The sequence below is a fragment of the Stenotrophomonas genospecies 3 genome, assembly GCF_054473855.1.
The window spans coordinates 56,606-112,776 of the sequence record NZ_JBTMUR010000011.1 but is presented as its reverse complement, the minus strand read 5'-3'; the positions used below and the strand labels follow the sequence as shown (position 1 = coordinate 112,776).

Below are 56,171 nucleotides of genomic sequence, written 5' to 3'. Positions count from 1 at the left end.
CTGACCCGCGACAGCGCTGACACCCTGCGCCGTGCCCATGACAAGGGCGCTGCCGACTGGCAGGGCTCGCTCGACCTTGGCCGCAGCGAGGACAGCATGGTGCTGGATGCCGACGGCTTCCACTTCCGTGGCCAGCGCTACCCGTGGCCGGGCAAGCTGAAGGACCGCACGCTGTACTACTGGGATGGCGAGGACTTCGCACCGATCTCGCGCTACAGCGGCTCGCTGATCAAGCTGGTGCCGACCGGATGGGGCGCACCGACCTTCGAGATCGACGGCATCAAGATGCTGCCGACCTCCAAGCTGTCACCGTTCGAGGATGCGCGCCGCAAGGTCGAGCTGGTCGCCCCGGCCGGCAAGGTCATCCTCGATACCTGCGGCGGCCTGGGCTACTTCGCCGCCTGCGCGCTGGAGGCCGGTGTCGGCCAGATCCGCTCGTTCGAGAAGAACGCCGATGTGATGTGGCTGCGCACACTCAACCCGTGGTCGCCCGATCCGGACTCGGCCGCCGCCGGTGGGCGCCTGCAGTTCAGCCAGGGCGACGTCTCGCAGCAGATCGAACAGGTGGCCAGTAACAGTGTCGATGCGATCCTGCACGACCCGCCGCGCTTCGGCATCGCCGGCGAACTGTACTCACAGGTGTTCTACGACCACCTCGCCCGCGTCATCCGCAAGGGTGGGCGCTTGTTCCACTACACCGGCGCGCCGAACAAGCTGACCAGCGGACGCGACGTGCCGCGCGAAGTGGCCAAGCGCCTGGAAAAGGCCGGCTTCAAGGCCGAACTGGCGCTGGACGGTGTGCTGGCCGTCAAGCGCTGAGCCTCACTCCGAATCCACCTTCGCCAGCTTCATCACCCACTTCGGCACTTCCGGTTCACCGGCGTAGAAGTCTTTCGGCTTCTTCTCGGCCATCGCCCAGCGGTGCAGCCAGCTCGGGCCATAGCGACCGCTGTAGCCCTCGGCGCCACGCCCGTAAGCAGGATCGCGCATCGCCTCATCCAGTGAAATGAAGCGATAGCCGCGCCGCTTCGTCGCCGCCACCAGTTCGGCGAAGGTGGCTGCATTGAGTTCGTTGGCATGCATCAGCCACACCTGCGGCAGCGCGTAGCCCAGCAGCGCCTGCGACTGCTTCTCGTAGTAGTCCAGCTTGTTCAGCATGTACGGCACATAGCCCTTGCGCAGCTGCGCCAGCGTCGCCTCGCGCGCCGGGGAATCCGGCTGCTCGTTCATCACGTTGGCATAGGCGAACGCCCACACCCACTCGCCGTTGTCGACCGTCACCGGTGCCACGCGGTAGCCATGCTGCTTGAAGAACACGTCCATCTGCGCGCGTTCTTCCGGCGTGCGCCCGGCACGCAGATAGGGGTGACGCATCCACTGCGGCTTCAGCCCGCGCTCGGCCAGCAACGGCCGCAGCACCGCCTCGCCACGCAGGAAATCCTGCTGGAACGCAGGCACGCCCTTGGCGTTCAGGTCCATGTGCGAGTAGGTGTGGTTGCCCAGCACATAACCGGCGTCCAGCCAGTCGCGCAGCATCTGCACCCGCGCCGGCTGCACCTGCCCATCGATCTCTAGCTTGTTCTCGTTGACGAAGCCAACTACCGGCACACCCGCCTGGTGCAGCTGCGCCATCAGCGCTTCGTGCCGCGACTGCAGGTCCGGCGGAACGATCTCGTCCACCCGCGCCCAGGGCAGGTCGTCGATGGTCACCGCAATCCGGCGGTCCACCTCGTTGGCGTGTACCGCCAACGAGCACAGCAGCAACGGCACAGCACGCAGCAACCAACGCATCAGCACTTCCTTGCAGGGGCGAAGTGCGGACTTTAGCGCGATTGCGGGCGCGTGGTCGGTCACACCGCCTCAGGGGCTGGGCGACTGCACCTGACGTTCGCGCACGATCGCCCGCCACAGCATGAATCCTGCAGCCATTGCCACCAGCATCAACGCGACCAGCACCAGGGCAAGGTCATCGGGATTGCGCAGCAGCGGCGCATGCTCATGGGTGAGGATCTCGAACACCACTTGCTGCGCCTGTGCCAGCGGCAGCCGGCCCTGTTCGCCCAGTTCCACCAGGCACGCCGCTGGGGACAGCTTGGCCACGCTGGTCCACGCCATGTCGTACAGGTGCAATGCCCTGAGCGCCAGCGCCAGGATCGCGGCGTGCAGGGCCATCACCCCCCAGTTGGCGCGTCGCAGGCGTTCGGACAGACGCCCCAGACGGTAGACGCTGATCGACATCGCGCCCAGCAACGCCAGTACCACGCCTGCCATCGGAATCCACTGCAACGGTTGCCATGGTGCAAGCGCAGCGGACCGCGCCAGCAGCTGTTCTGCGACCTGCATGCGCGCGACAGGATCAGGCCCACCGCATGCGTCATCCACCGGCTCCAGCAGCAATCCCACGCGGTAGTGGAAGAAGCCGGCTGCAAGGGCTACCGCCAGCAGCGCCACGACCTGCAGTGCCAGCAGAATCGGGCCAGGACCACAGATACGACAGAAGCGGGCAGCAGCAGAGACCATCGGTTCATCCGTGACAACAAAGGACCATCCTAACCAAGCGCCCTGTGCTTGTCGGCTGGCGGATACGACAACCGCCGCGTGGTCCCGGTAGGATGTGGATGAGCATGGATGGTCGCATGTAGAGGTGTTGTGGATGGTCACGCTGTATCTGTGGGTGCGAACGCTGCTTCCGCTGCTGGCGTTCGTGATCGCGTGGATGCTGCTGTCGCGCCTGATCAAGGCCCGCGTGGCGCGCCTTCCACGGGTGCCCTTGAACCTGCCCGAGCACAGCAGCAGCCCGCGCAGGAAGGACCGGCGCATCTACGCGCGCAAGCTGCGGCGCAGACCGGGCCTGCGCACCGCAACGCGCCCGGCCACCGCGCCGCGCAGCTGGAACCTCGCGGCGGTGTTCGTTTCGTTCTCCGCGTTGATTGCCGCCGTGCTGGTCATGCCGGATGGCGCGCGCTTCCAGGTGCTGGTCGAGAGCCTTACGGGCTACCCGGCCACGATTGCTGAAGTACATGTTCCCGCTGCCGGGCAGCCCCTCGTGCTGCAGGCGTGGCAGCCCGCACTGGCGCAGCTGTCACGGCCGGTAACAATGCGCTACCCGATCGGGCGCACCGGCGGCCAGCATGACGCGCACGCCACGCTACCGGTACAGGTGAGGCATCAGAGTGATCGGCTGCAGGTGGCTACGGCCGCGCCGGTGGATTCCGAGCTGCTGCGTGCAGAGCTTGCGCGTTTGGCGGGGCTGCCGACGGAGGCAATCACCGTCCGCCAGAGCGAGATCTCACCATGGCTGGAACCCGGCTGGACGCCGCTGGACGGCATGTAGATGCGGGGCCAGGCCAGGCTGCTGTTGCAGTAGATCCACGCCATGCGTGGATGGGCACCGTGCGGGGTCGAGCACGGCTCGACTCTACAGATCAGGACCCGCGCGGCAGCTTCGCGGCCCACATGTTGTCCACCAGATTCGGATAACGCCGCCCATTCTCTTCCGCCCGCTGCCGCGCAGCCTCTTTCTGTGCAGGCGACAGCGGCTGCGAGGTCTGGCCCTTGGGGTTGGGCTTCTTCCACGGGGGTGTCTTGGTCTGGCGCATGGCCGCAGCTTACCGCTTCAGGAAGTTCAGCAGCGCCAGATTGAAGCGGTCCGCATGGCTGGTATTGCACCCATGTGGTGCGCCTTCCAGGATCACCACTTCGCTGCCCGGAATGGCCCGGTGCGTGCGCTGGCCCGAACCTTCAAACGGCACGATGGCATCGCTGTCACCGTGCAGGACCAGGGTTGGCACCGTGATCTTCTTCAGATCGTCGCGGAAGTCGGTAGTGGCAAACGCCTGCATGCAACCCAGCGCCGCCGTCTGGTCGGATTGATGGCAAAGCGCGATTGCGGCCTGGCGCTCATCCTCGGTCACCATCAGCTTGCCATCGGCGCTGAAGAAATCGCGGGTGAAGCCATCGAAGAAGGCTTCGCGGTCCTTCTCCAGACCGCTGCGCATTTCATCGGCCTTCTCCTGGGTGAGCGGACCTTCCGGATTGTCCTCGCCGCGCAGCAGATACGGCGGCACCGCTGCTGCAAACACCACGCTGTGCAGGCGCTCCTGCCCGTGATTGGCCACATACCGCGCAACCTCACCGCCGCCCATCGAGAAACCGACCAGGGTCACGTCGCGCAGGTCACGTTCCTCGATCACCCCGGCCAGATCCGCCGCCAGCGTGTTGTAGTCGTAGCCCTCGGCGGGCTTGTCGGAACGGCCGAAGCCGCGCCGGTCGTAGCTGATCACCCGGTGTTGGGCGTCGCGGAGGATCGACACCTGCGTCTTCCATGCATCGGCGGAAAGTGGCCAACCGTGAATCAGAATGACCGGGCGGCCGTCGCCACCAGTGTCTTCAACGTGCAGGCGGACGCGGGAAGCAGGCATGGGAGCTCCTGTGGGAGGGGAGGATTTCAGGCTATGGGCCGGCCCCTATCGCGACCGTGATGGAATCGCCGGCCGCCATGACACCGCCTGCACAGGGCACGCCACCCGGCCAATCCATGGATGCGGGCATTCACTCCCTGGAAATCCCGTTTCGTCGCAGGGCGGCTGCGGCCCTCGGAGCACCGTGCGAGCCTGCATGAATCCCGCCCTGGAGCCTCGCCATGCTGCTGCTCACCCTGCCCCTGCTGGCCGCCAGCCTCGCCGCCGCACCCGCGCCCTCCGATGACCTGCGCGAGCAGATCCACCAGGCCGACGCGCAGCTGTTCGCCGCCGCGTTCGACGACTGCGATGCCAACAAGGCCGCGGCGATGACCACTGAAGACATGGAGTTCTTCCATGACAAGGCGGGCAAGTCCGCCAGCAAGCGCGACGACTTCCGCCGCAGCGTGGCCGCCCTGTGCGAGAGCACCCGCGCCAACCGCACCCATCTGCGCCGCGAGCTGGTGGAAAGCTCGCTGCAGGTGTTTCCGCTGCACGACGATCGCGCCCTGGAGATCGGCGACCACCGCTTCCACGAGCGCGATGCAAACGGCATCGAGCACTGGACCGGCCAGGCCCGCTTCATCCAGGTCTGGCGCCGCGTGGACGGGCGCTGGCTGGCCGAGCGGGTGATCAGCTACGACCATCGGCCGGCGGACTGATCGCCGCGATGCGGTGGTTCACGGGCCGGTTCTATACTGCCCAGGTCCATCACGACCTACCGCTGCAGATCGCCCCATGGCAGAGATCACCCCCAACCATCCCGAGTACGGCCTCAACCAGCAGATCCGCCAGGGCGTGGCCGCCCTGGACGCGCAGCATGGCCGTCCGTTCGACCAGACCAGCGAGCGCCTGACCGCCAGCCTGACCGTGCTGGCCCGCGAGCAGGGCCTGCAGCAGGTCGACCACGTGCTGGTCAGCAACGCCACGGCCAACCAGCCGGCGGGACACAACATCTTCGTGGTACAGGGCGACCCGGCCAATCCGGCGCACCTGCGGGCGATGATGCCGACCGCAGTGGCGGCGCAGACGCCGGTGGAGCAGTCGATGCAGAAGCTCGGCATTGCCCCGCAGCAGCCGGCCATGGGGCAGCTGCCCGAACAGCAGGCCCGTGAGCAGGAACAACAGCAGAACCCAGCACACCGCCTGGGCTGAGCCGCCTCCAGCGTTACCAGCGGCCCACCGCGAGAACGTCGGCTCGCCGTACGCTTCCCGCCCTAGGCCATGCGCGGCCCGGACTGCTCCTGCACCTGGCGCTGCTGCAGCTCATCCTGCGTACGCGCCTGCCCAGACTGCGACAGCTGCTCAGCGCGCTCGAAGGAGATTTCTGCCGGTGTCTGCGCGGCCACCGCCGTTGGCATGCTGGCCCGCAACTGTGCCGGGTCGTTGCGCTCCCCCTGGACGATGAAGATGCTCTGCGCCACATCGGCCTGCGCGGTGCGATCGCTCAACAGCACATGGTCGACCTGGATCAGGCCATTGGCCTTGGCCAGCGCGTACAGGCTGGCACTGATGTTCTCGCTGGTGGCATCGAAGGCACGGCCCCGCTCTGCATCGAGCCGGGCCACGCCCTGGTGGATCTGCGAGAGCAGCGGGTCGTTGCTGTGCCGGGCCAGAAGATCACCGCTTCGTTCGCCCATGCCCTCGGCATCACTCAGCATGTGTTGCTTGAGACTGCGCTCCGGCAGGGGATTGGTTTTCCTCTGGTTGAGCTCGCTGTCCGGAAACGGCGGATCAATGCTATCCACACCGTGGATGTTGCGCAGCGGTCGGAATGCATCCTTGCCCGCCCCCTTGATGTCAAGAGGAATGCGAACATCCGGAAGAAGCTGGCCGGCGGGACCACCCAACGCGTTCACGTCGATGCTGCCTTTCCGCTGGATGCCCGCGTGATTCAGCGCTTCCCAAGTGAAGTCCACGCAGTTGTGGCGAACATCCTGATAGTGCTTGCTGAAACCGAATTTCTCCGGGTCCGAGCCGAACTGCTGGAGCTTCCTGTACTGATCTTCGCTGATCTCGAGGGTACGGGTGTAGCGCGGGTCTCTATAGACCGTTGCGTCATCCTCCATGATGGCGCCAGGACCATTCATGCTTCCGTGCTCCTTGGGAGCAAATCCATAGCTCTTCGCAGGCACGCCGGGTGCATGCAGGACGTAGAACATATGTCCTGGGGCGGACGTCTGCGGAACACCCTCAGCGTCGACGGCCTGCTTGTGCGTCCTGGGGTCGATCAGCGGTGTGCCAGGTGCAGCAATAACGATCTCTACGGTATAGCGCTGCTTGTCCATAAGGTGATTCTTTCGTTCCTTCCAATGGTAAGTGATTACTTGCCTGGCGGCCGGGCTGCGTGTACCCGCAACTGAGCCGAGTAATGCTGCAGTTCCGGCGAAGCCTGCGCAGTGCGAACCTGTACGCGATAGCGGGTATCAAGCTCCAGTGGCAGAGCAACCAGGCTCAGCGTGTATTGGCCGTCACTGCCCATGTGCGGCGACGTATACCGCCATTCGCTGGATGCATGCCATTCCGGAAGCTGTTCACCTGCATTGAGCACCCCGGCCTGATAGCTGTCGTAGGTGGGAACATCCTTCCAGGCATCAGTGCCCCATTGCTGCAGGGTCACCTCGAACGGGAACCTTGATGTGCCCACGTCAGGCTCGTCCGGCCTTCGTGTCCCTTGGCGCTGCAACTCCAGCTCCAGCGCATACGTGCGACCCGGCTTGAAGTTGCGGGCATTCGTCTCGAACTCGAACCGCACCGCCTGGCCGGGCTCGGCAACGATGATTGGCTTGACCAGATCCAGTGGCTCCGGCGCATCCGGTACGCGGCTGCTGCAGGCGCCGAGTGCGCCCGCCAGCGTGAAGACCAGGCCGGCGCGCAGCCAGCGGTGGATACCCAGCATGATTCAGATCCTTTGGCTCCCTGCCATGAGGTTCAACCCTAGCCGCCGGCTGCTGGCGCCGCAACCGGCCAATGAAAAAGGCAGGGTCTTCACCCTGCCTTCTTCACGCGGCTCGCCGCCGGGCGTGCCCCGGCGTCACCCCATTACAGCTGAATCCGCGCCACGCTCTCGTCAGCGCCCTTGTCATCCTTCTCGCCGTTCTTGATGCTCACGAACAACACGTTGTTCTTCGCATCCAGCGCCAGGCTGTTCGGGTGGGTCGGCACGGTGTAGGTCGCCACCTTCTGGTAGCTGTCACTGTTGTAGGCCGTCACCGTGCCCGCCTCGCGATTGGTCACGTACAGGCGCTTGCGCGGTGCATCCAGCAGGATGCCCAGCGGGCCGGCGTCGGTCGGGATGCTGGCCAGTTCCTTGCCGGTGCTGCGGTCGAGCACCAGCACGCGCTGGCCCGGATGCTTGCTGACCAGGCCGCTGCTCTTGGCCTGGTAGCCACGCAGGAATTCCGAGCCCTGGTCGGTCACGAACAGGCGCGTGCCGGCCGGGTCCAGCGCGATGTTCATCGGCTGCTCGGCGGCGATCCTGTGCTGCGCCACCACCTTGTTCGAATCGGTACCCACCACCACCAGGTCGGCCAGCAGGTTGCTGGTGTAGACGCGCTTGTTGGCCGTATCCAGTGCGAGGCCCGGTGCCTTGGCATTGCCCAGGCCATCAATGGTGTTGATCACCTTCAGCGTGGTGGTATCGATCACGAACAGCACGCTGCTCACGTCCGGCTGGCTGCTGTGGCCGGTCACGTACAGGCGGTTGGCCGCGCTGTCGACCACCAGCTCGCGCAGGTCGTGGGTGTAGGCGGCCTTGCCATCCTTGCCGGTCTTCTTCTCCATCAACTGGATGGTGCCGACGGCCTTGTTCTGCGCGGTGTCGACCACGGTCACCGACAGGTCCACGGTGTTGCCCACGTACAGGCGGTCGTGGGCGTCATCCAGCACCACGCCGAACGCCTTGCGCTCCAGCGGGATGCGGGTTTCCACAGCCAGCGTGGACGGGTTCAGGCGCAGCACCTGGGCCGGGCCGGCGTCATCGCCGAAACCGCCGGAGGAGGCCACGAACACGGCGTTCTGCTTCGGGCTGTAGGCCAGCTCGTACAGGCCCTTGGCCACGGCCTGGCGCTGTACGGCGGCGGTGGCGCTGGCGGCGGGTGCGTTGTCGGCGAATGCGAAGGGCACGCCGAGGCTGAGCGAAACGGCAACGGCCAGGGCGGCCGAGCGGAAGAGAGGATTACGGAACATGCGAGCGTCCTTGAATGGGCACGGGAGGGTGTCCTGGCTCGCTGGGCCGTACTGCGACGGCCCGACCTGCATCTGTCTGCGCGGGTGGGCTGGCTGGGGTTGCGGGGGAATGGTAGCAGGTGGGGGGCGTGACGTGCGCCGGCGCGCGTATGGCAGACGCGCGGCTTACTGCTCCTTCAACCGCAGCGAATCGGCCACATCCGTCTTGGCCGCCACTTCAGTGGCGATGCTGGCGCGGCGGTGCCCCGGGTCATTGCGATCGCCCTGCACGATGAAGATGCTCTCGGCGGCATGGCTGCTTTGGGTCGGCTGGCTGAGCAGCACGTGGTCCACGCGCGAGAGATTGTTCTGCTTGGCCAGCACCAGCAGGCTCGCGCTGATGCGCTGGCTGGCCGCATCGAACGGGCGGCCGTGCGCGGCATCCAGTTCGGCCACTTTCTGGATCAGCTGCGAGAACAGACGATGGTCTGGATGCGAGGGATCCAGCAGCGTGCCGGCCACTTCGATCGGCGTCGGTGGCGGCTCATCGCTGGCGCGGTCACCCTGGCGATGGTGCTCGGCCTCGCGCTCGGGCATCGCGTGATGGGTTTCGGCATTCAGGTCGCTGCCCGGGAACGGCGCGGCAATGCACTGGATTTCCGGCAGATTGAACAGCACCGCGAACTCGCCCAGGTTGCTGCCGCCATCCAGCGGTGCCGGCAGCGGATGCAGGCCCGCGTAATGCAGCGCTGCCCATACGAAATCGCTGCAACGGTTGATGGTGGCCGGGCGATCCACATCGAATTCGAACTCGGCCGGTTCCTCGGCGAAATCACGCAGGCAGCCGTAGTGCTCCTCGGAGATTTCCAGGGTGCGGCTGTAGTACGGGTCCAGATGTTCGTCGGCATCATCGTGGCGCACCTGCGCGTACTGCACGCCGGTGGGGGTTTCGCCCGGCGCCTGGCGCGGTGGTGCGAAGCCATAGCTGTGGGCCTCGTCGCCTGCTGCCACCTGCAGGTACATGTGGCCGCGCGGCGAAATGCCCCCGCTCTTCAGTGGGGTGCCGGGGGCGGCTAGGTACAGCGTTGCGGTGTAGCGTGTTGCCTGCTCCATGCCTGTTCAGCCTTGATGGGTGCTGCGGTCCTGCCCGGATGATGGCATAGGTGGGATGGGCGGTAGGTGGAGGACAAAGTTGGGGCCACGACTGGCATGCTGAATGTGTGAACCAGCGTGCATTCCGGCGGTGCCCATGTATCGTTGTATGGAGTAAGGCGGGAGTGGGCCGTATAGTTGGCGCATGTGAAGCAATGGATTTGCTCATGGACCTCATCGTGAGGCTGCCGACACTGTTGCCCTTGTATGAACGATTACGCGGGCCGTGCTTTCAGGCTCGGCCCGCTGTCGCGATTGGCTCGAAACCAACCATCAGCCAAGCAGACGCGCAAGGCCCACGCCCTCGCCTCCAGCAGCGATCCGACATGCTGCGGGCTTTTGAATCCCGCGATGTATCTCTCGTTGGCAAGGTCATCGACCCGATGTCGCACAGCATCAAACGCGACTGGGCTTTTCTGGCTACGGATGCCCTCCCTATTCTTGCGGACGCCGACCGACCCACTCAATCGGTCACTAGCAGCGGCCGCCCCACTAAACGCAGGAACTAAGATGCCCTTCCAATTCCAGGCCAAGCCTTACTCCTCGCTCGATCCGATCAGTGAAACGGAGATCCCTCGCCCAAGAATTGGACCGACTGTTCTGGCAGACGGTCGGCACGGGACCGAGTATCAGTTCGCCATCTATCGCGGAGATTCGCGCGTAGGCGGAGTCGGCTTCGACGGGTGGGATGAAACCACGCAGGACGAAGGATGCCCTTTCCACTGCTTCGTCTTTGACCTCAGGCATGCTCAGGTCATCCACGCCATGCTGGCATACAAGCAGACGCTTGGTAGCGGCGATGACGACTTCACCTATCTCAAAGGGCTCGCGCAAGGGTTCGTACTTTCATTCGCAGGCCGAACTGACAGCGATGAACCCCTACGCTATCTCGCGGTGACCAGTCCGCAGGCACTGATGGAATCGCAGATTCCGGCACCCGCAGACGTCGTCACGTTGGCCGACGGCTCCATCGTGCTGGCCAGCGTTGAAGTCCCGGCATTCGGCGCCTGAGGTCTATGCCATGAGCAAATTCATCTTCGATGATTTTGTGAAGACCACACTCGGCGGCGCAACCCAGGCCGGGAGTGGAGAAGCCCTGACTGCACAGCAGATTTCCGATGTCATCACCTATCTGAAATCACCGGGATCGGGCCCTACCACCAGCGTCAGCTTCGAACAGTATGTAACCGGCAACATGCAGGCTCACCCTCCGCGACTTCCGGATGGGATGGATTACCTCGCGTTCTCGGGCAAGGACGCCGCAAAAATCTCCAACTACACCAATGCAGAGGTGTATTCGAAGGATATCAACGGGAAGTCGGGAATAATTGGCGATACCCCATGGGGAAAGTTCGTCGATCAGCTAGCCAAGAACCCAGCTCACATCCCCGATCTCCAGTCGATGGAAGCTGGCCTCAGAAACGTGATGGAGTCAAAGGGGATCGTTCCCTTCGACAAGAACTATGTGGGTGCGCTCCAAGACATAATGTGGAACGCCGGCAGCCCAAAGTTCTTCGAGAACGCCATTGCTACGGGCAAGCCACTGATCGCTTTCGTGGATGGGGCGCCTCCCGATCGCGGTTTCAGTAGGTTCGAACTAGCCACCGCCCTCGATCACCCCACTGTCCGCATCAACGGCTACCCCATAAGCGCCTTCGGCCCAGAGCCGCTGGCCTTCGCAAGCCAGTCAGCCGCCGAGTACCAGGCACTTGAGCGCAGCCTCGCGCAGCATGCCACCACCAACAGCGCGCATCCCGTCGACGTCGCGCAGGTGCGCCTGCATCTCAAGCCCATCGATGGCTATGACGCTGTCAGCAAGACGCTCTTCGAACGACCGCTGCACGATTACAGCGCGTTGAACCTGAGCGAGATGTCGACCACGCGCGCGAACTGGGTCGCCGCGCATGCCAACCTGGGCACAGGGCCGCGCCTGTTCGCTGACTTGCCCGAACCACCATCGCACGCGCCCCTGCAGCCAGGGGCTCCACGCGGCCCTCCCCATGCGGCGACGGTTGCCGAAGCAGTGGCCGACGTTGCACCGCATAGCATGCACGCCGGAATCAACCCTGCCATCAAGGCTGCCGGCGTTGCGGGTGTCGCCCTGCTTGCGCACGACTTCGCGACCTCCGGGCACAAGTGGATTGAGCTGAACTCGCAGGGCAATGCCGCAGGCGCAGATTCCACCGCTGCACACTTCGTCGGCCGCAACGTCGGCGGTGCACTGGGCGGCTTTCTTGGCGGCGCCGGTGTCGGTCTTGCTTCGGGCTCGTGGACAGGCCCCGGCGCCATTGCAACGGGTATCGGTGGCGGCGTCCTGGGAGCCTATCTCGGCGAACGCTGGGCCGAGCAGAAAGACGTCGAACGCGTCTACTCCCAGGTCGATCCGATGGGGCGCACCTGGACACGCGACCCGGCCGATCCCAATGGGCGATGGCTACGAGCCGGCGAACAGCAGCAGGTCCAGAGCAGCGACCTCGGCACCGGCGTGGAAGTCCGCCCGGTGCAGACGGCACAGGGGGACGACGTCACCTTCCGCACCAGCTACGTTGCCACCGGCACCTTGGAGCGCCAGTTGAACTGGCAGGCGGCTCGGGCCTCTTATGAGTTGGGCCTGTCGAACCCGCCACCACCACAGAATCCCTACCGGCTGAACGCCAATGGCTTGGCCGAGCCGGCACGAGGCGCCTTCGAGACCGATCGCGCCTTTGTACGCGATGCCAGCTCGGGACAATGGGAACTTGAAATCAAGGAAATGGTGGATGGCCGAGTGCCCAACAGCCGCCACCTGCCCGTCTCGGCGGAGCAGGCGCAGGCGCTGGATGAACAGTCGCGCGCACTCATCGCCCAGAACGCGTCAAACACCAAAGCCGCGATGGCTGCGCGCTACATGGTTGCTCACGAGCAAGGACGTTGGAGCGACTTCGGCGACGCCAACAATCCATCCATTCCCCGTGCCGTTCAGGACGCGCAAGCCAGCGCCGACACGTTGAAGGCGAGTGATGGCAATGCCTATACACGGCAGGCGGACGGCCAATGGGTCAGCAAGGGTGTGATCTTTGACAGCGCCGCCAACCGGAACCTGAGCGACGAGCTGGAGATCACCTGGCAAAGCCAGAATGACGGTATCGCCGGGCTGCACGACATCGCCAGGCAGCTCAAGGACACCGCACAGGTTGCACACGAAGGTATTCGCGGCCAGGTGGATGCGCTCTACGCGCGCCATGGCATCGAGCGCACCGAGCAGCAGCTTGCAGCTACAGCCGTCGCGGTGGAGCAGACGCTGAATCTGCAGGGCAGAACAGGCGACGTGGTGCTTGAACTGATGCCAGATCCCCGCACCCACGCGCCCAGCGCAGAAAGTGCCATCGCCACGTTCGGTGACGCCGGCGGAAACCGGATGGTGCTCACCGGCACCACCACCATTGAGGACATTACGCGGGCTCAGTCGCAGCTTCGGCCTGAGGCTTCACTGGCTGCCCAAGGCGCTGCGCCTGCAGATCAGGCGACGACACCCGACGTGCCCGAGCTACGCATTGCTGCGTTGACTGCAAAGGAGCAGGACGCACACCGGCAAGCGCTGCAGGAGGCCAATCGTCAAGGCAGTGCGGCGGTGGATGCGCAGCAGGCAGCGTCTGCGGCCGTGCTGGAGGCGCGAGGGGTGCAGATCGACCCGGTTGAGGCACTGAAGGGCGACACTGACCTGCAACGAGGTGCGGCAGCCAGTGCTGTCGTTGAACCCGCTCGCGAGCCCACTCCGGCGCCCGCTCCTGTCATCGCCGCGCCCTCGGCGTCGATTGTTGAGCCAGAGCGCACGCGTCCCTCCCGTGAGAGTGAGCAGCCAGTAGAGAGTCGCCCTGAACGACAAGCCGATTCGGCGCAGCGTGCAGAGGATGCCGCTCGGCAGGACGTTCGGAAGGAGGAGCCGACACCGACTGCACCAGCAGTGGGCCCTCAAAGTGCCTCGCAGCATGAACCGACCGCAGAGCGGGCCTATGAGCAGGGGAATGCCTCGGTCGTAAGTACTGCGGGCAGTGCAGGCTCAACCCAGCCAGTTCACATGCAGGAGCGCAGGGCTGAGGGTCCCGCGCATCAGGGCGGTGCTGAGCCGCAGAAGCTTGCGGATGCACTGCCGGTGCAGCCTGCCGTCGCTACAGCTCAAGACAAAGCAGAGCAGCCACTGCCGCAACCTTCTGAGAGCGAGCAGGCCCCAAGGACCGCCCAGGAAGTCCCGTTGGATCTCCCAGTTCCGCCACTACCGGCCCAGGACAATCCAGAGCTGGAACCTGCAGGCCCCAGAACGGCTGACGTTGGCGGAGACGCTACCCGTCAGGCAGCGCCGCCATCTTCCCCTTCAGATGAGGAGCGCGACCTCCCTGAGCATGTAGCGCCGCCGTCGGCCGCTCTGACGGAAAGAAATCCAATGCAGCCCGGCCATCCCGATCATCCGCTCTATCAGCAGATCCGCGAGGGCGTAGCGGAGCTGGGTGCCCAGCACGGCCGAAGCTTCGATGCCACGAGCGAGAGGATGACGGCAAGCTTGCTGGTTCTGGCCAAGGACAATGGTCTGTCCCACGTTGATCATGTGCTCGTAAGCAACGCCACGGCGACGCATCCTGCCGGCCATACCCTCTTCGTGGTGCAGGGTGAGGCGAACGACCCCGCCCATCTGCGCGCTTCCATGCCAACGGCAGAGGCCGCGCAGACGCCGGTGGAGGAGTCACTGCTGCAGTTCGATTCGGTCAGCAGGGAGGCGCAGCAGCGCGCATTGGCCAATCAGCAGGAGCAGCAACTGCAGGATGAGCGAGCACAGCTGGACATCCAGGTGCGCGCGGCAAGCGCGGGGTGAGTGCCGGTATAGATGCTCTTGTTGGCCGAATCCAGCGCCACGCCGAAGGTCTTGCGCTCCAAAGATGTACGGGTTCTCGACATTGGCAGCACGAGAAAGTGGGGCGCGCCGCCATGGCACGCCCCCCCCCACAAACTACCTGCGTCGCCGGGTTGGAGAGAAGCATGGCGCGGCCGCTGCAACACGTTCGCGCAACTGTGCACCGAGTACATCTTCAGGGTCGCACTCCGGCAGAATCTCGCCATGCAACTGTGATCGCAGCGTCTGCCAGCGATACTGGAGCACTCTCCACTGCCGCTCGTCATAGGTGCCTTCAAACACCACCGGACGCACCTGGATGCGCGGCATCGAATCGGTACCCTCGGGACGTTCAATCGCTCTTTCCAGCAACTGCTGCCACAGGCTGCCCATCCGATCCACCCGTCCGATCTGCTGCTCCACCACGGCCGGGTTCCATTCCAGATGCAGCAATACCACGGTGCGGCACGCCAGATGCAGGTTGAGCCCCTCACGCCCCACCTGCGACTGGGCGATCAACACCTTGGGATTCGCATTGGCGCGATTGAACGCCAGCTGCAGCAAACGGCGGGTGCCCGGTGCAGTGTCGCCATTCAGTTGGCGCGCGAACCCGCCTTGCCGATACGAGTAATCCTCCCTGAACCGCTCAAGTGTTTCGCTCCACGTGTTCTCGCCGCGGCATGCATCGTCAACGCTGCCTTCAGCATCATCGGTCAACGGATCCAGGTTGGCAGCCGCCTGCATAAGCTCAACGAACGCAGTGGCCAGCTGCACTGGTGTCGGGTCTTCGGCCTCACCCTCCAGATGATCGGCCAAAGCACGCGCCACCACCGCCATTGCGCCGACTGCGGATGAGGCATCACTGCCGGGTTGGTGCTCATCCTCGAGCATCTGCAACGGCACGGTAAAGCGCGCCCCAAGCAGCGGATCCAGCGAAGTGAAGCCTTCCTTCAGTTTGCGCAGCAAGCCTGTACGGAAGCGCTGCCGGCTGTTCTCGAGCTCACGGTAGCCAGACTGCAGCTTCTGTTCGACCGCCTCCAGGTCGGCCTCGCGGTGGAAAAGCTGCCGATGCGCCACCTGCAATGCCACACGGTCCTCGTGACTATGGAGGCCACTCTGCGGCCACACCTTTCCTTCGTCCAGAGCACGCAGCATCGCCCGTGCGTTGAGCAGGTGTTGAAGGGCGTTCATCGGCGCACGGTAGTGGCCGAACACGAGCACCTTCTCATTCACGGCAACGCTCTCGATGGCGTCCACCGCTGCAAGCAATGCGGGGTGGGTATAGGGCGCCCCACTCCCCGGCGCGGCTTCGCGCACGGCACGTTGCATGGCCCTGTGCCACCACTGGGTACGAGCCATTCGCTTGCTGGATGCCACTACATCATCCAGCGCCGTCTCATCATCCAACGCCGAAGAACTGATCTCCGGCTGCAGAGAGGCTTCCTCCTTTACCGCGTCGATCAACCCACTGATGCCGTGGCCATTGCCCACAGTCAGACGGTGCCGCTTGGCGCGGTTGTCCAGCACTCGCGTTGAGGTGAACGACAGCGCCTCAGCTGCACACACCGCACGCATCCAGGGCTCGGATGTCGTGGCCGGATCCATCCTCACCTTGATTGGACGGACTTCGCGATAGTCCTGCCCCGCCGGCGTTGCGTGCTTTGAGAACCGCTGAACCGTAGGGTCCTCGCGCTTGTCCCGGCGCAGCAGATAGGGATCCAGTGCATCGCGGTAAGCCGCCGCTGCTGCCAGGTAGGCTTGCTCGTACTCCGCATTCAGTGGTGAACGGCGCAGATCAACCACACTGGCCACGTACTTCTTGATGACATCCACGGGCGGCTTGGCAACACCGATACGGTGCAGGCTCTGCTCCCACTGCGATGCGTCCAGCTCAACCGGCGTTGCGCTCATCGCAAGGCAGCGTGCAGAACCGCTGCGCAGTAGAACATCGTCCAGTAGCGTAGAAAGCAGGCTCTCCTCGTTCCGGCTCTTGTGCGCCTCATCAATGATCACAAGGTCGAAGGCTCCAAGCCCCAACCCCGTCACCTGATCCACGGCACGACGCAGCACGCTTCTAGCGGCGTGGTTTTCACCGTTGGCAGCTTCGCTCCATGCTGGCAGCTCTTCGTGGATGTCATGCAGCAGCGTCCCCGAGGGCGACGCAGAGCCGGCCATCGACAGATTTTCGATGATCGCCCCTGCTGCACGGGACACGCAATCCATCAGATCCTGCTCAAATTCCCCGTAGCCGTTCGGCCACCGCTTGCCAAGTACTTCCTTGCGATAGCGCGCGAGGGTTGCCGGCAGCAGACTCCAGCGATAGTGAGCCAGCTTCCCCGGTGCCCATCGATTGAAACTGTGCGATACCAGTACCAGCTTCTCCTGCAGCCAGGGCCGCTCAGTGCCAGCCCCGTCCCAGGCCTGCAGAAACTGCCAGTAGCTGCGCAGCAGGGCCGGAGGTTGCTGGCCCACCAGCGCGAACTCGCGCCGCCATTGCTCGTCCAGGCCCGGAGGAGCAACGACGACCACTCGTCCGCCCGCAGCAATCACGCAATGGGCCAGTGCTACTGCGATGCGTGTCTTGCCCATACCGACCTCGTCGGCAAGGATCGCGCCGTTGTTCCGAAGACGTGTGCACAGGGCACGCAGGGATTCCCGCTGACCTTCAATCAGTCCCAGCCGCCTTCCCACATCCGACCTGCCATCGCCGAGCAGCACTTCGGCCTGCGCGGCAACCTCTTCCCAGCTGATCATCTGCTTCATTCCAGGCCCTCCAGCGATGCCAACCCCGCGGTTCCCCATGTGTCCGAGATCACCTGCAGGGCAGCCTCATAACGTTGCCCATGTTCGCTGTGCATGTCTTCAGCAAAGGCGGGGCGGAAAGGTTCTGCATGCAACGGCGAGAGCGGATCCAGCCCCAGGGCGACGAACTTCGCCACTGCGGGACTATGCCGGGTCTGGCACAGGGTCTGCTGCAGTCGCTGGCACCAACGCGGCCAGTCAGTCACTGGCACTCGTACCTGGCGGTCGGCAATGCGCTCCAGCAACCCCATCATCTGGCGGATGGCGGTCTCATCGCCCACCGCAGCATCGGACACAGGACGCGGGGACCTGCCGTTCGTCATCGGATCACGCGGAAGTGGATCTCCCAAACCTTCCTCTTCTTCGTCTCCTTCAGGATCAGGCATGCCCGGGAAGGCCAGCAGCTGGCTTTCCGCATGATCCAGATCCAGATCGCTCAGAGGGGTTGCGGCGACACGCCCATCTGCATCCACCACGGGAATCACCGCCTCGCGGACGACACCACTCCCGGCCCAGCGCACACGCACCATGCGCGGCACCCCACCTGGCCATGCAAAGCCTCCATCCACGCACCTGCAGGGAACACATGCGTCGTCCAGCACCTCGAACGGCGTATCCAGATCGTCATCCTGATGCGGCAGCAGCAGAAGTCCGTCTGCCGCCCTCCATTGGAGGAAGGCCACCGGTGCGGCGTAGTACTCGCTGGCCGGTGGCTGCCATGCCTCTCCGGCCGACACCCCTGGTGCGCCTGGCACCAGCAGGTCACCGGCGATGGGCAGCGCATCCTGCAGGTCCAATGCCAGCTTCGCGCGCGACCGTGCACCCCAACTGGCCTTTGTCTCGAACAGCAGCATCCCGGCTTCAGCGTTGCCGCCCTCGGGCGACATCGGCAGCATCATGCCGGCCGGCGTCAGATTGCCTGAGCCCAGGTACACCCACACATGGGCCCAGTTGGAGCCGTTGCGCTCCGCCCGCGCCGCCACCATGAACTTGGCGTGCAGCGCTCGCCCCCTGTAGGCATCTCCGATGACGTCGGCCACCTTTGCGGCATGCACGTGGATGGGATGTTCGGGATGCCGCGCGAGCTCGGCAATCGAATGCGCGATGGCCTGGCAGGCGGTGGGGTTTACGTGAAGTTCCAGCGCTGCGCGTTTATCCAGCAGCCCTCGTAACTTGAGCTTCTTTACGATCTGCAGTGGCACGCTGGCACACGGCGGCGCGCCGCTTTTGCCAGGCAGCCCTGGCGATTCGAAGAATCCCGATCCCATCGCCAATCGTGTGGCCTTTGGCTTGTCGTGCCTCTCAACCACATTGAGCACACCCCCAATCAGGCTGCGCGAGCGGTTATGGACGAAGCGGGCCCTACGCTCGCGCAAGGCCGGCTGGTACCTGGAGCAGACAGCAAGCCAGGCGGCAAGGTTGGCTGCAGCTGCACCAGCCCCCATTGGTGCCGGTGCTTCCAGCAGACGGGTATCGTGCAGGCCAATCAGCCATTTCAGCCAATCGCGGGCGGCGATGATGTCCACGCATTCCTGGGACAAGGCATCACCCAGCGTCGCACTGTCCACCTCGACCTGGCAGGAAAGGTCCAGGCTGTCTTCCACGGTCTGGCGCGTCCAGTTGCCGGTGGATACCACCAGCCGCACGCACCACTTTTCAGGTTCGCTCTGGTGGCGGAATCCCAGCAGGGCCACCTTCGCGTGCAGAAGACGGAATGGAATGGGGCTCCGGCTCTCGTTCCTCAGCGGCAGATGTGCCAGCCCGGGTACGGCCGTCGGCAGCAGTGCGGGCTGGCGTGGGTCCAGCATGAGCGCCAGGCGCACTTCTCCAATGGCCTCGCGCTGCGACTTGCTCTGGCCGGTGAAGCGATACGCGGCCTCGTTGAGGAAACTGGCGTCGGCAGAGAACCCGCAGATCCAGCCGAACTCGCCGGTATGGTCGGCAGGAGCCTCGAAGTGCTTCAACAAGGAAGGACGAGGTGTAGCATTACCACTCATGCTGTCGCCTCCGAGGCGGCGTTGCGGGTCGTGATCGCCTCGTCCAGTTCGCCGGCAAGATCCAGATACAGCAGGTGCAGGTTCTCCACGCGATAGGAGATGCCCGCCGGAAGCGGCAGGCCATTGCGCCCCGTCTCGGCAATTTCCTCATCTGCGCCCTGCTCACCTTTCTCCACCACAGGTGGACGGCCGCTATAGGCCGGTCCCGGGCGCGCGCAGTCGTCAACCAGGCACAGCACCTGATCATCACGTCGCAACAGCGCGCGCAACACGTCGGCCTCTGTACCCACGCACTCACTACAGAATCGGTTGGCGTCCTCGTCGAAGTGGTTGAGCGCCAGGAAGCTCTGCGCGTGCACGGCCAATGCCTGCAATGCCTGACGCACGGCGAGTGGCAGTGTCCCATCCACCTGCAGGAAACGGCGCTGCCGCGCGTCAAGTTCGACTTCGACACTGTCCAGCACCGCCATTGCGGCATTGCGGACGTCGACAAGCTTCGTACCCGCGCGCAGGTCGTGCCAGTGCGCGGCATCCAGCTGAGCCGGTCCCTGCACGTCGTCCAACGACGCGATGCTGCCCGGCTCGGCGTGCAGGCAAGCCATCCAGTCCCATGCGGCTTTCCGCCGCTGGCATTGTTGTTCCGTGAGGGTCGCTCCCTTCAGGAGCGCGTGCCGCAACCAGTGCCGGGCATCCTCATCCAATCCTTCCAAGGGATTCAGCGCCGCAACGACGCCGGCACTCTTCCAGCGGAGTGGGCTGCCCATGACCCAGTAGCACAGGTGGTCGACCAGGCTGTTCTTGCCCACCGAAAGGTGGCCAATGCTGGACCTGAGGAATACATCCGCCTCTTCGCTGCACTCAAACGCGTTGAACCGAACGCTGGGAGCCAACGCCAGGCCGAGCGAAGGCAGTGCCTGCGCGGTGGACATGCGCATCGGCTGCGATACGTAATAGCTGGACCGGGATGCCTGCTTGAACGAGGGCGCCGTTGTATCACGGGAAAGCTTCTGGCGGCCACGCATCCGCCAGTCCGGGCGCCATCCGTTGTGATGGTAGCCGATGGTACAGGCCACCGCCTCGATGGCATTGGCGACCTCGATATGCGACTGCCGGATGTTCCACGTCCTGAGCCGCTTGGCCACTGCCATTGCCAAAGCGGCATACAGCGCCTGACGCCCATACCAGAGTCCGCCCAGGCCCGGAACCGCCAGTTCGTTGAAACGGCGCACCGCCCTGCCCAGCCCGAGGGTGCGGGTGCGCCGGTTGCTGGGTACCCGGTCCGGGCCGAGCAACCCCCAATCACTTCCTGCCATCATTCTTCCTTTCATGAACCCAGTGAATTGATCGCACTACGCAATGTTGTTGGACGAACGCGCCGCTGGCAGCGCCGTATCTGCATACGTAGCAGCCAGCAACTGCACATCAGCCTGCATCTCCGCCCGCAGCGACGCGGGCTCCAGCACCTCCACCTGGCTGCCAAAGCCACGCAGCCACCAGCGCAGCGGCTGGTCCAGCGATACCGTCGCCACCACCTCCACCTGTGCTCCATCAGCCAGCTCGTGCAGGGCCTGGTCTGCAGACAACGGCGTTTCGCGAAGATGCTCTGCTGCGGCGCTCGTAAAGCGGGCCATCAACCGCACTGTGCCCTGGTCTTCGTAGCGCCCCGCCCTATCGGCGTACACGGCGAAGTCGAAATCCTGCGGCACTACGCAGGCGGCAGCCTGCACCTGAGTTTCCGAAAGACGGTGCAGCGCCAGCTGGCGGATGTCCTGATAGCCATCGAAGGTGCAGGCCAGGTAGTGCACCTGTCCACGAATGATCAGACCCAGCGGATGGATCAACGCGCGGCGCCCCTCGCGTGCTCCCTTGGAACGGTAGATCGCTGATAGCTGGCGACGCAGTGCCAACGCCTCATGCACATCATCCAGCACGTCGGCGTCCAGTTCAGGGGCCAGAAGGGTCTTCACCGAGGGCTGCACTGCGGTGCGCTGATGCCAATCCTTCCAGACACCTGCCGCCAATTCCCTGCGTGCCATCTGGAACAGAGGCTGCAGTTCACGCTGTGTTGCAGCGGGAAGCAGCGTTTTCAGGTGTTGCTGCGCCAGAAGCAGGGCCATGCCTTGCGGTACGCTCAGGCGCGGCATGAAGTCGAAGTTGGCGTCCTTGTGCCAGCTCCAGAGGAACGGACGCGCGGTTTCGTCCACCTCCAGCGGGAACGTCCCCAGCAGATTCTGCAGGTCGCGCTCGATGGTGCGCTTGCCTGCCCTGATACCACGCTGCGCCAGCCCCTCGCACAGCTCTCCCGCAGTGATGTGGCGCGGAGCGCGCGGGATCATGCGCAGCATGTGCCATTGCCGCTGCAGGGTATCGGTACTGTTGCGTGACACGCGGTTCTCCTTGTCGATGGCGTGCGTCATAGGATCGTCCGTGCTGCGACGCCGGCTGTCGCAGCCGTGCGCAGAATGGAAGACCACGGAACGACAGCGGGGCACGGATGCCCCAAGGCTGCACGCAATGACCCCACGAGGAAGATCATGTTCAGGATCATCGGAGCAACGGTTGTGTACGGATGGGCGCTGTATGGGCTGGGTCGCTGGCTGAGCGAGCAGTACAACAACGCTGACGAAGAATGAGTGCGGCTGCCATGTGGGGCCGCACGCAGCACTGGACCTACAGCTGCAGCCACTGCAGCTGGAAACGTACGACCCCACCTTGCGGAGACGTGCGCATCAAGGGCTTCAACCATTTCACCCACTGCCCCAACTGCCAGTCGGCACCGGTGGCGTGCCGTCCTGCCTCCACGCTGGACAGCCTGTTTGAGGGGCTGCCCGAAGCCTGGCTGCGGGCAGGCAAGCGCTGAAAGCTGCGACATGGCTCAGCTACGGCTGCCGTCCAGAGTAAAGAACACTTCCACCCTGCGATTGCGCGGGTCGGATGGCGGCACCTCGGCCAATGGTCGCGAGTCGCCATAGCCGGCCACCACGATCCGCCGGGCAGAGGTGGCATCCAGCGTCCCCAGCAGGGTCTTGCGCGCCTCGCGGGCGCGCGCCGCCGAAAGCGTGAAGTTGTCGTCGTAGACGGTGCAGAACCGCGCGAAGTCGGTGACAGGGCGCTTTACCGGTGCATCATCGGTATACCCTTCCACGAAGATCCGCCCTGCGGGGTGGTCGCGCAGGAAGGTTCCCACCTGTGCTTCCACCGCCTGCATGGCCGCACTGGCGGCAGGCGTTACACAGGCACTTCCCTGCGCAAACACACCATCACGCAGGGTAATGCGATGGCTGGCCACGTCTACGCTGATCAAATGCCCTGCCCCCTGTGTACCCAGGGTCCCCTGCACCTGCTGCAGCAGCTCGGCCACCGGGTTGCCAGTGGCGGCATCCAGCGCAGCCAGGTCGCGCTGGTGCTGGGCCTCGGCGAACTGCCGCTGCAGGACGACCACGGCCAGCATCAGCATCACCACCGCCAGCACGCCGGCCATCAGGTCGGAGATGGCCACCCATTCGTTGGGCTTGTCCTTCATCCGGCCAGCTCCGCCTCATCCGCCACCTTGGGTTGGACCAGGCGACGGAGTTCCACATTGAGTGCTTCCAGATTGTCGGCCTGGCGCCTCAGCAGAACATCGGTACCCTGGTGCGCATCTACCACGCGCTTGGCGCCTTGGATCACTACCTCGCGTAGCTGTTGGCCTTCATTGCCATCGCGCTGCATCGCCGCCTGAACCTTGTGCAGAGTCTCACCCACCAGTTCCAGGTTGGCATGCGCGACTTTCAACTGCGCCCCCACTTCCGCCGCGCTTCGGGCCGCGGTTGAAACCGCCTTGAGCCCGGTCTTGATCTTGATGCTGTTGGCCTTGATGTAGTTCGTCGACTTCGCGATGCTCTCCTGAGCCGCATCGGTGACGAGCTTGAGCGACTCGAGCCCCTGCTGCTGCCTGTGCGAAGACGTTTCGATGCTCTTCGAAACCTCTCCCAGGGTCTGCTTTGACTCTTCCGTGAACATAGCGATCGAGCTGCTCAAGCCACTCGCGATCGTCCCCAGATTACCGGCCATGGCGCTGACGCTGTCCCGCAGCGAGGTATCCATGCGCTCAATGGTTCCTCCCAGCTCTTCCTTGATTGTTCCCAGCGTGCTGCGTACGCCGTCGTCGAAGGCTGCGATGACGCCAGACACGTGCTCGGCCGCATCGTTCATGTTGGAAGCTGCGGCCGACATGGTATCGGCGCTGTGCTGGATGGAAACGCTGAACGCCTTCTGCGCGGCAGTGAACTCCATCAGCACCTGCTGGGTATCCAGCGCAATATCGTTGCCCTGCTCCTGCTTGGCGAGCAGCGCTTCCAGTGCCTGTGCAGCCTGCTCGGCCACAGCGCGTTGCGCAGCTTGACCGGCCTGCATGCATTGCTGCAGCTGCGTGAATGCTTCGCCAAGCATCACCGTCAGCTGCTCCGCCGCAACACGGTCAGCCTGCAGCCGCAGGATGCGATCCTGGTCCAATGCCGCGATGAACTGCAGGCCCAGGGCCTGCACGGCCTGCTGCATCATATCGGCCGTACTTTCATGATGCGCCAGGCGCAGGCCGCGATCCTGCTGCAATCGCTGGTCCAGCGAACCATCCATTTGCACGGCGACTTCGGACAGCGCATCCTGCATGCGCTGGCTGCGTTGCTCTTCAAGGTGCTCGCCGGCAAGCCGGGCCCTGTCCATCTCCAGCTTCATGCGGGCGATCACCCACTGCTGCCGCTGGGTCTCCCGCCCCATGCCGGCCAGTACCAGCTTCACCAGCAGGAAACCGAGGATGCCCCAGGTGGAGGTCCTGAACTTGGTGCCCAGGCCCCCCATCATTTCCAGCAGGTTGCCCATGCCGCCATCAAGCGCGTTCTGCGCGTTGGCGTTGCGCAGGATGGAAGAGGCACTATCCAAGGCAATACCCAGGCCCACAAAGGTACCCAGCAGTCCGAAGATCAGGAGCAGGCCCGGCACGATCTCCGCATACTTCTCCGGCTTGGTGGCAACTGCGTCGCACACATCGTTGAACGAACCATGGTCTACATCCAGTCCGGTATTGCCGCGCCCCGCGCCTTCCCAGTTGGCCTTCCAGTTCCCAGGCCGTGCAGTACGCCACACCCCCACAAGGGTCGCCACTGCGGCACCGAGGATGATCGTGAAGAAGGCCAGCTGGAACGGCTCGCTGAAATCCGGCTTGATGAAGTCAACGACGTGCCCCAGCATCAGGCCGCAACCTCAACCAGGCGCTGCACGCGCTCCAGGCATTCATCTTCGAAGATGTTGGCGAAATCGATGATCAGTTCCTGCTGCCTGGGCGTGAACTCGTTCCACTGCTTGCCCTGCTCAGCGCCTTGGATGATGAGCTCACCAACCTGCTGCCCGGCATCGGTCAGGTAGCCCATTCCAGCTGCCTCAAGCTCCTCGGCGGGGCGCTCGAGTACCTGCAGGAAGCCCTCAGCCGCATGCAGGTACTGGGACAGCGCCAGCTTTTCCTCCGCCAAGTCGTCGAATGCCTTCTGCTCAAGCGGTACGGAAAGACGGAGAACATCCAGCTCAGCCTGGTCGGCTTCATCAAGGCGCCCATCTGCCGAGATGGAGAGTTCCGCCTCCAGCCGGCGGAGCTTCACCTGCCTGGCGGGCAGCGTTTCATTCATTTCCTCCCACTGCGCTTCCAGTGCCTGATTACGCATGTGCCAGGCAGGCAGCATTTCCTCGAAGGCGAACGGCAGCAGGCCACGGCCATGTCGTCGCTGCAGCAGGTCGTCCAGCGCCTGCGCATCCTCGCTCGACAGGGAGGGATCTGCATTGAGCAGATCGGACGCCACGCGCACCAGGAAGATGTCGTCCGCATCAATGCGGCTCTCCGCATCCACCGTCGCAAACCGTGCATTCGCTTCCTTCAGCAGCTTCTGCGTAGCGCGCAGGCGCAGGAAGTGGTCGACGTCGACAACCTCGCCGGTCTCCACCAGTGCATTGACCTTGTCCTGTGCAAGCACCAGATCATTGACCATCGCCACCACCGACACCGCGTGGGCCTGCTCACCGCTGAAGCTACCGGCAGCATCGCGGAACTTCTGCTGGTACTGCTCGGCCTGGGCACGCTCCGCGGCATCCAGCTCCACCTTCCCACCCTGCTCCATCGCCACGTTCATTCGCTTGGCGAGCTCGATGGTCCAGCTCACTGCCTTGTCAATCCAGTGCAGCACCGGGGACTTCTCCAGTGCCAACAGTGCATCAACGGCAAGAGCAACGTTCTTGATCAGCGGATGGGAAGCACCGGCCTTGTGCAACAACGCCGTGGCCTGTTTCACGTAAGGGCGCGCGGTCTTCCACAGATCCTTGGCCTTGGCGACGGTCTTCTCGCCGTCCTTGGCTACCAGGGTTACAACCTTGACCGCGGTTTTCTTGACTACTTCCCAGGTCTTCTGTGCGGCACTGGCAACCGTCTGTGCCGCCGTGCTGACGAAGCGTGCGGTTGCCGCAACTGCGTTGGTGAACCATCCCATGGCTGTGTTCCTTTGGTGGTAGAGGAAGGGCGTGCTTACACGCCGAGAAGATCGCGGGCCGCCTGCGCGGCGGCAGGTAAAGACGCATTGCGCCCTACCTGCTGCTGTGCGCGCTGCACGTCACTGATGGCCTGTTGCAGGTGCGGCCAGCCCAGCTTCGCCAGAGCGGGGTGGCTGTCTGCATCCAGCAGCGCTTTGGGCAGCGCCAAGCGCAGGCAGGTGCGGATGTCGCGCCCTGAAAGACCATGCGAAGCCTCGGCGGCCTGGCCCAGCAGAGCCGCCCGTTCGTCAGCCAGCGGAATACCGGGCACCAGCATGCGGTCCCAGAGCGCATGGCGGGCGAGCCTGTCAGGCAGATCGAAGTGGATGTGATAGCTGATACGGCTGCGGAAGGCCTCGTCGTAGTTGCGCGCGAAGTTGCTGGCGAACACCACGATGCCTTCGAAGCGCTCCAGCTCGATCAGCAGGGTGGAACGCATCGCGTTGACTTCGTTGTCCACGCCTTGTGTCACGTTGGAAAGGCGGGCACCGAGCAGCGTATCGGCTTCGTCGAAGAACAGCAGCGAGGCACTGTCGTGGGCCATCCTGAAAGCGGCCTGGATGTTGCGCGCGGTTTCGCCCATGTAGCGGCTTTCCAGCTCGGCAATACCGATGTGGTGGAAGCCCAGCCCCAGCGTGCCGGCCAGAGCCTCGGCAGCCATGGTCTTGCCCGTGCCCGGCGGACCATGGAAGTTGATGACGCTGCTGCGGCCGAGCGGATCAACGGCCTCGAATCCCCATTCGCGGTAGATGGTGCGATGGTGGCGGATGCGGGCCAGGCACTCCTGCAGCTGTACGCGCGTCTGCGCGGCCAGGACTACGTCCTTCTCCAGCGAGAAGCGCGGTTGACGCACGGCCGGCAGCGCATGATCCGCCGGCACAGGCGGCGGTGTGCGGTGACCAGCCCGGCTCATACCCGGACCTTCCAGCGGTGACATCCCGTCATCAACATCTTCCCGTGTCCTGCTGGCCGGCAACAGCGCCGGCCCAGAGCGTGCGACAACCCTGCGACAATGCACGTCGCAGGGCGAACCTGAGGTCGGTATCGGCAGCCCCACGAGGGACTTGAGCCCATTTGGAATGGCCGTACCTGGATGAGGCTACGAGCTACTGCCAGCGCGCTGAGGACGATCAGGACCGCGTCAGGCGTGACACGCTTCGAGGGGTAAACGATGGCATTGTTCTACCGCCGGGAGCATTGGTGGGCAATCAGAAAGCTATGAAATGTGGAGAAACGGCGCGGCTGCATCCCATCCTGTGAGATGCACCACAACCATCCTTCCCCTCCCCCGCTGGAGGATGGCCGTGACCAGAATCGACCCCGCATGGCTGGAAGCCTTCGAGAAGGAACTTCTCCACCTGTTCGCCATCGACCATAACGATGCCGGCATGGATGAGTACCTGCTGGGCTGCTACGCAGACCTGCCGCCGCGCGAGGCTGCACTGGCGTTCGGCAGCGACTACGACCTGGAGCGCGACGATGTGCTTTGGCCACGGCCGGGCGTGCCTATGTAATTCACGCAGCAGTCCTCCAGGCCGGCATTCAAGGCAAGCGATGACAATGGATGGCCGCTAAGCTGGCAACGCACCGGAATGGAAACCACGCATGCTCCGTTTCAACACCGCCCTGACACTGAACCTCGTTCTGATGCTGCTGGGCGCTACACCTGCAATGGCCATGGCGGCAGACCTGCAGGTTTCCACTGAAGTGTTCGTAGAGGCCGGTGACAACCCCACCTTCAAGCTGCAGCAGGCGCCCGCCGTTGTGTATTCAAAGGCCCTCGCCACGCCGCCCGATACCTTCCTGCAGGCCCCCATGGCGGTGCTGTTGATTGCTCAGCTGGATGAGTTGGGCCACGTTTTCAACGTGATGGTGGCGCGGTCCAGCGGACTGCGGGAGCTTGATCGTGCGGCCCTCACCGCAGTGGACCAATGGCGCTTTGATCCGGTCGTGGTTCAGGGCGTCGCGCGGCATGCACGGGTACGGGTCCGTCTGGCCTTCGTGCCCACGGCCGAGGCGTCGCCCGGCTGAACTGCTGCTCCAATCTGTCGCAATTGGTCCTAAGCCATGGCCCCGGCTGCGGGCTTTCCTGCGCTTGGAGCCAATAGCGGCAGGCCCTTCAAGACCGTTGCAGCGCAATCGCTTGCCGGCTTAACACCGTGTGCGACAATGCCGAAAGCGTCAGGACTGGCGATCGCCGGTTCTGCAGTTTCTTGGCATTTGGCAGTTGCGCGGGTATCTCTTGGCGTGCCACCGGAAAAGGGTGGCGCGGGACTCGAAAACCCGTGTTTATGCCAGCTGTATGCGCTTGCCAGCCGACGTCACCTTTTATGTGGCGTCGGCTGGCAATCCGTTCGCGTTCCATGGCGGGCGGTGCGTGGGGGTCTTCGGACCCGCCGGTCTGGCATTTACCGGTTTTCGAGCCCGCACCGTCCGCCACCTTTATTGGTGGCGCTGCTATCTGTCCTGTACGGAGCATTGCCATGAACACATCGGACTTCCGTTCCCTGCACGCGCAGTACGATCCGGACAACGCCGAACCCGAGCGCGAACCGCCTGTCGATCCCAACGCCTTCGTCGCCACGCTGCACCGCATCGGAACCGGTGCGGCTGCGGATGGCCAGCCTTGGCCAGAGCGGCATCAATTGCCTGGGCGGTGTCTTCAGCTAGCGGACGCGGATTGCGCGCTAGCCGGGCTGCGCGTGGTGGCGGAGCTGATGTTGGCCGCGGAGCGGACTCGGCAGAATGGCGCGCCTGAGGAGTACCTGGGGGATCGGGTTATGGAAGGGTTGAAGATGGCGTGTGTGGCGTTGACTGCGCAGGCCAGTGCTTGCCTGCAGGTGCGCGGGTAGAACCTGCATTGTGGTTTATGTGCGCTGCGGCTGTGCTGACGCAGCGCCGTCCATGAGGTTGCCGCCCGTAGTTGTCACCACCACGCTCATGGTGATGGGCGTAGTTCAGACTTATGCGGAAGGAGGCTGAGGCGTTTGCGAAAGCGCGTAGGCCAAGGGTTGGTGGAGAGTTCAGGGGTGTGAGTGAGTGGTACTTGAGCTGCGGGCGGATGGGAGGCCGGTGATGCTGGTGGACAATCCTTCGATGCAGCTAGTGGTTGCGCTTGCCGAGGATTCCCGGGAGCGCGCTCCAGATCTAACGGATCTGAAACAGCAATGGCGGCTGCGGACGCACCCGGACTGGCGTGGAGGCCAGAACTTCAGGCCACTCTGATGTTGCCGGTCGGACAAACAAGCTGCCTCCAGGCGGCCCCAACCCTCCGGTGACTGCGAGCGAAGCACCTTCGTCCCTTCCATAGACCGAGCAAAGCGCCATATACGACAGCTTCTGGCGCTATCCTGTCGAAAAGTGACAGGTACGTCGAAGCATGATGGACGAAACTCCTTGGGGCCCCTTCAATTCGCTGGATCGCACTGATCGCGATCTAGCACACGAAATCCTGAAGTGGGACAAACACCAGGTTCTCGAGGGTATGGTCGTTGAACACGCCTTCGATCAGATGCTCGAACATGCGGCGAGTGAGTCGAATGGTGATCTGCAACTTCTGGACCTGGAAACGTTCGTTGTTAGATCCCCCGAGGCCGAATCTCCTCCAGTTGCTTTTGTGTGGCTCCGGGGCAATCAGCCTGGGCAACGACGTTATCTTGACGCTCTCGCAAGAGTTTTCACGGTGTATCACCTCGAGCTGATCAACGATGACTTTCATGCCAGTCGATGGGATTCGAAACACTTGACGCCAAGACGGCCTCTGGCGGATCTGGTTCGGGAGATCGGACGAACGCCGAGTTACCAGGCCGTCGCACGGGACGTCAAGAATGAGATGCGCCAGAACACTGCCATCTGGGGATTCCTCGCCGAGGCGCTGAGCACTGAACAGATCTGGGCGCAGTTGGTGATTCCGCGGCTTCTTGTGAATTTCCTGCTGCAGCCATTCTTCATCGGAACGTGGAACCTGGACAGGATCTGTCTGTTCCGGGAGGAACTGTAGATGCTCGAACTCAAGCACAAGTTCCCTATGGGGTCAGGCGACAACTTCGGGTTGAACGACGGCGAGCTGCGCATGATGAAGTTCATGTCCGATGCCGGCCTGAGGCCAGCGCACATGATTATTGTCAAACCCGTCCGAGACATCACCGTCAAACCCATGTATCTCTTCAATAACAGGCAGTTGCGCGAGCGTGCTGCCGTCATTGGGGTTGAATTGACACGTCAGAAGATCGATCTGATCGAACGGAACCCCCTGCGGAAGTCCGCCAAGCACACGACCATCACCGGTGCCGGAACCGTTGGTTTCCGGGAGCTGCCGGTATCGATCTTTTCCAGACTTGGCACCTATGGTCAGGAGGGTCGGAAGATTTCACCGGAGATCCTGAAGCTCCTGACGGGAGACAGGCTCGAGGATGCATCGGGCAGGTGGTTGGCAGACCTGGCCCAGATAGCGCCGACTGCTCCTCTGGAATGATCGATCTCAGCTGCTGAGATCGATCCTGTGGAAGATGCCCCCGGCTTCTCAAGCGGACATGCGCTTCGGGCTGAACTGACGAGGCTCCTACCCTTGCTTGAAGGCGTTGCCCCGACAGCGCGCCGAGGCAAGTCCTGATTACCCCACTTCACCCACGGGAAGAAATTGGACATACTGTCCCCCGAATTCCCGGAGCACCCATGAACGCGTACGAACTGATCGACCTCTCCCTGCAACGCTTCAGCCCCAAGGAGGTCGCCCAGGCGTTGGGAGTTGATCCGAAGACGGTCCGCCGCTGGCAGCTGCGTGAGACCGAACCCAAGCCCTACATCGCCGATGCGATCCGACAGCGCTTGCTTCCCTTCGGCGAGCCGCCGTCTGGCGATGGCGAGTTCCGCTTCATCGACCTTTTCGCCGGCATCGGCGGGATCCGTACTGCATTTGAGAAGCTTGGCGGCCGTTGCGTATTCACCAGCGAGTGGGACCCGTACGCAGTCAAGACCTACAAGGCCAACTTCCACGACGGTCCTGATCACGTCTTCGCCTCGGACATCACCAAGGTCCATGAGAACGACGTGCCGGATCACGACGTGCTGCTGGCGGGGTTCCCCTGCCAGCCATTCTCCATCGCGGGCGTGTCCAAGAAGAACTCCCTCGGCCGTCCCCACGGGTTCTCAGACAAGACCCAAGGCACGCTGTTCTTCGACGTGGCGCGCATCATTGACGCCAAGCGTCCTCGCGCTTTCCTTCTGGAGAACGTGAAGAATCTGATGAGCCACGACAAGGGCCGCACGTTCTCGACCATCATGGACGTGCTGAAGAACGAGCTGGGCTACCACGTGCAAGCCAAGGTTATCAACGGCAAGCACTTCGGCCCTCAGCATCGCGAGCGAATCATCATCGTAGGCTTCCGCGAAGAGACCGCATTCACTTTCGACGACCTCGAACTGCCTGACTTTGGTATTTCGCCCCGTATGGCCTCCGTTCTGCACAAGCAGGATGGTAGTGAGGGGGAGGATCAGCCCTACATCGGTGGTGCAAAGGGCAAGGTACTGGACAAGTACACGCTGTCGGACAAGCTCTGGGAGTACCTGCAGAACTATGCGACCAAGCACCGGGACAAGGGCAACGGTTTCGGCTTCGGCCTGGTGACCCCTGAAAGCACCTGCCGTACGCTCTCCGCGCGCTACTACAAGGATGGTTCGGAGATCCTCATTTCCCAAGGGCCGAAGAAGAACCCGCGCCGACTGACGCCGCGCGAGTGCGCCCGTCTGATGGGCTTTGATGACAACTTCCGCATTCCAGTTTCAGATACCCGTGCCTACAAGCAGTTCGGAAACTCAGTGGTTGTGCCGGTGGTCGCTGAAGTCGCCCGCATCATGGTTCCTCACCTGCTCCAGAAGGCTGATTCGGAGCCGGCAAAGCCGGCTAAGAAGAAGGCCAAGGCCTGACCTTGGTCGACAGCCTTACCCCGGAGCAGCGGTCCGCGCAGATGTCGCGGATCCGTGGTTCGAACACCAAACTGGAGGTCCTTGTCCGCAAGGGCCTTCATGCGCGGGGACTGAGGTATCGGCTTGGTGGCGCGAAGCTGCCTGGCAGGCCGGACATCGTGCTGCCGAAGTATCGGACCGTGGTGTTCGTACATGGATGTTTCTGGCATGGGCATGATTGCCCGCTCTATCGGCTGCCGAAGACGCGCCCGGAGTTCTGGGCCGATAAGATTGGCAAGAACAGGATCCGGGATCTGCGCGTTACCGCCCAGCTTGAAGCCATGGGCTGGCGGGTGCTGACCGTATGGGAGTGCTCCCTGCGCGGCAAGACGGCCCTTGAGCAGGCTTCATTTCTGGATCACTTGGCCGAAATCCTACGGCAGGCTTCCCACTGAAGGAGAACGGGAGTGGAGATGGATTTTCTGGAACGGAACTCAGACCAATGGTCGCTGATAGAGTCATTTGTCAGTCGCAGCGACAAGCTCTTCCTGAAGAAGCTGTCGTTCAATGATGCATCGTGGGCAAATGAGGGTGGAGGTCATCAGTCAGGCTTCTACGTACCTCGCGACATCCGCGAGTCCGGTTTTTTTCCAGAGCTTCATGCCCGGAAAGACAAGCCTCATATCCTTGAGGCCAACTGCCCATCCTTCTGGCCCCAAACCGGGGAAGTAAGGACTGATTCCGGGATCAAGTACTTCAGCAACAAGCGTTCTGAATGCCACTTCACGAGAATTCCTGCAGAGCTCTTTGCTGATCTGAATCCCGCATCCTGGCTGTTGGGCGGGTCGCTCTTGCAGGCAGAAGAGATCGCACATCACTGGTTCATGGTGATCGACTCAGCTTCTACGGAAGCGGAGTTGCTTGAGAGTCGCTTGGATATCCAATCGACCTTCCACTTCGAGCTCTTCAGTCCATCGAAGTTCAAGCGGGCGGCGGCCATCGATTCCGACGAGGCTGCCGAACTGATCGACGAAATCGATGCCGCACTTCGTACTGGCTCCATCGAGGCACTCGCTGCCAAGTACTCCAGAATGCCGGATCCGGACGTACTGGCTGACGAGGCGAGAGCGGACTTTCTTGGATCAGTGAGATCGCGGACGTTCAATCCATGGGAAATCAAGAAGCCTGGTGACGCTCTCATGCGCGTGAGCAGGGATATCGAGTTTGCAATCTACCGTAAGCACGAGCTTCGCATGAGGGCTGTCGAGGTCTCCAAAGTCCTGGCTGAGCATGATCGAACTGCCACGGCCGCTGTGCGCGGGTTTGCGTCGTTGAATGCTCTTTTCCTATCCGCAAGCCAACAGAGAAAGAGCCGCGCCGGCAAGTCGTTCGAGTCGCATCTGGCAGCCATGTTGAAGGCTGGCGGAGTGAGATTCGAGGCACAGGCAATTCTTGGTCAGCGACGTCCAGACTTCGTCCTACCTGACCAGGCAACGGTAGCCTTGGACACACAACGGCGATATGAAGACGCGGCTATTCTTTCGGCCAAGACGACTCTGCGCGAGCGCTGGAAGCAGATCACGCATGAACGCTTCAACTGTGCAATTTTCCTCGCGACGGTCGATGACCGGGTATCAAAGGAAGCGCTTGCAGATCTGCGAAAGGCAGAGATTACGCTGGTAGTTCCCGAGTCGCTGAAGACGAAGAACAATGAGTCTCTCTACTACAACGACGCAAACGTGATTTCCTTTCGGGAGTTCTTCGACGAAGAACTGGAGCGCAAGCGAAAAGCACTAGTTCTAAGGTCTTGATCTCTCCAGCAGTGCTCTGCGGGTGCAAGTAAAAGCTCATCACTCCAATTCGGTACCTTGGCATGCAGTGGCAAGGGTGCATGGAGGCAGCCATTGCCCCCTGATTTAGATCACGCGAGTGGCTGTTATGCACTAGACCTGCACCTCACCAGTCCAAGCGCGAGCACCCTCCAAAGCGCACGAAAAAGCCCTACTAGCGCGCACTGGCTAGCTCCGCGTCCTTGAGGCACTGCCTAATAGAGTCTCGGACAGCACCCTCAGGCAAATCTTCAAGAACAATTCCCCCGAATCGCCTATTCACATGCTTCATGAAGGTCGCGATCGCCTTGTCGTTCTCGCTGATCCAAGCGCTCCCTTCAATCTCTCTCAAAAGCGGGCCGATCAGAGCAACTCTAAACGCACTATCGGCCCGATCGATTACTTGCTTTCTGATATTCGCTCTTTTCAGAAGCACAGAGAGGCCACGCCTAAGATCGGAGGGGAAAGCAAGCGACGCCACATGACCATTCCACCAAAGTCTACCAATAGAGTTGTCATCCCGGCAGCCAACAACTCCTGAAGCGAAGAAGTGCTTCGAAACCGCCGCCTCGCTAAGACCTGCTGACGTCATCCACCGTTTCTTCGCGTAGTCAAAAAGTTCAACGTGACACAGGCGGACCCAGATCCTCTCATCCCTTGCTATGGCAGGAGTCATTCCACTAAGAGCAGAGTAGACCACGTAGGAGTTTTCAACTTCTGACGCCTCATTATCATCAGGAGAGAGATAAACTGGAATGCTGTCATCCCAAGAAACACCAGGAACTTCAATATTCCATCCTGCCGCTGAGCTTTCGTTTGAGAATCCACGCTGCCGGTACAGATCCATACTGGTGGAGACGGCTGAAGCCAAGGATTCAACCACTTCCGCTGAAACCATTGTGATATTCATGAAAGGAACGCCTCCTCGGCACTTTCGCCAAAGCCGACATTAAGCAAAGGCTTGTTTAGAATAAGCTGTGCCAAGGACATTTTGCATCCACCTTCTAATTCACGACCCAACGACTCGACAGTTGCGTAAAGGGCGACACACCATCTGTATCCGAACAATTCAAGCTTACGAAGATCCGCCTCATGAAGAAGGTGCATAATGATCTGAGAATAGAATAGGTTCTGTATGCTACCAGCACCAGTAATAGCTCCGCTTCGTACAGAATTAATTACGCTGAAAGTCGCCTCAGACACGTCGATAGTCACTTTATCAGAATTCAGGTCAATATCGAACAGGCCATCCTCTACATGAGATGCAACCCTCAGTTCAAACAGAGACTCGATCGAAGGCAACGGAGGGCGAGAGACATCAACAAGGTACTCCTCTGCGAGCGCCAGAATAGTGCCGGCGCCCAGTGCATCGACATTATCGAACTCAACTCGCCTGCCCCGGGGCGAATAGTCCAAGATATTGGAAACTAACCAGATCATCGGTCTAAATTGAACACGCCCCAGCAAGGCGCCAGGAGCGAACTCATGAAGACCTCGGGGAAATCCCAGTTTGATGACCTTTCGATACCCTGTGTCCGTGCATCGCACGAGAATGCCGAAATTTGCGGCGCCAGAATCAATAAGCGTTCTGATGTCCGGCTGGTCCATCACCACCTGACAGTCAATAAAGAGACTGTTGGTAGATTCATCTTCGGCAGTTCTAAGCTCAACATCGAACCTGTATCCGGCTATGTCACGCAGCCAAGGCGCCAACACCGGGTGTTGAAAACTAGTAGATTCTGAAATCTTCATTCACTTGCCTCCGCGCCAGCTTCAGTGCCACCAGCGGCTGGGTAAGCTTGAACTTCGACACCTCCAAAGTATGGCTCATCGATCTCGACATCTATCGAAACACGCTCACCTGCGTTAAGGTTGACGATGATCGCCCCACTCTCGATGGTTCCCTGCGAGCTGGATGTAACTTCCAAAGGCTCTAATCCATACAGGCCTGAGACATGAAGCGAGATCTTCGCCATCCCTGCTGCCAAGCTTGTGAAATGCAATCGCCTTGCGCGGGAGCCCCGCTTTGTATCCATCGTAAATAAGACATCTTCAAGAGGGACTGCACCGCGGCTACCTAGGCCTGGCCCCTTTCCCTTGTTCGACTGACGTCCGCCCAACTTGGCACGATCCCCGCCGCCTTTTTGAATGGACTTACCATTGGCTCCGATCCCTGGCTGCGGCTCTCTACTGATGGACTTCCTGGCTTCGGAATACTTCAGCGTCAGAGGATCAGGTTCGTCAGAGGCCTCGACTTTCGAAGACCCTGCCCCACCGTTGTGCGCCAGCACTTCGGAAAGATCGTCAAGCTGTAGCGTTCCACCTTCATCGACCTTGGCAATTTCCTTCAAGAGCGCTCGAATCTTTTCTACCACTCGCTTTATTGCGAGACGGATCTGGTCACGTTTCGTCTCGTCAACTATGCGTTCAGGCTCAAATGCATCGTGCGCTGGATTCTCGAGTGACTTGAGAATTCGGCTCGCGTTCTCACCGCGTTCATCTGGGGAAGGGCAAAGAGTTGCGATAAAATCCGAAGTCCCATTGAAACTGGCCATCGGCTGAGCGAACTTCTTGAAGTTGTTCGTTATATAAATTCCATTTCTTATGATGTGTACAGACTTCGGCATGCCCTGCCGAGGGAGTACTCGAAGAATGAATGAACCCAGGAAGGCGTCGTCAATGCGTCGCTCTACCGAAGTGTCTGATCGCAAGTTGACGAGCAGATTTCGCGCAACCATGAGCTGAGGCTTCAAGTCGAAGGTGATGGCGGAGGATTCCAGCTCCGGTGAGAAAATATGCGAATCCAGCGTCGATTTTGTGATCAGAGTGTTGTTTACATTAAACTCAACTGTGCCTGCGTCAATCGCGCTCACAAAGTTGCAAAGAACAGCAAGCTTTACACGATCCTCCCATCCGCTCTCTTGCCTGAAGCCAACTGAGAAGATCGAAGTTCCTACGACGGTCCTCCTCATCCAGCCCGGCACTTCTAGCGGATCAGATATCGCACTGAAGTCCTTCCCGCCCCAGAAGCCTTCGGCGCCATAGAATTCGCCATTGCGCTCGTGGGAGATAGTGCGCAATCTTCCCTGTACCGCAGAAATCTGGCTTCCGTTATCATCAAAAGCTGTCGAGTAGATAACGCACTGAAGCGATGAGACCGCAATTGCTGCGTTCTTACCGATCCCATACGATCCGGCGGAAGTAGGATCAAGTTTATTCGTTACCCCATCACCTTTGACAAGTACATTGAATACAGAGTGCATGTCGCTAAGAGGCCCGGTTAACCCCGTTGTATTGCTGTCCGAAATCTCTAGAATTTTCCAAACATCTTCGGAAACGATCTTTTTAGCCGATTCAAAATGCTGCTGTGTACGCTCATCTGTATTCTCACGAAGACATGCGTCGACCACCTCTGCCAGCTCGTCAGCAAAGGGAACGTCCTCTCGTTTGACGTCATGAAGGAAAATTTCGATCTTGACCGGACCGCTCCCCAGTCTGGCGTCCATGCTGTTCTGCCCAGTCTCGCGAACGCAGCTCGCATATGGGCTTCCCTTGAAGGTCTCCAACCCAGAGTACCCAAGCCCTTCAACCTTCTTCGCTTGATTTTTCAAAAATTCGATCATATCCGCCTTTGCGACCAGCCCTGAATAAGTAAGAGTTATTCGAAAACCTGTTCATATATACCAATCGACCGCATCGCGAATCACCTGACGAGCACGCCTGACTTCAGGCTTGAAGGTGATCCCAGCCTCATCGATTCGCTTTACCAACAACTTCAGCTCATCCACTATTTCAGGCTGGAATCCATATCGCATCAACAAGATAGAGACATGATCGTTTGTTCCGAACCTAAACATCTCAATTAACTTGAGCGCACGGCGATCACCTTTCTTTTCATAGAAAATTTCTGCTGCAGCCGAGAATGTGTCTACCAGGCAGAACGACACTACTTTGTCCAAGTAGTCATAGGTATCGAACACAATCGTATCGTAGGGAAGCTTTTCCTTTGACCCTTTAAATACCGGAAAGGGCTTCTCCATCTCCACATTTGGCAAAGTCGCAGCCATCTGCGAGAACTGCGCATCGGTTCGATCAAGTTCATCACGACGACTGATCCTAGAGAATCTTGTGCCGGCAATCTCCTTGAAAGATCGTCCAGCAAATACCTGAGATAGAATCGATATCGCCTCATGAAATACTGCGGATTCGCCTGCTTTGAGCGGGCGACCTAGATAGATCTCGTAGATGATTCTGAGATCCGTCTTGAGGCCCTCGCGTGCTCGCCTTCCAGCGATGCCTCGCAGGTGCTCAAGACCACTGACGCCGCTGGGATAGATGGTATCGAGCACGCTTGCCAGCGCCACTAATGCGCTATCAGATTCCAGCCTGCACTTCCTGCTTTCAGGCATGTGCATCTCATCGTCATACGTTTCGTCCTTAACCGCCTTTACAATTTCCCAATCATCCGAGGATACATCTGCTTCGTCCGCGTCCAGCACCGAGACAGGGGACAGCTCATATGTGTCCAGCAGTCGTTCGCTTAGCAAGATCGGTCTTTTCGTATAGACGTAGCCGTAGTCAAACTTTTTTTCTCGCGTAAGCCTTCCCGCGCGTCCAATAAGATTCTTGAATGACAACGATCTCTTCTCCGAGGTCGCATCAGAAAGTCGCATGGTTTCAAGCCACACGACATCGAAGGGCATATTTATCCCTTGCGCGAGCGTACTCGTGGCAAAGCATATCCTGGCGTACTTCAATCTAATGAATTTCTCTATCAGAAACCTGACTTCCAGGGGAACTGACCCATGGTGAATCACAACGCCAATTTTCATCAGCTCTACCATGCTCGACCGTTGACCGCCACCATCAGCGCCAATCAGGCGCCTGACATCTTCGATGATCGCTTTGGCCTTTGGATCAGTTAAAGGCGTGAAATTCCTTATCGTGGCACGAAAGCTGTCGAGGAACGTCCCGTTATAAATCGAGGCCTTCGAAACATAAGCGAGCAAGGTCCTCTTCGAATCAAGAGCAAACTCTGCGAAGTCACCATTAAACTTCACAGCATTCTTTTGCAGGTAACCCTTTTCCTCAAATGGAGAGAAGTAGTAGTCGCACCCATTATCATGCCGATATACAAATACCTTACCCACAGCCCCCTGACTGTAGGCCCTTGAATATGATGATTCCGTGGAAATTCCATGCTTATTCAACTGCGCGGATGGATTTTCAACAAAGGGATGCGCAAACACCAGTTTTGCAGCTGGAAACTCCCTGACAACCCTTCGGACCAAGATGTCAAAAACAACACCGCGTCCCTCTTCCTCTGAAACATGCGCCTCATCGAAGAAGAACAGATTTACGTCCAAGCTTTTCTTTAGCGAGGCGATCTGTCGTGCCCGCTCAGGAGTGAGTATGAACACCCTTCGTCGGACACGATCAGTGAAAACTCTGTCTACAAACGGCATGATCATAACGTCCCGCCGATCTGCGAATTGCGCCCTTAAAGAAGATACGTACTCCGCTATCAGTGCCCTAGAAGGTACAACAATGACCGCATCCCCCTTGGTCTCGATCAAGTAGTCGCGTATTGCATATGACTTGCCCGCACTCGTTGGCGCTGATATCGAGATGTACTGATTGGCGATTATTGCGTTACGGACGCTAGCCTGAACAGGCGTGAGGATGTCCCCTGAGGCTGTCGTGTTTGCGCCGCCGATGGACTTCATAATTAGAGAATAGATGGATTCCGCATCCCCAACCTTGTAGAACAACCCCATTGCGGAAATAAGGTATTCCTCACTCTCCGCAAAGCTGTCGGGGCTGAACTCCTTGTACAGACTAATCTGCTGCAGAAGCTCATTTGAGTCGGGTCCATTTCTGTGAATATAATCAATTATTTCATCCATCTTTAGTTTCGGATTATTATCCACATAGACGGCCCGGAGACTATTTAGCATCATATGCCACCCCGACAAGAAGCACCTGCTCGACCTTATGGGATATTGCAAGTTTCTTCGCCGCGCTAGCGGCATTGCCAAGAATTACCCCATGGTCGATCCCATTTAGAGAGAACGCGGCAACAACTCCATATTCATCCAAGTCAAGCCGACCCATTGACGCTGGTGAACAGAGCGTGCCCAAGTAGTGCACGTCCATCAGGTGTTTCTTGCTTTTCAGAAAGCGGGAAATTTGAGCTATGGCTACTCCATGGGGACTAGAGGATCCGGAGTACTTCGCCTCTCCAAAATTCACAAGCTCCATTGGACAGACCGTATGAAAGTCAAATCCTTCGTTGTTTCTTTTCTTTGGCTTCCACAGCTCGGAAATAGGAAGTGCCACGTGCCCGTAAATGGTCGACAACGCTCTTGACGAACCCGTCGAAACCATTATTTCGCCAAACTCCTCAGTTAATGATCCTGAGGTCGCTACGCTACTTATCAGAGAAACGAGTAGTGGCGTCGTTAATGAAACAGCCGCTTCGTATCCTTTTCGCGTCAAGCTATCGAGGTCGGCCATCCATGACTTATCAACCACGGCTGAAACGATAGATGTCGCCAAGGCTTCAACGTTTCCGACGCTTACTTGGCAAACTCGGAGGCTACCCTCTGCGAGATTGGAAACCTCCCAATACTCACACCCCCAATCGGGATCTGAAAGTACTTTCCCCGGAGCAGACATCCTAGTCCCCCTTCCAAAACAACACTGGCTGACGGTTGAAGTTTATACAAGACGTGACATCCGTCAACTTCGCAAAAAAAAAGGGCGGCCAATGGCCGCCCTTTCTCGCGTCAATTAATTGTCGAATCAAACCCCAACAGGATTAGCCTTCTCCGGATCAATCTTGTACTGCTTGATCGCCCGGGCCACATCCTTCGCGGTCATCTTCCCTTCCTTCGCCAGCGCCGCAATCGCGGCATGCGCGATGTAGTACCGGTCAACCTCGAAGAACCGGCGCAGGTTCGCACGCGTATCCGAACGACCAAACCCATCCGTACCCAGCACGGTGTACGACATCGGCACGAACGCACGGATCTGGTCCGCATACGCACGCACGTAGTCGGTGGCGGCAATCGCCGGGCCCTGGCGGCCTTCCAGCAGCTCGGTCACGTAGGCCTTGCGCTGCTCACCTTCCGGATGCAGGCGGTTGGCACGCTCCACGTCGAAACCATCGCGACGCAGTTCGTTGAAGCTCGGGCAGCTCCAGATATCGGCGGTCACGCCGAAGTCCTTGTCCAGCAGCTCGGCAGCGGCAATGGCTTCGCGCAGGATGGTGCCCGAACCCAGCAGCTGCACGCGCAGCTCGCCCTTCTTCGGCTTGCCGGCGTCGGTCAGCAGGTACATGCCCTTGACGATGCCTTCGGCCGCGCCTTCCGGCATTTCCGGGTGGGTGTAGTTCTCGTTCATCAGGGTGACGTAGTAATACTCGTCCACCTGGTCTTCCATCATGCGCTTGGTGCCGTGCTGCAGGATCACCGTCACTTCGAAGCCGAAGGTCGGGTCGTAGCTGCGCACGTTCGGGATGCCACCGGCCACCAGATGGCTGAAGCCATCTTCGTGCTGCAGGCCTTCACCGTTCAGCGTGGTGCGGCCGGCGGTGCCACCCAGCAGGAAGCCGCGGGTACGCATGTCGGCGGCCTGCCAGGCGATGTCGCCCACGCGCTGGAAGCCGAACATCGAGTAATAGATGTAGAACGGCAGCATCGGCACGTTGCTGACCGAGTAGCTGGTACCAGCGGCCATCCACGAGCTGATCGCACCCGGCTCGCTGATGCCCTGCTGCAGCACCTGGCCGCTCTGGTCTTCGCGGTAGAACATCAGCTGGTCCGCGTCCACCGGCTTGTACTTCTGGCCGAACGGCGCGTAGATGCCGATCTGGCGGAACAGACCTTCCATACCGAAGGTACGGGCTTCGTCGGCCACGATCGGCACGATGTGCGGGCCCAGTTCCTTGTCGCGCAGGGTGATGTTCAGGCTCTGCACGAAGGCCATGGTGGTGGAGTAGCTGCGCTCGCCGCTGCTCTTCAGCAGGCGCTCGTAGGCTTCCAGCTTCGGCGCCACGAAGGTCTTGTCGGCCTTGCGGCGGCGCTGCGGCAGGTAACCGCCCAGCGCGGCACGGCGTTCCTGCAGGTACTGCACTTCCGGCGAATCCGGGCCCGGGTGGTAGAACGGCACCTGGCCGTCGGCCAGCTGCGCGTCGGTCACCGGAATGTTGAAGCGGTCGCGGAAGTGGCGCACCGCTTCGTCGTCCAGCTTCTTGGTCTGGTGGGTCGGGTTCAGTGCCTCACCAGCGCTGCCCATGCCGTAACCCTTCACGGTCTTGGCCAGGATGACGGTCGGCATGCCCTTGGTGTTCACGGCCTGGTGGTAGGCGGCGTACACCTTGTGCGGGTCGTGGCCACCACGGTTCAGGCGCCAGATGTCGTCGTCGGAAAGGCCGGCGACCATCGCAGCGGTTTCCGGGTACTTGCCGAAGAAATGCTCGCGGGTATACGCGCCGCCGAAGGCCTTGCAGTTCTGGTATTCGCCGTCGACGGTTTCCATCATCAGCTTCTTCAGGACGCCATTGGTGTCCTTGGCCAGCAGGGCATCCCAGTAACCGCCCCACAGCAGCTTGATCACGTTCCAGCCGCCGCCACGGAACACGCCTTCCAGTTCCTGGATGATCTTGCCGTTGCCGCGCACCGGACCGTCCAGGCGCTGCAGGTTGCAGTTCACCACGAAGATCAGGTTGTCCAGGCCTTCACGGCCGGCCAGCGCGATGGCACCCAGGGTTTCCGGCTCGTCGCTCTCGCCGTCGCCGATGAAGCACCACACCTTGCGGTCGGACTTCTCGATCAGGCCACGGTTTTCCAGGTAGCGCATGAACTGCGCCTGGTAGATGGCGGCCAGCGGGCCCAGGCCCATCGACACGGTCGGGGTCTGCCAGTAGTCCGGCATCAGCCACGGGTGCGGGTACGAGGACAGGCCACCGCCGTCCACTTCCATGCGGAACTTGTCCAGCTGCTCTTCGCTGATGCGGCCTTCCAGGAAGGAACGCGCGTAGATGCCCGGGGCGCTGTGGCCCTGGATGAACAGCAGGTCGCCCGGGTGGTTCTCGCTCGGGGCGCGCCAGAAGTGGTTGAAGCCCACGTCGTACAGGGTGGCGCCGGAGGCGAACGAGGCGATGTGGCCGCCCAGGTCACCCGGCTTGCGGTTGGCGCGGACCACGGTGGCCATCGCGTTCCAGCGGATGATCGAACGGATGCGCCATTCCAGCTCGGCGTTGCCCGGGCTCTTGGCCTCGAACTGCGGTTCGATGGTATTGACGTATTCGGTGGTGGGAGAGAACGGCAGGTAGGCGCCCGAACGACGGGTCAGTTCCACCATGCCTTCCAGCAGCTGATGCGCGCGCTCGGAGCCCTCGACATCAATAACGGCCTTCAACGACTCGATCCACTCCTGGGTTTCCACAGGATTCGGGTCGTTGTTCAGCACCTCGTTCAACCAGTTCATTAGCGCTCCCATAACCGCACGCACGCGCGCGACTGTTGTATAGATTTCTAGACCGCAAAGTGTAGCGCACCAAGGGCTTTCGTCACTTGGCTACGCAGGCGTATGGATGCAACCGGCCAGTGTCCGCAAGGGGCTTGCCGGGCCCGTTGAAGGCCCTGCGGCGGGCATTGTTGGCTGCGCGGGCTGTCGCTTGCGGGCCGCTGCACCCATGTGCAGGACGCAGTGTTACCGCTGCCGATGACGGTTGTAGGGCAGCGCCATGCCCACCGGTATCGGCTGCGCGTGCCGGCGCTGAACGGGCGACAACGTGTCGCACCTGCCTCTGGATCGCCCCCCGCCCTGCCCTCAGGGTAGGCCTCGAGTGTTGGCCTCGCCCGCTTCGGTCCGCCGTCTGGCCCTGCCTCGCTCCCTTCCACAGTGTTGCCCGGGGCGCCTCGCAAGGGGCGCCCCTTTTGCTGTGGGCGGGGCCGGCCGTGGCCCAAAACTGACCTGCTTGTGGCCGGATCGATGATTGTCGGCTTCGATATATCGATATATCGTTTGCACACTCGTTTACCGATATATCGAAATGAGCCGTACCGCTTCTCCCAGAGCCCGTTCCACCAATCCGGAAGTGCCACGCCGCAACGGCCAGCCGCGGGTGCTCAGCCGCGGCGACCTGCGCCTGCTGGTGCTGGCCCTGATCGGCGAGCAGCCGCGCCACGGCTACGAGCTGATGCAGCTGATCAGCAATCAGTTCATGCAGGCCTACACGCCCAGCGCCGGCACCATGTACCCGCTGCTGGCCAGCTTCGAGCAGGCCGGCTGGATCGAGGCCGAGGAAGTGGACGGCAAGCGGATCTTCCGCATCACCACCGCCGGCGAGTTCGAGCTGAAGGTGCAGCGCACCCAGGTGCGCCTGGCGCAGCGACGCGCCTTCGACCGCGCCCGCGAGATCACCAAGGCCTCGCTGCCGCCGCCGCTGGCCGGTGCCCTGCGCGAGTTCAAGCGGGCGCTGGTGCATCACCACGGCCGCTGGGCCGAGGGCGAGGCGGAAGAAGTTGCGGCGCTGCTGACGCGGGCATCCGCGCTGCTCAACGGTACGGCCGGTAGCGAGAGCCAATCCTTTTCAACGACCCAGCCAGACTGAATCCAGCCAGGTCTCCCCTACGCCGCGCAGCACTGCGCGACACCTTTACAGGTAACCCCATGACCGAACACAACAACACGCGCCTGCGCCTGGATGTGCGCTTCCGTGAACTGACCGTGCTGCGCACCGAAGAGGTCACCCCGCACATGCGCCGCATCGTGCTGGGTGGCTCCGAGCTGGCCGGTTTCGATTCGCCCGGCGCTGACGACCACATCAAGCTGTTCTTCCCCAATGCCAGCGGCGAGATGGTGCTGCCGGTGGTCACTGCCGAAGGCCGCAGCTATCCGGCCGGCAAGGAGCCCTCGCCGGCCCGCGACTACACGCCGCGCTGGTGGGACCACGAAACCGGCGAGCTGGCCATCGACTTCGTGCTGCACGACCAGGGCATTGCCGGGCCGTGGGCCGAGCAGGCCAAGGCTGGCGACACGCTGGTGATCGGCGGCCCGCGCGGCTCGTTCGTGGTGGCCGACAGCTTTGATGCCTATGTGCTGATTGGCGATGAAACCGCGCTGCCGGCCATCGCCCGCTGGCTGGATGTGCTGCCGGAGGGTGCCGAGGTGCAGGCCTTCATCGAAGTGAGCGATGAGGACGAACGCCAGGACCTGCCGCAGTACGAGAACGTGCGCATCCACTGGCTGGAGCGCAACGGCTTCCCGGCGGCCAGCAGCACGCTGCTGGAAGACATGCTGACCGACTTCGAAGCGCCGGACGGCGACGTCTTCTACTGGATCGCCACCGAATCGCGCCGCGCACGGATGATGCGCAAATTCATCGAAGGCCACCTGGGCGTACCGCGCGACTGGATCCGTTCCACCGGCTACTGGAAGGCCCACCCGGACGAAACCGACGGCGATTGACCGGGCAGCCGGTGGGTGCGGACCCTGCTTGGTGGGTGCGGACCGTTGGTCCGCACGCCCTGCAACAGGTAGTGCCGGCCGCTGGCCGGCAACCTCATGAACCTTCGGCAGGAACCTGCAGTTGCCGGCCAGCGGCCGGCACTACCGTGCTGGATGCCACCTGCCGCGTCCACCCGAACCGCTGCGCGGCCCAGATCTCCAGCGCCACCAGCAGCGCGATGATCAGCAACGGCAACAGCAGCCCGAAGTACACGCCGGGCATCATGCCGTTGATCTGCGCCTTCACCAGCCGCAGCACGCCACGGGTGTGCAGCAGCTCATCAACGTGCATGGTCAGTACCTCGCGTACCACCTTGGGTTCCAGCCCAATCGTGCCGGCCTTGTCCACCAGCGTGTCTTCCACCATGCCGCGCAGCAGGCCTTCGCGCACTTTGCCGATCACCCAACCGGTGCCGCGCGCCAACGGGCCGTTGCCAAGACGATCAAGACCGGGCAACGGATGTTCGCTGAGGTAGGCCGAGGCGATGGTGTCGGCCACATCCCCCACCGTGCCCTGGCTGCGCAATGCCTCGCGCATGCGCGGGTCGTCCAGCGAATCGGTGAAGCCTTCGCTCCAGCCTTCCACCAGGGTCTGCAGGTGCGGCTGGAAATGATCGAGCTGCTTGAACAGCGCGCGGTGCGCGCCAGCAGTAAAGCCCAGCTGCAGGCCGAAGAAGGCGGTGGCCAGCGGCAGCAGCACCACGTAGCTGGCCAGCAGCCAGTGATGCCAGCGCTTGCGCCGCTGCAACCAACCGCGGCGGTGCAGCCAGCGCCAGGCGAAGATGCCCAGCACCAGGCCCAGCAGCGTGCCGAGCAGGCTGCCGCCCACCAGGTCGAGCACGCTCAGGCCCGTCCAGAATTCGTTCAACCAGTACTGCGTGTCCTGCATGGGTCTTTCTTCCGTGGATGCGGCTGCGCCTGAAATGCCAGCCAGGTAGAGTCGACTGTCAGTCGACTATCGCGCGCAGCGCGGGGGTTTCCGGCATCGCGCCAAGAGCAGTCGGCTAACAATCGACTCTACCAAAGCGAAAGCCTCCCGGCCCGGAGCACGCCAAGCAATGCGACAATCGCGCTCCTTTCCTGCAGCAACGAGGGCCACATGGCCAAACTGACCCTGGCCAGCGTGGATGCGCTGCGTACCCGCTTTGCCGATGACGCCGCCTGCGACGCGGCACTGGCCGCCTTCGCCGACACCGCTGCCCTGCGCGCACCGCTGCGTGAACTGGTGGAAGCACAACACCGCTACCTGCAGGCCGAATTCGAAGTGGCGCAGGTGGCCGACGTGCTGCGACGTGACCAGAAATATGCGCCGGTCGGTCGGCCGTCGATCAACATCGTGCAGCTGCGCAAGCAGCAGGCCGCGACCAAGCAGGCCGCGCTGATCGCACGTCAGGTCGTGGCGCAGGCGGCGCAGACCTTCGTGCGGGTGAGCGGGATAACGGTGAAGGCCAAGCAGAGCCCGAGCGAAGCGTGCGTGGCATGGTTGGGCGCGCTGCGCTGAGGGATCGTGCGGACCAACGGTCCGCACCCACCAGATGCAGGTTGGCCCCTACCGGGTAGTGCCGGCCGCTGGCCGGCAACCCATCAGCATCGGGCACCTCGCATGCAGCCGGCCAGCGGCCGGCTCTACCAGAACCCAAAAAGAAGGCCCGCTTTTCAGCGGGCCTTCTGCCTTCTCACGACGAGTAAGCGGGGTGCATCAAGCGGCCGGCTTTTCGCCGGTGGCTTCGGTGGTGATGCGGATCTTCACTTCATCGCTGACGTTCGGCGCATACGCGCCGACGCCGAAATCGCTGCGCTTCAGGGTGGTGGTGGCATCGAAGCCGGCGGCCGGAACCTTGGCCATCGGGTGCTCGCCGCCGCCGTTGACGGTCACGTCCAGGGTGACCGGCTTGGTGATGCCCTTGATGGTCAGGTCGCCGGTGACGGTCAGCTTGTTGGTGCCAGCGGCTTCCACCTTGGTGCTCTTGAAGGTGGCATCGGCGAACTTGGAGGCGTCGAAGAAGTCGGCGCTCTTCAGGTGCTCGTCGAACTTGGCGGTGAAGCTGTTCAGGCCGCTCAGCGGCAGCTTCACTTCCACGGTGGACTTGGTCACGTCGGTGGCGTCGTACACCAGGGTGCCTTCAACGTTGCCGAAGTGCGCGCTCGGGTTGGAGAAGCCGAAGTGGCTCCACTGGGCCAGCACGTCGGTGTGGGTCGGGTCCAGCTTGTAGGTGCCCGAGGCGATCTGGATCGCTTCGGCGGCCGGCGCGGCGGCAGCGGCATCGGCGGCCGGGGTGGCGGCCTGTTCGGTGGTGGCCGGGGCGGCGGCGTCAGCAGCCGGGGCAGCGGTGTCGGCCGGCTTGGAGCAGGCGGCGATGGCCAGGGTCAGGGCCAGCGGCAGCAGCAGTTTACGGGTGGCGCTCATCTGAGGAACTCTCCGGATCGTAGGGTGGGTACACGGTGCAGCAAGAGCCTGCCACGGGACGGCAGGCCCGAAACCGATACAGCGACTTACGCGATGCGCGCCGCTTCGTCGAACGACAGGCGCGGCAGACGCGGGAACAGGCCCGCCGGGTCACCGTAACCCAGGTTGACCAGGAAATTCGACTTGATGGAGGTGCCGGCGAAGAAGGCTTCATCCACCTTGGCTGCATCGAAGCCCGACATCGGGCCGGCATCCAGGCCCAGCGCGCGTGCGGCCAGGATCAGGTAGGCGCCCTGCAGGCTGCCGTTGCGGATGGCGGCTTCGTGGCGGCCTTCCTGCGGGCCGTCGAACCAGGCCTTGGCATCGGTGTGCGGGAACAGGTACGGCAGCTTCTCGTGGAAATCCAGGTCGAAGCCGATGATGGCGGTCACCGGAGCGGCCATGGTCTTGTCGTGGTTGCCTTCGGACAGGGCCGGGGCCAGCTTGGCCTTGGCTTCCTTCGAGGTGACGAAGACGAAGCGGGCCGGCGTGGTGTTGGCGGCGGTCGGGCCCCACTTCACCAGGTCGTACAGTTCCTGCAGCAGGCTGGCCGGGACCGGCTTGTCGAGGAAGGCATTCTGGGTGCGGGCAGTACGGAACAGCTGGTCGAGGGCAGCAGCGTCGAGCGCGTGGGACATCGGTGGATCTCCAGGGCGGCTAAGGAAAGTCAGTGCCCGCGGGCGGCGCGGGGCGAAACGACGAGCCGCAGTGTAGAGTGTCGCGACTGTTGCAACACCCAGCAGGGCTGAAACGAATTAATGCCAATGGTGAAACGATCGAGCGCGCCCTGGACGGTCACTGACGGCCGTGCGGGCAATGTCCGCCAGGCGGTCGCGCTGGCCTCGGCGCTGCGCCAGGGCACCCACCGACCGCTGGTCCTGCAGCCCCGCGCACCCTGGCGCTGGCTGTCGCCGCGGCGCCTGCCGGGTGATGTGAACGGCTATGGCGAGGCTTTCGCGTCATTGGCCGCCGAGGCCCCGGCGCTGGCGATCGGCTGTGGCCGCCAGGCCGCCGGCGCACTGCGCGTCCTGCGGGCACGTGGCAGCCAGGTGGTGCAGATCCTCGACCCGCGCATCGGCGCACGCCACTGGGATGTGGTGGTGGTGCCCGAACACGATGCCCTGCGTGGTAGCAACGTGCTGACCCTGCTTGGCAGCCTCAACCCGGTGGACGACGACTGGCTGGCCTGGGGCCGCGCCGCGTTCGCCGGCTTCAGTACCTTGCCCGGCCCGCGCACCGCGTTGCTTGTCGGTGGACCGACGCCGCTGGCGCCGTGGGATGAAACGGCGATGGTGGGCGTGTTCCAGGCGCTGGCCGGGCAGATCCGCAGCGAAGGCGGCAGCCTGCTGGCGACCACCTCGCGACGCACGCCGCCGGCGTTGGCCGAGATCCTGCGCGCGACGTTCGCCGACCTGCCGCACGTGATCTGGGGCGACGGCGGCGACGGTACGAATCCTTATGGCGGCCTGCTCGGCTGGGCCAACCGCGTGGTGGTCTCGCCCGATTCGGTGAACCTGCTGTCTGAAGCCTGCGCCACGCGCATGCCGGTGATGGTGGCACTGGCCGATACCGTGCAGGGGCGGCTGGCGCGCTTCCAGCAGCAGCTGCGCGAGCGCGGCCGGCTGCAGGCGCACTGGCTGGACTGGCAGTACGACCGCATCGAGCCACTGCGCGAGACCGCGCGGGTGGCGGCAGAAGTGAAACTGCGCCTGGCAGCGGGGTAGTGCCGGCCGCTGGCCGGCAATCCTGGGCACCTGGCATCACGGTAATGCCGGGTGCCCAGCGTTTTCTGAACATTTCGATCCGGTACCGCGGTTAGAGTCCAGCTTCCCCCATCACTCTGAACGTCTTCATGCGTACCTTGCTCCTGCTGCCCCTGGCCCTGCTCGCGGCCTGCTCCACCACGCCCACCGAGCTGGATCCGATTTCGTATCAATGCCAGCAGCAGTTGGACGCGTACCGCGAACAACCGGCGCTGCGCGATCCGAAGGGCCAGCGCCCACCGCTGCCGGTGGCCCCGATCAGCGATGCCTGCGACAAGGAGCTCCAGCGCAAGGGTGTGGATCGTCCCCTGCGCTGAGCAGCGTATGATCGGCGCGCGGGCCTGCCCGCCGTTGAAGGTATCGACATGGATCGTTTCCCCCACCTGCCGCGCGCCGCGCTGCTGATCGCCAGCCTGCTGGCGACCGCACCGGCCTGGGCCAACAGCACCGAATGCCGCGAGCGCTACCCGAGCGTGGCCGCGCAGGCGGCGATGCTGGACGTGGCCTGGACCACCGCTGAGCGCCTGGACGCGCTGCCCGATGTGGACGTGGTGGTGGCCGCGCGCGGTGGCCAGGACCTGAGCCGCTACGGCCTGCGCCACAGCCACCTGGCCTTCCTGGTGCGTGAGGACAATGGCCGCTGGCGCGCGATGCACCTGCTCAACCGCTGCAAGACCGACAGCTCGCAGCTGTACCACGAAGGGCTGGGCAACTTCGTCGGCGAGAGCGGCGGCCATACCGACCTGCGCATCGGCGTGCCCTCGGCGCCGCTGCGTGCCGCGTTGAAAGCGATGCTGGTGTCGCCGTCGATCCAGCCGAAGGCACTGCACGAAACCAAATACAACGTGGTTGCCTACCCGTTCGCCACCGACTACCAGAACTCCAACCAGTGGGTGCTGGAAGTGCTGGCCGCGGCGATGGCGCAGACCGAAGGCGCGCCGGCCATCGTCAAGCGCGAACAGGCGCAGCAGTGGCTGCGCCAGCAGAAGTACCAGCCCAGCGTGCTGCATATCGGTCTCGGCAAGCGCGTGGGTGCGCGCCTGTTCGTGGCCAACGCCACCACCACTGACCATCCGGCCGGCGAGCGCATCTCCGGCAACTATTCGGTGGTGACGGTGGAATCGGTGTTCGACTTCCTGCACCAGCGCAGCCAGCTGCAGCAGGAACTGGTGATCCCTCACGTGCCGGTAGCTGGTGCTGCCGCCGCCACGCCCTGAATCCAGCAAGGAGAACGACATGCGTACCCTGCCCGCCGTCCTGATGCCGATGCTGATCGTCGCAAGCCTGGCCTGGTCCACGGCCGCTCATGCAGAGCGCCGCATCGTGATCATCCACGACCCGGGCCCGCAGGGACCGAGCCTGGAGATGTCCACGCAGATGGTGACGTCGGCCCGCGCGGCGGCGGCGAAGGAAGCCCAGGATGCCGCCGACGCTGGCCAGCCGCTGGCCCGCCCGCAGCAGATCAAGCTGCCGCAGATGCAGGTGAGCGCGATCGCCACCACCGTGGATGGCCGCCGCGAAGTGCTGCTGCGCGATGCCAACGATCCGCAGAACACCGCATCGATGCAGTACCCGCGCGGCATCGGCGATCCCGCCGTGCAGTTCACCGTGGGCCAGACCGTGAACTTCGAACCGACCGGCGCCGACCAGGGCTGGCAGTTGAAGGACAACCAGGGCCGTCCACTGGAATACCTGCCCGAGGCCACCGGCCCGCGCGACATCTTCGATACCCGGCGCTGAGCCGCCGTCCCCACCCTGACCAGGAGGTCTCCATGTTCCGTTGCCTGCGCGTTCCCGCCACTGCCCTGCTGCTTTCCGCGCTGGTGGTGCCCACCGTCCATGCCGGCGCCGCGCCGCAGTTGAACAGCGGCCAGACCAGCGTGCTGGTCACGTCGCTGATCGTGCTGTCGATTCCGTTGGCCACGTCGATGGGACTGGCCGAACTGTCCAAGGCCCCGTTCAAGGCCAGCGAGCGCAACGGCAAGGTCGCCGCACGCACGCCGGCGGTGCCGCTGCCACCGATGGAAGTGAAGCAGGTCGCCACCACGCCAGCCGGTGATCGCCAGGTGCACCTGCAGGTGCCCGGCAAGGCCGACCAGACCGCAACGCTGCAATGGCCGGCGGCTGCAGGCGATGACCCGATTGCCGGTTTCGTCGTCGGCCAGCAGGTGCGCTTCGACCCGACCGACGCGGGTGCCGGCTGGACCGTGAAGAGCGCGCAGGGCCAGGCGCTGGCCTATGTGCCGACCGCCTATGCCGCCGGCGATGTGATGAGCGAAACGCTGTAAAGCTGAACGGCCGGTTTTGGCATTGCCGCGGGCCGGGCGGATAATGGGCGATCCCCTTTGCCCCCCTGGCTCGCCATGTCCGTGCGTCCTGCCCCTGTGTTTGCCCCGTTGACCGCCCGCGCCCTGGTGCTGGCGGTGCTGGCCATGGGCGCGGTGGTGCTGCTGTCCAACGTACTGGTGCAGTACCCGATCAACGACTGGCTGACCTGGGGTGCTTTCAGTTACCCGGTCGCGTTCCTGGTCAGCAACCTGATCAACCGCCGCTTCGGCCCGGGCCCCGCCCGCCGCGTGGCGTGGATCGGTTTCGCGGTGGCGGTGCTGCTGTCGATCTGGGTGGCCACCCCGCGCATCGCCATTGCCTCGTGCTCGGCCTTCATCGTGGCGCAGCTGCTGGACATCACCGTGTTCGACCGCCTGCGCCGTGGCAGCTGGTGGCGCGCACCGATGGTGGCCACCACCTGCAGCGCGACGGTGGATACCACCATTTTCTGGTCGATCGCGTTTGCCGGTTCGACCCTGCCGTGGGTGAGCTGGGCTGCCGGCGACCTGGCGGTGAAGCTGGCAATTGGCGTCTGCCTGCTGGCCCCGTTCCGCGCGCTGTTGTGGAAGATGGCGCCGCTGCGCACCACCAGCTGACCGCCGTTATTCTGGTAGGTGCCAACCTTGGTTGGCACGCTGTTGCCGGGGTCATGAACGCTGACGGATTGTGCCAACCAAGGTTGGCACCTACCAACAGCAGGCCAATGCTCAGATCATTGATCCGGCGGGCCATCGCAGGGCTATTGATCCGGTAGTCGCCAACCTTGGTTGGCGCTTTGCATTCATGCCAACCAAGGTTGGCAGCTACCAACAGCAGGTCATCGCCGGCCATTGATCCGGTGGGTGCCGACCGTTGGTCGGCACGCCCTGCAGAACCCATCGCTGCCGACAGATGGTGCCGACCAACGGTCGGCACCTACCAACGGCGGGTCATCGCCGAGCCACTGATCTGGTAGCTGCCAACCTTGGTTGGCGCTTTGCATTCATGCCAACCAAGGTTGGCATCTACCAACAGCGGGTCATCGCCGACCAATGATCCGGTCGGTACCCACCCAAAGTTGTTGCAGCATTTGCACCCACTCAGGCGAACGGCAGCTCCGCGGCGATGCACGCGGCGGTAATCGCGGCACACGCCTCTTCAATCGCGGGCGTGGTCGGTGCCAGCCGCGGGCGCCGGTCCAGGGTGCAGGCCAGGCCCACCTCCAGCAGCGTGGCATGTGCTCCATGCAATGCCTGCGCCGTGTCTTCCGGCAGAAAACCAGCAACCGCCAATGCATCGATCAACGACGGCGTATCGCGCGGCTGCAGCAACGCCGCATGCTGCGCACTGCGCGCCAGCACGCCGGTCTGCAGCAGGAACTCCAGGTCCACCACGCCACCCGCGCCCTGCTTCAGGTCCAGCCGCGCGGCATCGCTGCGGTCCAGTTCGGTGCGCATGCGGCCACGCATCTTCAGCACGTCCGCGTACAGCACACCCGTGTCGCGCTCACGCCCAAGCGTCTGCGCACGCACCTGCTCGAAGTCGGCCAGCAGGCTGGCATCGCCGGCCACGCCACGCGCGCGCACCAGCGCCTGGTGTTCCCAGGTCCACGCGCGTTCGCGCTGGTATTCGGTGTAACTGGCCAACGAAGACACCAGCGAACCCTTGCCGCCATCCGGGCGCAGGCGCACGTCGATGTCGTACAGGCGCCCGGCGGCGGTGACCGCACCAAGCAGCGCCATCACCTTCTGCGCCAGGCGCGCATACCAGCGCCCCGGCTCCAGCGGACGCGTGCCATTGCTGGCATCCACGCCGGCCGGGTTGTCGTGCAGGAACACCAGGTCCAGATCGGAACCGAAGCCCAGCTCAAGCCCACCAAGGCTGCCGTAGCCGATGATCGCGAAGCGCCCGCCGGGAATCTCGCCGTGTGCGGCATGCATGTCCGCTTCGGCCATCGCCAACACGGTGACCACCACGGCCTGCGCCAGCTCGGCCAGTTGCCGCGTGCTGTCCACCGCACCCTGGCGGCCATCCAGCGTGGCCATCGCCATGCGGAAGCTGAGTGCCAGCCGCGTTTCATTGAGCCAGCGCAGTGCGGATTCGGGATCTTCCACCGCCAGCACCTGCTGGCACTCGGCCAGCATGCCGGCGGCATCGGGCATCGGCCCGGACACGCGCACGTCCAGCAGTTCGTCCAGCAGCAGCGGATACGCCGCCAACCGTTCGGCCAGCAGCGCGCTGCGCGCCAGCACGTCCACCAACCGCGCCAGTGCGCTGGGCTGTTCGTCCAGCAAGGCGAGATAGCTCGTCCGGCGCAGCACCGCCTGCAGCAGGCCGAGCACGCGCTTGAGTGCGGCATCCGGCTGCGGCGAACGCGTGGCCGCATGCAGCAGCGCGGGCAGCACGCGATCCAGCCGCGCACGCGCGGCATCGGACAACGACTTCACGCCGGTGCCCTGGGCGAAGTCGCGCAGCGACTGGTCGGCGCCGTTGGCATCGAGGAAACCGGCTTCGGCCAGCAGCGGTGCGTTGCTGCCTTCGGGCAGGCTGCGCCAGTAGTTGGCCAGTGCATCGGGCGCGGCCTGGCCCTTGCGCGGCGCCAGCAGTGCGGCGAATTCGGTACTGACCCGCTGCTGCTGCACGGCCAGCGCCGCGCGCAGCACCTCCCAGTCCGGATAGCCGAGCCCAACAGCGATGCGTTCGCGGTCAAGTGCGTCGCTGGGCAGCACATGGGTCTGCGCGTCACGCAGCATCTGCAGGCGATTTTCCAGCCGGCGCAGGAACAGGTAAGCCTCGCGCAATGCGCTGCCATCCTCGGGCGCGATCTGCCCGGCGGCCACCAGTGCGTCCAGCGCCACCAGCAGCCGACGCTCGCGCAATGCCGGTTCGCGACCACCGCGGATCAGCTGCAGCGCCTGGCACAGGAATTCGATCTCGCGGATGCCACCGGCACCGCGCTTGATGTCGTCGTGCAGTTCGCGGCGTGCGACTTCAGCGGTGATGGCCGCCTTCATTTCGCGCAGGCCGTCTAGCGCGGTGAAATCCAGGTAGCGGCGGTACACGAACGGGCGCAGGGTCTGCAGCCACGCCTCACCGGCCTCGATATCGCCGGCCACCGCGCGCGCCTTCAGCCAGGCATAGCGCTCCCAATCACGGCCCTCGCGCTGGAAATACTGGTCCATCGCCGCGAACGAGAGTGCAACGCGGCCGGCGCTGCCGAACGGACGCAGGCGCAGGTCGACGCGGTGGCTGAAGCCATCGACGGTGGTTTCATCCAGCAGCTTGGCCAGGCGCTGGCCGAGACGGGCGAAATATTCTTCGGCCGCCAACGGACGCGGTCCATCGGATTCACCGCCCTGCGGATAGGCGTAGACCAGGTCCACATCGGAACTGAAGTTGAGCTCGCCACCGCCGAGCTTGCCGAGACCGAACACCACCAGCTGCTGCGGCGTGCCATGTTCATCAGCGATGACGCCGTGGCGCTGGGCGAATTCCTGCTGCAGGGCGTCCAGTGCCAGCCGCAGGCAATCTTCGGCAAGGGCGGTGGCACCGGCCAGAGTCTGGGCCACGTCGTCCAGACCGGTCAGGTCGCGCCAGATCAGCCGTGTGGACATTGCCGTGCGCCAGCGCCGGATCTGCGCCGGCCAGTCGCTGGGCTGCAGAGGATCGAGCACCGGCGCCGGGATCGGCGGGCAGCCGGGCGCGGCCAGCTGTGCCAGCAAGGCCGGTTGCCGCACCAGGGTGTCCAGCGCGAAGTCGCTGGCCACCGCCAGCCGGGTCAGCAGCGGCAGCAGGTTGGCCGGGATGGGCTCGGGCAGGACCTGGGCCAGGCGCGCCAAGGCGCGGTCGACAAGAGGTTGCAGGGAGGCGGGCAGGTCAGCGGTGGCGAGGCTCATGGGCTGATTGTATCGACCCGGCCGGGACGCAACGGACCCGGTAGTGCCGGCCGCTGGCCGGCAGATCCGATGATCCTGCCGAAGGTTACTGGGGTTGCCGGCCAGCGGCCGGCACTACCGATAATGGAGACCGCGTATTCATACTGGACGACAGGCAATAAAAAAGCCCGCTTGCAGCGAACTGCCAGCGGGCTCTGCTCCCTCCCCCACGTCGGGATGCAGGTCCATCGTGCGGGCTGCGAAAGCACTTTGCACGCTGCACTGCAAAACAAAACCGGCGGGTTTGGGTGACCCCTGCGGGAAAAGCCATTCCACGAAGGTAGAACCCCCCGTACGGATGAGGATGGCCGATAATCGGAATTCCCCCCAGCAACACGTGTCGTCATGTCTGTTGATCGCATCGCCAACGCGCGTCTTCGTGACCGCGTGGTCTCCGCAGAGGCCGCAGCCGCGCTGATCCAGCCCGGTGAAACCGTGGCCATGAGCGGCTTTACCGGCTCCGGGTATCCCAAGGC

At 62.8% G+C, this 56,171-nt stretch carries 51 protein-coding genes (2 of these 51 running past the window's edge); 25 read left to right on the top strand and 26 right to left on the bottom strand.

Annotated elements, in window-relative coordinates; all coding sequences use genetic code 11:
• Positions 1-819: the 3' portion of a class I SAM-dependent methyltransferase gene (locus ACX9OT_RS15725; RefSeq protein WP_149909029.1), read on the top strand. The gene continues 24 nt to the left of window position 1, outside the view; only the last 819 of its 843 coding nucleotides appear in the window; its start codon lies beyond the left edge, outside the window; the stop codon is at positions 817-819.
• A gap of 3 nt (positions 820-822) precedes the next feature.
• Here the strand turns inward: ACX9OT_RS15725 and ACX9OT_RS15720 are convergent, their stop codons facing one another.
• Positions 823-1,791 carry a polysaccharide deacetylase family protein gene (locus tag ACX9OT_RS15720; protein ID WP_149909030.1) on the bottom strand — a complete coding sequence of 323 codons (969 nt, stop codon included), beginning with the start codon at positions 1,789-1,791 and terminating at the stop codon, positions 823-825.
• Between the two features lie 69 nt (positions 1,792-1,860).
• Entirely contained in the window at positions 1,861-2,520 is a 660-nt protein-coding gene (locus tag ACX9OT_RS15715) for a hypothetical protein (protein ID WP_043033956.1), read from the bottom strand.
• Between the two features lie 133 nt (positions 2,521-2,653).
• Here ACX9OT_RS15715 and ACX9OT_RS15710 point away from each other — a divergent pair, with 133 nt between their 5' ends.
• The gene (locus tag ACX9OT_RS15710; RefSeq protein ID WP_012478985.1) at positions 2,654-3,334 is read left to right on the top strand and encodes a hypothetical protein; all 681 of its coding nucleotides are present in this window, start codon (positions 2,654-2,656) and stop codon (positions 3,332-3,334) included.
• A gap of 91 nt (positions 3,335-3,425) precedes the next feature.
• Here ACX9OT_RS15710 and ACX9OT_RS15705 read toward each other — a convergent pair whose 3' ends face one another.
• Together ACX9OT_RS15705 and ACX9OT_RS15700 are read right to left on the bottom strand one after the other, a co-directional pair.
• Complete coding sequence (locus ACX9OT_RS15705) at positions 3,426-3,599, bottom strand: hypothetical protein (RefSeq protein ID WP_005412082.1); 174 nt, start codon at positions 3,597-3,599, stop codon at positions 3,426-3,428.
• A 9-nt stretch (positions 3,600-3,608) separates the two neighbouring features.
• On the bottom strand, positions 3,609-4,421 hold the full coding sequence (locus tag ACX9OT_RS15700) for an alpha/beta fold hydrolase (RefSeq protein WP_149909031.1): 813 nt from the start codon (positions 4,419-4,421) through the stop codon (positions 3,609-3,611).
• Positions 4,422-4,642: 221 nt separating this feature from the next.
• On the opposite strand from ACX9OT_RS15700, the gene ACX9OT_RS15695 reads away from it, so the two are divergent.
• Positions 4,643-5,122 (top strand): nuclear transport factor 2 family protein, encoded by a 480-nt coding sequence (locus ACX9OT_RS15695; protein ID WP_149909032.1) that lies wholly within the window; start codon positions 4,643-4,645, stop codon positions 5,120-5,122.
• Between the two features lie 76 nt (positions 5,123-5,198).
• Complete coding sequence (locus tag ACX9OT_RS15690) at positions 5,199-5,615, top strand: XVIPCD domain-containing protein (RefSeq protein WP_010484171.1); 417 nt, start codon at positions 5,199-5,201, stop codon at positions 5,613-5,615.
• Positions 5,616-5,677: 62 nt separating this feature from the next.
• Here the strand turns inward: ACX9OT_RS15690 and ACX9OT_RS15685 are convergent, their stop codons facing one another.
• The 4 genes from ACX9OT_RS15685 to ACX9OT_RS15670 all read right to left on the bottom strand — a co-directional run bounded on the left by ACX9OT_RS15685 (position 5,678) and on the right by ACX9OT_RS15670 (position 9,740).
• Positions 5,678-6,748, bottom strand: a complete 1,071-nt coding sequence (locus ACX9OT_RS15685) for an XVIPCD domain-containing protein (protein ID WP_188348083.1) — start codon at positions 6,746-6,748, stop codon at positions 5,678-5,680.
• Positions 6,749-6,783: 35 nt separating this feature from the next.
• Complete coding sequence (locus tag ACX9OT_RS15680; protein ID WP_149909033.1) at positions 6,784-7,359, bottom strand: hypothetical protein; 576 nt, start codon at positions 7,357-7,359, stop codon at positions 6,784-6,786.
• Between the two features lie 143 nt (positions 7,360-7,502).
• Positions 7,503-8,648, bottom strand: a complete 1,146-nt coding sequence (locus tag ACX9OT_RS15675) for a YncE family protein (RefSeq protein ID WP_149909034.1) — start codon at positions 8,646-8,648, stop codon at positions 7,503-7,505.
• A 165-nt stretch (positions 8,649-8,813) separates the two neighbouring features.
• Positions 8,814-9,740, bottom strand: a complete 927-nt coding sequence (locus ACX9OT_RS15670) for an XVIPCD domain-containing protein (RefSeq protein ID WP_149909035.1) — start codon at positions 9,738-9,740, stop codon at positions 8,814-8,816.
• 549 nt (positions 9,741-10,289) lie between these two features.
• Between ACX9OT_RS15670 and ACX9OT_RS15665 the strand changes: the two genes are divergently transcribed.
• Together ACX9OT_RS15665 and ACX9OT_RS15660 are read left to right on the top strand one after the other, a co-directional pair.
• A complete protein-coding gene (locus ACX9OT_RS15665; protein ID WP_149909036.1) occupies positions 10,290-10,790 on the top strand; it encodes a hypothetical protein in 501 nt (166 codons plus the stop codon).
• 10 nt (positions 10,791-10,800) lie between these two features.
• The gene (locus ACX9OT_RS15660) at positions 10,801-14,625 is read left to right on the top strand and encodes an XVIPCD domain-containing protein (protein ID WP_459002821.1); all 3,825 of its coding nucleotides are present in this window, start codon (positions 10,801-10,803) and stop codon (positions 14,623-14,625) included.
• Between the two features lie 135 nt (positions 14,626-14,760).
• On the opposite strand, the gene ACX9OT_RS15655 is transcribed toward ACX9OT_RS15660, so the two are convergent.
• The 8 genes from ACX9OT_RS15655 to ACX9OT_RS15620 form a co-directional block, all read right to left on the bottom strand.
• A complete protein-coding gene (locus ACX9OT_RS15655; protein WP_188348085.1) occupies positions 14,761-17,406 on the bottom strand; it encodes a DEAD/DEAH box helicase in 2,646 nt (881 codons plus the stop codon).
• Positions 17,403-19,442: a hypothetical protein gene (locus ACX9OT_RS15650; protein ID WP_149909038.1), complete on the bottom strand. Its 2,040-nt coding sequence runs from the start codon at positions 19,440-19,442 to the stop codon at positions 17,403-17,405. Before ACX9OT_RS15650 ends, ACX9OT_RS15655 begins: the two co-directional genes overlap by 4 nt.
• The gene (locus ACX9OT_RS15645; protein ID WP_149909039.1) at positions 19,439-20,755 is read right to left on the bottom strand and encodes a hypothetical protein; all 1,317 of its coding nucleotides are present in this window, start codon (positions 20,753-20,755) and stop codon (positions 19,439-19,441) included. Before ACX9OT_RS15645 ends, ACX9OT_RS15650 begins: the two co-directional genes overlap by 4 nt.
• A 36-nt stretch (positions 20,756-20,791) precedes the next feature.
• Positions 20,792-21,859, bottom strand: coding sequence for a helix-turn-helix transcriptional regulator (locus tag ACX9OT_RS15640; RefSeq protein ID WP_121504756.1), 1,068 nt, complete (start codon positions 21,857-21,859; stop codon positions 20,792-20,794).
• 458 nt (positions 21,860-22,317) lie between these two features.
• On the bottom strand, positions 22,318-22,965 hold the full coding sequence (locus tag ACX9OT_RS15635; RefSeq protein ID WP_149909040.1) for an OmpA/MotB family protein: 648 nt from the start codon (positions 22,963-22,965) through the stop codon (positions 22,318-22,320).
• Positions 22,962-24,671: a hypothetical protein gene (locus ACX9OT_RS15630; RefSeq protein ID WP_149909041.1), complete on the bottom strand. Its 1,710-nt coding sequence runs from the start codon at positions 24,669-24,671 to the stop codon at positions 22,962-22,964. Before ACX9OT_RS15630 ends, ACX9OT_RS15635 begins: the two co-directional genes overlap by 4 nt.
• The gene (locus ACX9OT_RS15625) at positions 24,671-25,954 is read right to left on the bottom strand and encodes a hypothetical protein (protein WP_149909042.1); all 1,284 of its coding nucleotides are present in this window, start codon (positions 25,952-25,954) and stop codon (positions 24,671-24,673) included. Before ACX9OT_RS15625 ends, ACX9OT_RS15630 begins: the two co-directional genes overlap by 1 nt.
• A gap of 35 nt (positions 25,955-25,989) precedes the next feature.
• Complete coding sequence (locus ACX9OT_RS15620; RefSeq protein ID WP_149909043.1) at positions 25,990-26,907, bottom strand: ATP-binding protein; 918 nt, start codon at positions 26,905-26,907, stop codon at positions 25,990-25,992.
• A 385-nt stretch (positions 26,908-27,292) separates the two neighbouring features.
• Between ACX9OT_RS15620 and ACX9OT_RS15615 the strand changes: the two genes are divergently transcribed.
• The 8 genes from ACX9OT_RS15615 to ACX9OT_RS15580 all read left to right on the top strand — a co-directional run bounded on the left by ACX9OT_RS15615 (position 27,293) and on the right by ACX9OT_RS15580 (position 33,709).
• On the top strand, positions 27,293-27,508 hold the full coding sequence (locus ACX9OT_RS15615) for a hypothetical protein (protein ID WP_149909044.1): 216 nt from the start codon (positions 27,293-27,295) through the stop codon (positions 27,506-27,508).
• Between the two features lie 91 nt (positions 27,509-27,599).
• Entirely contained in the window at positions 27,600-28,025 is a 426-nt protein-coding gene (locus ACX9OT_RS15610) for an energy transducer TonB (RefSeq protein WP_149909045.1), read from the top strand.
• 452 nt (positions 28,026-28,477) lie between these two features.
• Positions 28,478-28,846, top strand: coding sequence for a hypothetical protein (locus ACX9OT_RS15605; protein WP_149909046.1), 369 nt, complete (start codon positions 28,478-28,480; stop codon positions 28,844-28,846).
• A 527-nt stretch (positions 28,847-29,373) separates the two neighbouring features.
• The gene (locus ACX9OT_RS15600) at positions 29,374-29,994 is read left to right on the top strand and encodes a hypothetical protein (RefSeq protein ID WP_459002815.1); all 621 of its coding nucleotides are present in this window, start codon (positions 29,374-29,376) and stop codon (positions 29,992-29,994) included.
• On the top strand, positions 29,995-30,468 hold the full coding sequence (locus ACX9OT_RS15595; RefSeq protein WP_459002813.1) for a hypothetical protein: 474 nt from the start codon (positions 29,995-29,997) through the stop codon (positions 30,466-30,468). It abuts the gene before it with no gap.
• Between the two features lie 200 nt (positions 30,469-30,668).
• Positions 30,669-31,919, top strand: a complete 1,251-nt coding sequence (gene dcm, locus ACX9OT_RS15590) for a DNA (cytosine-5-)-methyltransferase (protein WP_149909048.1) — start codon at positions 30,669-30,671, stop codon at positions 31,917-31,919.
• A 2-nt stretch (positions 31,920-31,921) separates the two neighbouring features.
• Positions 31,922-32,353, top strand: coding sequence for a very short patch repair endonuclease (locus ACX9OT_RS15585; RefSeq protein WP_149909049.1), 432 nt, complete (start codon positions 31,922-31,924; stop codon positions 32,351-32,353).
• A gap of 18 nt (positions 32,354-32,371) precedes the next feature.
• Positions 32,372-33,709, top strand: a complete 1,338-nt coding sequence (locus tag ACX9OT_RS15580; RefSeq protein ID WP_149909050.1) for a type II restriction endonuclease — start codon at positions 32,372-32,374, stop codon at positions 33,707-33,709.
• A 193-nt stretch (positions 33,710-33,902) separates the two neighbouring features.
• Here ACX9OT_RS15580 and ACX9OT_RS15575 read toward each other — a convergent pair whose 3' ends face one another.
• From ACX9OT_RS15575 to aceE, 6 genes are all read right to left on the bottom strand, one after another.
• Positions 33,903-34,637, bottom strand: coding sequence for a DUF6339 family protein (locus ACX9OT_RS15575; RefSeq protein WP_149909051.1), 735 nt, complete (start codon positions 34,635-34,637; stop codon positions 33,903-33,905).
• Positions 34,634-35,479 (bottom strand): hypothetical protein, encoded by an 846-nt coding sequence (locus tag ACX9OT_RS15570; RefSeq protein WP_149909052.1) that lies wholly within the window; start codon positions 35,477-35,479, stop codon positions 34,634-34,636. The genes ACX9OT_RS15575 and ACX9OT_RS15570 overlap by 4 nt, the downstream gene beginning before the upstream one ends.
• Positions 35,476-37,350 (bottom strand): hypothetical protein, encoded by a 1,875-nt coding sequence (locus ACX9OT_RS15565; RefSeq protein WP_149909053.1) that lies wholly within the window; start codon positions 37,348-37,350, stop codon positions 35,476-35,478. Before ACX9OT_RS15565 ends, ACX9OT_RS15570 begins: the two co-directional genes overlap by 4 nt.
• Before the next feature lie 51 nt (positions 37,351-37,401).
• Complete coding sequence (locus ACX9OT_RS15560; protein ID WP_149909054.1) at positions 37,402-39,633, bottom strand: DEAD/DEAH box helicase; 2,232 nt, start codon at positions 39,631-39,633, stop codon at positions 37,402-37,404.
• A gap of 40 nt (positions 39,634-39,673) precedes the next feature.
• Positions 39,674-40,243 (bottom strand): hypothetical protein, encoded by a 570-nt coding sequence (locus ACX9OT_RS15555; protein WP_149909055.1) that lies wholly within the window; start codon positions 40,241-40,243, stop codon positions 39,674-39,676.
• Between the two features lie 288 nt (positions 40,244-40,531).
• Entirely contained in the window at positions 40,532-43,219 is a 2,688-nt protein-coding gene (gene aceE / locus ACX9OT_RS15550) for a pyruvate dehydrogenase (acetyl-transferring), homodimeric type (RefSeq protein ID WP_012478970.1), read from the bottom strand.
• 568 nt (positions 43,220-43,787) lie between these two features.
• On the opposite strand from aceE, the gene ACX9OT_RS15545 reads away from it, so the two are divergent.
• Together ACX9OT_RS15545 and ACX9OT_RS15540 are read left to right on the top strand one after the other, a co-directional pair.
• Positions 43,788-44,348 carry a PadR family transcriptional regulator gene (locus ACX9OT_RS15545; RefSeq protein ID WP_049399094.1) on the top strand — a complete coding sequence of 187 codons (561 nt, stop codon included), beginning with the start codon at positions 43,788-43,790 and terminating at the stop codon, positions 44,346-44,348.
• 59 nt (positions 44,349-44,407) lie between these two features.
• A complete protein-coding gene (locus tag ACX9OT_RS15540) occupies positions 44,408-45,205 on the top strand; it encodes a siderophore-interacting protein (protein WP_149909056.1) in 798 nt (265 codons plus the stop codon).
• Positions 45,206-45,299: 94 nt separating this feature from the next.
• Here the strand turns inward: ACX9OT_RS15540 and ACX9OT_RS15535 are convergent, their stop codons facing one another.
• Complete coding sequence (locus ACX9OT_RS15535; protein WP_149909057.1) at positions 45,300-46,133, bottom strand: hypothetical protein; 834 nt, start codon at positions 46,131-46,133, stop codon at positions 45,300-45,302.
• 210 nt (positions 46,134-46,343) lie between these two features.
• On the opposite strand from ACX9OT_RS15535, the gene ACX9OT_RS15530 reads away from it, so the two are divergent.
• The gene (locus tag ACX9OT_RS15530) at positions 46,344-46,745 is read left to right on the top strand and encodes a hypothetical protein (RefSeq protein ID WP_134951932.1); all 402 of its coding nucleotides are present in this window, start codon (positions 46,344-46,346) and stop codon (positions 46,743-46,745) included.
• Between the two features lie 198 nt (positions 46,746-46,943).
• On the opposite strand, the gene ACX9OT_RS15525 is transcribed toward ACX9OT_RS15530, so the two are convergent.
• Both ACX9OT_RS15525 and ACX9OT_RS15520 read right to left on the bottom strand, forming a co-directional pair.
• The gene (locus tag ACX9OT_RS15525; RefSeq protein ID WP_100437730.1) at positions 46,944-47,651 is read right to left on the bottom strand and encodes a YceI family protein; all 708 of its coding nucleotides are present in this window, start codon (positions 47,649-47,651) and stop codon (positions 46,944-46,946) included.
• 86 nt (positions 47,652-47,737) lie between these two features.
• On the bottom strand, positions 47,738-48,328 hold the full coding sequence (locus ACX9OT_RS15520; RefSeq protein ID WP_100437729.1) for a malonic semialdehyde reductase: 591 nt from the start codon (positions 48,326-48,328) through the stop codon (positions 47,738-47,740).
• A gap of 126 nt (positions 48,329-48,454) precedes the next feature.
• On the opposite strand from ACX9OT_RS15520, the gene ACX9OT_RS15515 reads away from it, so the two are divergent.
• From ACX9OT_RS15515 to ACX9OT_RS15485, 7 genes are all read left to right on the top strand, one after another.
• Positions 48,455-49,414, top strand: coding sequence for a mitochondrial fission ELM1 family protein (locus ACX9OT_RS15515; protein WP_100437728.1), 960 nt, complete (start codon positions 48,455-48,457; stop codon positions 49,412-49,414).
• Positions 49,415-49,542: 128 nt separating this feature from the next.
• A complete protein-coding gene (locus ACX9OT_RS15510) occupies positions 49,543-49,770 on the top strand; it encodes a hypothetical protein (protein ID WP_004139505.1) in 228 nt (75 codons plus the stop codon).
• Between the two features lie 48 nt (positions 49,771-49,818).
• On the top strand, positions 49,819-50,670 hold the full coding sequence (locus ACX9OT_RS15505) for a DUF2145 domain-containing protein (protein ID WP_100437727.1): 852 nt from the start codon (positions 49,819-49,821) through the stop codon (positions 50,668-50,670).
• A 19-nt stretch (positions 50,671-50,689) separates the two neighbouring features.
• On the top strand, positions 50,690-51,193 hold the full coding sequence (locus tag ACX9OT_RS15500) for a hypothetical protein (RefSeq protein ID WP_004139502.1): 504 nt from the start codon (positions 50,690-50,692) through the stop codon (positions 51,191-51,193).
• Between the two features lie 32 nt (positions 51,194-51,225).
• Positions 51,226-51,741 carry a hypothetical protein gene (locus ACX9OT_RS15495; RefSeq protein ID WP_004139500.1) on the top strand — a complete coding sequence of 172 codons (516 nt, stop codon included), beginning with the start codon at positions 51,226-51,228 and terminating at the stop codon, positions 51,739-51,741.
• Positions 51,742-51,816: 75 nt separating this feature from the next.
• Positions 51,817-52,377 (top strand): queuosine precursor transporter, encoded by a 561-nt coding sequence (locus ACX9OT_RS15490; protein ID WP_004139497.1) that lies wholly within the window; start codon positions 51,817-51,819, stop codon positions 52,375-52,377.
• Positions 52,378-52,447: 70 nt separating this feature from the next.
• Positions 52,448-52,615 carry a hypothetical protein gene (locus ACX9OT_RS15485; protein ID WP_157805918.1) on the top strand — a complete coding sequence of 56 codons (168 nt, stop codon included), beginning with the start codon at positions 52,448-52,450 and terminating at the stop codon, positions 52,613-52,615.
• Between the two features lie 245 nt (positions 52,616-52,860).
• Here ACX9OT_RS15485 and glnE read toward each other — a convergent pair whose 3' ends face one another.
• Positions 52,861-55,656 (bottom strand): bifunctional [glutamate--ammonia ligase]-adenylyl-L-tyrosine phosphorylase/[glutamate--ammonia-ligase] adenylyltransferase, encoded by a 2,796-nt coding sequence (gene glnE, locus ACX9OT_RS15480; RefSeq protein ID WP_100437726.1) that lies wholly within the window; start codon positions 55,654-55,656, stop codon positions 52,861-52,863.
• 384 nt (positions 55,657-56,040) lie between these two features.
• On the opposite strand from glnE, the gene ACX9OT_RS15475 reads away from it, so the two are divergent.
• Positions 56,041-56,171 carry the beginning of a succinyl-CoA:acetate CoA-transferase ScpC gene (locus ACX9OT_RS15475; RefSeq protein WP_100437725.1) on the top strand. Its footprint extends 1,384 nt past the window's final position, so only the first 131 of its 1,515 coding nucleotides appear in the window; it begins with the start codon at positions 56,041-56,043; its stop codon lies beyond the right edge, outside the window.

Excerpts from the sequence above, each read along its gene's own strand:
- ACX9OT_RS15670 (WP_149909035.1), bottom strand. The coding sequence starts at position 9,740 with ATGGAGCAGGCAACACGCTACACCGCAACGCTGTACCTAGCCGCCCCC.
- ACX9OT_RS15650 (WP_149909038.1), bottom strand. The coding sequence starts at position 19,442 with ATGAGTGGTAATGCTACACCTCGTCCTTCCTTGTTGAAGCACTTCGAG.
- ACX9OT_RS15655 (WP_188348085.1), bottom strand. The coding sequence starts at position 17,406 with ATGAAGCAGATGATCAGCTGGGAAGAGGTTGCCGCGCAGGCCGAAGTG.
- ACX9OT_RS15530 (WP_134951932.1), top strand. The coding sequence starts at position 46,344 with ATGGCCAAACTGACCCTGGCCAGCGTGGATGCGCTGCGTACCCGCTTT.
- ACX9OT_RS15560 (WP_149909054.1), bottom strand. The coding sequence starts at position 39,633 with ATGGATGAAATAATTGATTATATTCACAGAAATGGACCCGACTCAAAT.
- ACX9OT_RS15570 (WP_149909052.1), bottom strand. The coding sequence starts at position 35,479 with ATGAAGATTTCAGAATCTACTAGTTTTCAACACCCGGTGTTGGCGCCT.
- ACX9OT_RS15525 (WP_100437730.1), bottom strand. The coding sequence starts at position 47,651 with ATGAGCGCCACCCGTAAACTGCTGCTGCCGCTGGCCCTGACCCTGGCC.
- ACX9OT_RS15580 (WP_149909050.1), top strand. The coding sequence starts at position 32,372 with ATGGATTTTCTGGAACGGAACTCAGACCAATGGTCGCTGATAGAGTCA.
- ACX9OT_RS15515 (WP_100437728.1), top strand. The coding sequence starts at position 48,455 with ATGGTGAAACGATCGAGCGCGCCCTGGACGGTCACTGACGGCCGTGCG.
- ACX9OT_RS15540 (WP_149909056.1), top strand. The coding sequence starts at position 44,408 with ATGACCGAACACAACAACACGCGCCTGCGCCTGGATGTGCGCTTCCGT.
- ACX9OT_RS15605 (WP_149909046.1), top strand. The coding sequence starts at position 28,478 with ATGAACACATCGGACTTCCGTTCCCTGCACGCGCAGTACGATCCGGAC.
- ACX9OT_RS15535 (WP_149909057.1), bottom strand. The coding sequence starts at position 46,133 with ATGCAGGACACGCAGTACTGGTTGAACGAATTCTGGACGGGCCTGAGC.
- ACX9OT_RS15615 (WP_149909044.1), top strand. The coding sequence starts at position 27,293 with ATGGCCGTGACCAGAATCGACCCCGCATGGCTGGAAGCCTTCGAGAAG.
- ACX9OT_RS15595 (WP_459002813.1), top strand. The coding sequence starts at position 29,995 with ATGCTCGAACTCAAGCACAAGTTCCCTATGGGGTCAGGCGACAACTTC.
- ACX9OT_RS15715 (WP_043033956.1), bottom strand. The coding sequence starts at position 2,520 with ATGGTCTCTGCTGCTGCCCGCTTCTGTCGTATCTGTGGTCCTGGCCCG.
- ACX9OT_RS15495 (WP_004139500.1), top strand. The coding sequence starts at position 51,226 with ATGTTCCGTTGCCTGCGCGTTCCCGCCACTGCCCTGCTGCTTTCCGCG.
- ACX9OT_RS15685 (WP_188348083.1), bottom strand. The coding sequence starts at position 6,748 with ATGGACAAGCAGCGCTATACCGTAGAGATCGTTATTGCTGCACCTGGC.
- ACX9OT_RS15665 (WP_149909036.1), top strand. The coding sequence starts at position 10,290 with ATGCCCTTCCAATTCCAGGCCAAGCCTTACTCCTCGCTCGATCCGATC.
- ACX9OT_RS15630 (WP_149909041.1), bottom strand. The coding sequence starts at position 24,671 with ATGCTGGGGCACGTCGTTGACTTCATCAAGCCGGATTTCAGCGAGCCG.
- ACX9OT_RS15675 (WP_149909034.1), bottom strand. The coding sequence starts at position 8,648 with ATGTTCCGTAATCCTCTCTTCCGCTCGGCCGCCCTGGCCGTTGCCGTT.
- ACX9OT_RS15610 (WP_149909045.1), top strand. The coding sequence starts at position 27,600 with ATGCTCCGTTTCAACACCGCCCTGACACTGAACCTCGTTCTGATGCTG.
- ACX9OT_RS15490 (WP_004139497.1), top strand. The coding sequence starts at position 51,817 with ATGTCCGTGCGTCCTGCCCCTGTGTTTGCCCCGTTGACCGCCCGCGCC.
- ACX9OT_RS15620 (WP_149909043.1), bottom strand. The coding sequence starts at position 26,907 with ATGAGCCGGGCTGGTCACCGCACACCGCCGCCTGTGCCGGCGGATCAT.
- ACX9OT_RS15575 (WP_149909051.1), bottom strand. The coding sequence starts at position 34,637 with ATGAATATCACAATGGTTTCAGCGGAAGTGGTTGAATCCTTGGCTTCA.
- ACX9OT_RS15635 (WP_149909040.1), bottom strand. The coding sequence starts at position 22,965 with ATGAAGGACAAGCCCAACGAATGGGTGGCCATCTCCGACCTGATGGCC.
- ACX9OT_RS15700 (WP_149909031.1), bottom strand. The coding sequence starts at position 4,421 with ATGCCTGCTTCCCGCGTCCGCCTGCACGTTGAAGACACTGGTGGCGAC.
- ACX9OT_RS15555 (WP_149909055.1), bottom strand. The coding sequence starts at position 40,243 with ATGGCCGACCTCGATAGCTTGACGCGAAAAGGATACGAAGCGGCTGTT.
- ACX9OT_RS15660 (WP_459002821.1), top strand. The coding sequence starts at position 10,801 with ATGAGCAAATTCATCTTCGATGATTTTGTGAAGACCACACTCGGCGGC.
- glnE (WP_100437726.1), bottom strand. The coding sequence starts at position 55,656 with ATGAGCCTCGCCACCGCTGACCTGCCCGCCTCCCTGCAACCTCTTGTC.
- ACX9OT_RS15695 (WP_149909032.1), top strand. The coding sequence starts at position 4,643 with ATGCTGCTGCTCACCCTGCCCCTGCTGGCCGCCAGCCTCGCCGCCGCA.
- ACX9OT_RS15510 (WP_004139505.1), top strand. The coding sequence starts at position 49,543 with ATGCGTACCTTGCTCCTGCTGCCCCTGGCCCTGCTCGCGGCCTGCTCC.
- ACX9OT_RS15710 (WP_012478985.1), top strand. The coding sequence starts at position 2,654 with ATGGTCACGCTGTATCTGTGGGTGCGAACGCTGCTTCCGCTGCTGGCG.
- ACX9OT_RS15690 (WP_010484171.1), top strand. The coding sequence starts at position 5,199 with ATGGCAGAGATCACCCCCAACCATCCCGAGTACGGCCTCAACCAGCAG.
- ACX9OT_RS15680 (WP_149909033.1), bottom strand. The coding sequence starts at position 7,359 with ATGCTGGGTATCCACCGCTGGCTGCGCGCCGGCCTGGTCTTCACGCTG.
- ACX9OT_RS15520 (WP_100437729.1), bottom strand. The coding sequence starts at position 48,328 with ATGTCCCACGCGCTCGACGCTGCTGCCCTCGACCAGCTGTTCCGTACT.
- ACX9OT_RS15640 (WP_121504756.1), bottom strand. The coding sequence starts at position 21,859 with ATGACGCACGCCATCGACAAGGAGAACCGCGTGTCACGCAACAGTACC.
- ACX9OT_RS15705 (WP_005412082.1), bottom strand. The coding sequence starts at position 3,599 with ATGCGCCAGACCAAGACACCCCCGTGGAAGAAGCCCAACCCCAAGGGC.
- ACX9OT_RS15545 (WP_049399094.1), top strand. The coding sequence starts at position 43,788 with ATGAGCCGTACCGCTTCTCCCAGAGCCCGTTCCACCAATCCGGAAGTG.
- ACX9OT_RS15720 (WP_149909030.1), bottom strand. The coding sequence starts at position 1,791 with ATGCGTTGGTTGCTGCGTGCTGTGCCGTTGCTGCTGTGCTCGTTGGCG.
- ACX9OT_RS15625 (WP_149909042.1), bottom strand. The coding sequence starts at position 25,954 with ATGGGATGGTTCACCAACGCAGTTGCGGCAACCGCACGCTTCGTCAGC.
- ACX9OT_RS15565 (WP_149909053.1), bottom strand. The coding sequence starts at position 37,350 with ATGATCGAATTTTTGAAAAATCAAGCGAAGAAGGTTGAAGGGCTTGGG.
- ACX9OT_RS15505 (WP_100437727.1), top strand. The coding sequence starts at position 49,819 with ATGGATCGTTTCCCCCACCTGCCGCGCGCCGCGCTGCTGATCGCCAGC.
- ACX9OT_RS15500 (WP_004139502.1), top strand. The coding sequence starts at position 50,690 with ATGCGTACCCTGCCCGCCGTCCTGATGCCGATGCTGATCGTCGCAAGC.
- aceE (WP_012478970.1), bottom strand. The coding sequence starts at position 43,219 with ATGAACTGGTTGAACGAGGTGCTGAACAACGACCCGAATCCTGTGGAA.
- ACX9OT_RS15645 (WP_149909039.1), bottom strand. The coding sequence starts at position 20,755 with ATGGCAGGAAGTGATTGGGGGTTGCTCGGCCCGGACCGGGTACCCAGC.
- dcm (WP_149909048.1), top strand. The coding sequence starts at position 30,669 with ATGAACGCGTACGAACTGATCGACCTCTCCCTGCAACGCTTCAGCCCC.
- ACX9OT_RS15600 (WP_459002815.1), top strand. The coding sequence starts at position 29,374 with ATGATGGACGAAACTCCTTGGGGCCCCTTCAATTCGCTGGATCGCACT.